The sequence below is a fragment of the Nostoc sp. genome, from assembly GCF_036918015.1.
In the GTDB taxonomy this organism is placed as follows: domain Bacteria; phylum Cyanobacteriota; class Cyanobacteriia; order Cyanobacteriales; family Nostocaceae; genus Nostoc.
In genome coordinates, this window is the sequence record NZ_JBALEO010000073.1 from 115,343 (window position 1) to 173,013 (window position 57,671).

The window sequence follows — 57,671 nt, forward strand, 5'->3', positions numbered from 1 at the left end:
CCCAAAATCTCAGGGAATTTCAACTGGTACAAATTTGGGAAGACATTCTAGACATTCATCCTCTCAGCATACAAGATAACTTCTTTGAACTTGGGGGTCATTCCCTTCTAGCTGTCCGTCTCATGTCCCAGATTCAAAAACATTTCCAGATAAATTTACCTTTAGGTATTTTGTTCCAATATCCCACCATCGAACAACTAGCATATTTTCTGGATTCTTCAACAGATTCTTTACCTTGGTCTGCCCTAGTTCCTATCAAAAAGAATGGCGATCAACCACCTCTCTTCTGTGTTCACCCTGGAGGAGGAAATGTTCTTTGCTATCACCATCTTGCTTATTATCTGAGTTCAGAACGACCATTCTATGGACTAGAATGTGTTGGTTTAAATCCCAAAAATCAACCTCATACTAGCATTGAACAAATGGCAACTCACTATATCCAAGAGTTGCAAACTGTTCAACCTCATGGCCCTTATTTCCTCTCTGGCTGGTCTTTTGGTGGCTTGGTAGCTTTTGAGATGGCTCAACAACTTTCTCATCAAGGTGAACAGATAACTCTGTTAGCTCTCATAGATACTACTCCTCCTTATCTAAGTTATAAAGAACCAGTAGACTATGCTTTTCTATTAGTAGAGTTATTCAAAGATCGTTTAGACCTTTGTTTAGAGGAACTGCGACAATTAGAACCACAGGAGCAGATAATTTATGTCGAGCAACAAGCTAAACAGAAAAATGTAGTTATAGAAGGTTTTGACTTCGAGCAAGCTCCCCATCTTCTGAAAATTTTCCAGATCAACGCTGAAGCCTTACAAAATTACAAAGGTGAATATTACTCAGGCTCAATTGTTCTATTTAAAGCCAGTGAGACTGATGCCGATCTTGAATATCACTGGAATGAACTAGTGGAACATATAGAAACTGTTGTAGTTCCCGGTAATCATCTAAACATGGTGTTACCACCTCATGTCCAAACCCTAGTTCAAGAACTAGAAAAGTTTATTGAACAAGCAAGAGATCAATCAATAGACATCTAATAAAAACTAAGTAAAGACGCTAATTTTGCGTCTTTGCTTTGTCAGTAAACACCCAGAATTGGGAGTAACACTCCTATCAATAGGTACGATATTGAAATGTAAGGAACTGTATTATGACTACTACTTCTAAGCAGATTAAATCCAAGGTTTGGGACAACAAGCAAGAATATTCCTTAACTAAAGACTCTTTAAGAATGCTCTTGGAAAACCGAATTCCTTTAATTCGACTAAAAGAATTTGCTACACCCCAAGAGTGTGAAACGTTAGTCGATCAAGCTGAATTGTTCAACTTTGACTGCTATCAAGATGTGAATCCCAAGATTGAGCGAATTGGGATCACAGTATTTGAATATAATCGCATTAGTAAAGCAGCTTATTTTCAAGCAGTAGAACGCACAACTAAATTAAGAGACTGCATTATGACAGCCTCTTTTAATCCATTAGAACGCTTAATGGTGAAAATCCGAGAGTGTACAGGCGCGACTGTGCGAATTGCTTCTGAACCATTCTATGGTAGTTACTATACAGGACTGATTAGAAAAATAGAACAGGGTACTCAACTTCATATTGATTATGCTCCGTTAGAACAATCTGAATGGGAAGTTGGTACAGTTATTTTTCAGCTTTCCTGGAATTTGTACTTAAAGTTTTCTGCTAATAATTATGGCAAAACACGTATTTACGATCGCCAGTGGCAACCAGGAGATGACCAATATAAACTCGATTCCTACGGCTATGGTGATACAGTAATTGCAAATGCAGATACGATCGCCTTCCAACCTTATGTCGGAGATGTGTTCATTTTCAATACACGCAATTTTCATATCGTTGAACCGATGGATGGACAACGTGTGACTTTCACTTCTGCGATCGGATTACTTCCTAACGGTGAAATTATTTTGTGGTCTTGAAGCTGATAAGTAGGAAGCCGGAAGCAATTTGGTAAATATAGTGAGGAAGTAATTCATGCCTTTAGCAGCTGTGATGACTGCACCTAATCAACCAGTTGTAGTGCAACAATTACCAGACCCGATTCTGGAAAAGGGTGGAATCATTCTTGAAACCTTATATTCTGAGGTTTGTGGAACTGATGTACATTTACTGCATGGACGTTTAGAGGGAGTACCGTATCCAATTATTCCCGGCCACTTCTCAGTTGGTCGTGTGCTGGAAACAGGTGGACTCTTTTGTGATGTCAATGGTAAATTAATTGAGCCTGGAGCGATCGCTACCTTTCTCGATGTCCACGAAACCTGTTACAACTGCTGGTATTGTCTAGTAGCCAAAGCATCCACTCGCTGTCCCCAACGCAAAGTTTATGGTGTCACCTACTCAGCCAAAGATGGGTTACTCGGTGGTTGGTCTCAACTAATTTACCTCAAACCAGGGGTGAAAGTTCTCACTTTACCTGAAGAAGTCTCACCAAAGCAATTCATTGCTGGGGGATGTGCTTTACCAACTGCACTACACGCTATCGATCGAGCGCAGATTCAAATTGGCGATGTTGTCGTGGTACAGGGTTCTGGGCCTGTAGGTTTGAGTGTGGCAATTCTAGCTTTACTCTCAGGTGCGGGTAAAGTAATTGTCATCGATAAATTTGAGAGTCGATTATTAGTTGCCAAATCTTTCGGTGTAGATGAAACCCTGATAATTCAGGCTGACAATCCACAACAACATATTGAGCGGGTTTTGGAATTGACAAATGGACACGGTGCTGATGTCACTATTGAAGCTACAGGCATTCCCATTGCTGTCAAAGAGGGCTTGAATATGACGAGAAATGGAGGTCGCTATGTTATTGTCGGACATTACACAAACACGGGTGAAATTCTCATCAATCCCCACTTAGAAATTAATCTAAAACATATTGATATTCGCGGAACTTGGGGAATTGATTTCAGCCATTTTTATAGAATGATTGAATTACTAAAACGTCATAGTGATTCCACTAAAAATATTGCTTGGGAAAATCTAATTAGTCGTTCATACACACTACAAGAAATTAATCAAGCCCTAGCAGATGTAGAGCAAGGCTCTGTATTAAAAGCTGTGATTCAACCTAATTTATCTTGATGCCAACCACATATCAAATGACTTGGATAATAGGGAGAAAATATGCTCACAGATTTAAAAATTGCCTTGATCGGCGGTGGCACAATGGGCGAAATGATAATTAGTCGATTGTTATCGACGAAAATTGTTGAAAAACCTGAGCTAATTATTGTCAGCAATCGGGTTTCTGCGCGATGCCTTTATTTAGAAAAAGAATATGGAGTACGTACTACAACCTGCAATATAGAAGCGGTACAAGGCGCATCCATTGTGATATTGGCAGTGAAACCGCAGGTTTTGGTAGAGGTGATGGCTATACTAAAGGATAAAATTTTACCTGATGCTTTAGTAATTAGTATTGTGAGTGGAGCAAGTGTTTCATCTCTGTGCCAAGGGTTGAATCATGCTGCTGTTGTTCGTACAATGCCGAATATTGCAGTACAAGTTGGTCATGGGACTACGGTGTGGAGCGCATCATCAAGTGTGACAGAAATACAGCGATCGCATACTCAAGTCATTTTACAAGCATTAGGCAAGGAATTTGCTACCCAAAATGAACATTACCTTGATATGGCAACGGCATTGAGTAGCGCGGGGACTGGATTTGTGTTTCTGTACATTGAAGCGATGATTGATGCTGGGGTTCAGATGGGTTTAACTCGGACACAAGCCCAAGAACTAACATTGCATACGATTGCTGGTAGTGTAGAACTTATGTTTCAGACTGACGAACATCCAGCAGTCTTACGAAACAAGGTGACAAGTCCTGGAGGAGTGACTGCTGCTGGTCTTTACGAGTTAGAAAAAGGTGGTATGCGAACTGTCATCTCTAATGCAGTGCTTGCTGCTTTGAGCCGCACTCAAGAATTAGGTAATATGAGTTGAAAAATTCGTGCTGATTATTTAACACCAAAAAGTATTAAATCTAATTATAAAATATTTCAGTTTATCTCTAAAATATGCCAACCCAAGCTGTTCAAGTTCAACCCTCAACAAATGTATTTTCAGATTTTATTCAATTCTGGAAAGATATAAGAGCGATCGCCGGCCCTTACTGGTATCCAACAAAACCAGGCGATAGAGCTTTTTCAGAGGTTCTTCGCGCCTGGGGAATGCTTATTCTCCTAATATTGTTAATATTCGCCCTTGTCGCTGCAACTACTTACAACAGTTTCATTCATCGCTATTTAATCGATGTCATCATTCAACAAAAAGATTATTCTAAATTTACCTATACTTTATCACTTTATGCTGTTGGACTGGTCTTGATAACGCTTTTAATAGGATTTACTAAATTTATTAGAAAACAAATTTCTCTTGATTGGTATCAATGGCTCGATAATCATATTTTAAATAAATATTTGAACAATCGTGCTTATTATAAAATCAATTTTCAAGCTGATATTGATAACCCAGATCAACGTTTAGCTCAAGAAATTGAACCGATAACCAGTAGTGCGCTCAGTTTTTCAGCTACTTTACTAGAAAAAGTACTGGAAATGATAACTTTTTTAATAGTTGTCTGGTCAATTTCCCAACAGATAGCTGTTGCTCTGCTTCTCTATACAATTATAGGCAACTTTATTGCTGTTTACTTAAATAAAGAATTAATTAAGATTAATCAAGCAGAACTTGAATCTAAAGCTGATTATAGTTATTGTCTAACTCATGTCCGCAATCATGCTGAGTCAATAGCTTTTTTTCAAGGAGAAAAACAAGAACTGAATATAATTCAACGCAGATTTAGTATCCTCATAAAAAATATTAAAGAAAAGATTAATTGGGAAAGAAATCAGGCAATTTTTAACAGAGGATATCGGGCTACTATCGAATTTCTCACACTCTTAGTACTTGCACCTTTATTTATTAGAGGTGATATTGATTTCGGAGAAATTGGACAAGCTACTACAGCCTGCTATTTCTTTGCTGGTGCTTTGGAAGAATTAATAGCTGAATTTGGCACTTCTGGGCGATTTTCTAGTTATGTTGAGCGGTTATCTGAGTTTTCGGATGCTTTAGAAGCAGTGGCAAAAGAACCTGAAAACGTCGGTACTATTAAAACAATAGAAGAGAATTATTTTGCTTTTGAGAATGTCACTTTACAAACGCCAAACTATGAACAGGTAATTGTCGAAAACTTGTCACTAGCTGTTCAAGCAGGAGAAGGTTTATTGATTGTCGGCCCAAGTGGTCGAGGTAAAAGTTCGATGTTGAGAGCGATCGCTGGTTTGTGGAATGCAGGAACAGGTCGTTTGGTGCGTCCTCCCCTAAAAGATGTCTTATTTTTACCCCAACGTCCTTATATAATTCTAGGAACTTTGCGCGAACAGTTGCTTTATCCTAAAACTAATCGTCAATTGACCGACGCAGAACTCAAAGAAGTTTTGCAACAAGTTAACCTGCAAAACTTGCTAAGTCGAGTTGAAGGTTTTGATACTGAAGTTCCTTGGGAGAATATATTGTCCTTGGGAGAACAACAACGCCTGGCTTTCGCACGCCTGTTGGTGACTAATCCCAGGTTCACTATATTAGATGAAGCAACAAGTGCCTTAGATTTGAAGAATGAAGGAAATTTATATCAACAGTTACAAGAGACGAAAACGACGTTTATTAGTGTTGGACATAGAGAAAGTTTATTTAATTATCATCAATGGGTTCTGGAACTTTCACAAGATTCTAGTTGGCAACTTTTAACTGTGCAGGATTATCGAAATCAAAAAACCATAAATATTCAAAGCACACCTAAGAATGAATCGCAAAGTCAATCACAAATATTGACGGAAACAATCAGAAGTGAAGGGCTTTCTCATAAGGAAATAAGTGAATTGACTAACTATTCCATTAGCACTATCAGAAGTAAGGCAAGCAGAGGAGATTCTATCATTGCTAGAGACGGCTTGACGTACCGCTATGATAAAGACGCCAAAATGTTGAAATGGGTTAAAGTCTAGCAGATACTTATACTTTTTATAGGAATCCGGTTTGATTTCTGAAAAAAATTAAGTATTTGTAGGGTGCGTTATGACTTTAGTCTAACGCACCAAACCCTTGAAAATGGTGCGTTACGCTTCGCGATAACACACCCTACGTGTTGTTCAAAAATCAAATAGTAATCCTATAGAACTGTAAGTTACTTTAATAAGGTTTGAAAAGATTATGCCCAATAGCATTGCCAAAACAATTTACCCACTCTCTTATGGTCAAGAAGCGATTTGGTTTATCTACCAAATCGATCCAGATAGCATTGCTTATAATATATTTATTACTGTAAAAATTAATTCTTATTTAAATATTGCTATCGTCAATCGTGTATGGAATAAAATTATTGAACATCATCCTATTCTGAGAACCACATATACTAGTCATGAAGGCAAACCAGTTCAGCAAATTAATCAAAAACAAAAATTTAATCTTGAGATAACAGATGCCAGTAATTGGAATCAAGACCATTTAAAAGAGAAAATATTTGCGATAACTGACCGCCCTTTTAACTTAGAAAAAGATTCAGTTTTAAGAGTTAATTTATTTACTATTTCAGCAAAAGAACACATTCTCTTGCTAACAATGCACCATATTGCAGGTGATATGTGGTCTTTTGATTTACTGCTGAGTGAATTTCAAGCTTTGTATGCTAATGAAATTGAGCAAGATAGTCAAGAGCAGACAGAAGCAGCAGCAGATTATTTAACCCTGAATAAATCTTATCTAGAGTTTGTTCGCTGGCAGTCAGAAATGCTATCGGGTTCCAGAGGAGAAAAACTTTGGCAATACTGGCAACAAAAATTAGCAGGCGAATTGCCAATTTTGAATTTGCTCGCAGACAAACCCCGCCCAATTGTACAGACTTATCAAGGAAAATCATACATTTCACCGCTAGATGAACAGTTAATTCAAAAACTTAAACATCTAGCTCTAGCTTCTGGAACAAGCCTTTATCAGATTCTGCTAGCAGCATTTTACGTCCAACTTTACCGCTACACAAATCAAACAGATATCCTTATAGGAAGCCCGATGAGAGGTCGGTGGGGTGGAGATTTTCAAGATATTGTTGGTTACTTTGTTAATTTAATCGTTTTACGAACTGCTATACAGGAAAATGCCACGTTCAAAGAATTTCTCACTCAAGTCAGCAACACAGTTAAAGATGCCCAAAAGCATCAAGATTATCCTTTTTCTCAGTTAGCAGAACAACTCCAGCCACAACGAGATCCCAGTCGTTCTCCTTTGTGTCAAGTTAGTTTTACTTGGCAACGACAACGTTGGTGCGAATCAACAGAGAATTTATTGCACAGTCGAGAACAAGTGCTTGAGATGGAGCCATACTTACTCGGCCATCAGCGCGGTGCAGACTCAGATATGAATTTAATGGTGATGGAAGCTCAGGGAGTTTTGCAACTTTGCTGGCAATACAATACTGACTTGTTTGAGGCTTGTACAATCACGCGTATGGCAGGGCATTTTGTGACCTTGCTGGAAGGTATTGTTGCTAACCCAGAAGAGCGGATTTGGCAATTACCTCTACTGACAGCTGTTGAGCAACAGCAGTTATTAGTTGAGTGGAACAACACTCAGACGGATTATCTTCAAGATAAATGTATTCATCAGTTATTTGAAGAGCAGGTAGAGCGTACTCCAGATTCAGTAGCAGTGGTGTTTGAAAACCAACAACTCACTTACCATCAATTGAATTGTCGAGCTAACCAGTTAGCATATTACTTGCGCTCGTTGGGTGTGGGAGCAGATGTGCTGGTAGGCATTTGTGTCGAACGCTCACTAGAAATGGTGGTAGGACTACTTGGTATTCTCAAAGCAGGCGGGGCTTATGTGCCACTTGACCCAGACTATCCTCAAGACCGTTTGACCTTCATGCTTGAAGATGCTCAAGCTCCAGTGCTGCTGACACAACAACAACTCCTAAAAAAGTTGCCTCAGCATCAAGCGCAAGTTGTATGTTTAGATACTGACTGGCAATCTGTTTCTCAGTTGAGTCAAGAAAATCCAATTACTGGTGTGCAAGATAGTAACTTGGCTTATGTAATTTACACTTCTGGTTCTACTGGAAAACCCAAAGGAGCAATGAACACCCACTTGGGGATTTACAATCGCCTGCTGTGGATGCAACAAGCTTATCAATTAACAGCAGCAGATTGCATTTTACAGAAAACTCCTTTTAGTTTCGACGTATCAGTTTGGGAGTTCTTCTGGCCATTATTGAATGGAGCGCGTTTAGTTTTGGCTAAACCAGGTGGGCATAAGGATAGTGCTTACTTGGTCAACCTGATTTTAGAACAGCAGGTTACTACACTGCATTTTGTTCCTTCTATGCTCCAGGTTTTCTTAGAAGAACAAAGTTTAAAAAATCGCAGTAGCTTAAAACGAGTTATCTGTAGTGGCGAAACTCTGCCTTTAGAACTCCAAGAACGCTTTTTCGCTCGTCTAGAGTGTGAATTGCACAATCTTTACGGCCCAACAGAAGCCGCTATTGATGTCACCTACTGGCAATGCAAACCCGATACCAATCTGAGGACAGTACCCATTGGGCGACCTATAGCAAACACACAAATTTACATTTTAGATTCTCACTTACAATCGGTTGCTGTAGGTGTAGCCGGAGAATTGCATATTGGTGGTTTGGGGTTGGCACGAGGCTACCTCAAACGCCCAGAGTTAACAAAAGAAAAATTCATTCACAACCCGTTCGAGAAGGCAGGAGAGGGTAAATTATACAAAACTGGGGACTTAGCGCGTTATCTGCCGGATGGCAACATTGAATATCTGGGACGCATCGACAATCAGGTAAAAATTCGAGGCTTCCGCATTGAGTTGGGAGAAATTGAAGCAGTATTAAACCAACACAGCGACGTGCAAGTATCTTGTGTCATTCCCCGCGAAGACAATCCAGGTGATAAACGCCTAGTTGTTTACGTAGTGCCACATGAACACTGTACACCTATAATCAGTGAACTACGACAATACCTGAAAGCAAAAGTCCCAGACTACATGGTGCCAAATGCCTTTGTCATCTTAAAGTATTTGCCCCTAACTCCCAACGGCAAAATAGACCCCCGTGCTTTACCTGCACCTTCCCAAAGCAGGGACTTAGAAAGATTTGTTGCGCCTCGTAATCAATTAGAACTGCAACTAGTGCAAATTTGGTCACAGATTTTAAAAGTTGACGAGGTGGGAGTAAAAGATAACTTTTTTGACATTGGTGGGCATTCTCTTTTAGTTCCGTACTTACTAGCTCAAATTCAGCAGCAGTTTGGTAAAAGTCTCCCCTTAGTTACTCTCTTCCAACATCCAACAATTGAAGAATTGGCAGAACTGGTGCAAAAAGAAGTTCATGTCTCTATCTGGTCTCCTTTAGTAGCACTTCAGCCAAACGGCTCAAACCCACCTTTGTTTTGTATTCCGGGTGCTGGTGGCAATCCATTTTACCTACATAACTTAGCCCGTTGCCTGGGTTCAGACCAACCGTTCTACAGTTTCCAAACAAATCATCAAAATAGAGAATTAGTACCTATTACGGAAGTGGAGGATATAGCTGGTCAATACATCCAAGCGTTGCAGGCTGTGCAGCCGCAAGGCCCGTACTTTTTGGCGGGCCATTCTTTTGGCGGGAAAGTCGTGTATGAAATGGCACAGCAATTGCTGCGTCAGGGACAGGTTATTGCTCTAGTTGCCATTCTAGATACTACAGCACCGAATACTCAACAACAGCAAAATGAATGGGACGATGAATGGGACGACAATGCTATGTGGCTGATTGGTATTGCCAAAACCATGCAAATTGTATACGCAAAGGACTTGGATATGGATACTGATATACTTCCATCATTAGACCTAGAAGCGCAATTTAAACACGTTCTGGAGTACTTAAAAAGGCTTGACATTCTGCCTCTCGATGCTGATACCACGTACTTGAAGCAGTTTTTGCAAGCTTTAAAAGCTGATAACAAGGCTAAGTATGTACCACAACAAGTCGATCCGGTTTCAATTACTCTCTTGCGAACCAGCCAGACTAATCTAGAAGAGCCTATTAATCAGCCTGAGATTTTACAGGATTTGGACTTGGGCTGGAACAAGTTTTCTGCTGAACCAGTTAATGTCTATTTTGTCCCAGGCAACCATGTGACAATAATAACTCAACCCTATGTTCAGGTTTTAGCCGAACGCTTGAAAGCTTGCATTGAGCAGGCAAAAGCCAACATATAAATGCAAAGATAATTCGGAGTACTGGGTAAAAAATTCCACTCAGTTAGTGCCGAAACCCTCTTATCGGGAAAGGCAGAAGGCATCATAATTATCAGTGAGAGCGATTTTTTCGAGGGAGATGGGTAACAATTAACCAGGGGCTTTAAACATCAATCATCCCAAAGACCTTGAAACTTGGTAGATGCAAATTTGGTGTAACGAACAGTATGCTGAATATTTTATGTCCGAAGTAATTCTGAATTGTTCGGGTATTACTCGATGGACATTGGGCGATCTTGATAACTATTAAATAAATTTTTCTTAAGTTTCTTAAGTTTCTTAAGTTTCTTAAAATAATTACTTCTTAACTGTCTTAACTGACCTTGAAAATATATTTAATTAGTGATATATCTGTAGTTGCAAAAACAATTTCCTTTAAAGAAAACTCTATGCCTACAAACACAGTCAAAACAGTGGATGCCGTAGCGGTGCCATTCTTTGCGCGTTTCTTGGAAGAGCAAGCTACTGAAGGAACAGAGGTTCCTTGGACTTACAAGTTTCCTTCAGATTTGGAAGACAAATAATTTAGTCTTCCAATTCTTAAAGTACCTTTTTGATTGGGCAGATACCTTGTAATTGGCTTCATCATAATTTCAGGGAGTAGTAATTATCAAATAGCTAAAAACTACTCTTAACAACGCGATCGCTTTCATATTACCTTATCCATAACATGGAGGTGATTGCTTTTTCTAGATATCTAAATTCTTTAAAGATTTTGGGTTGTAAAAAGCAATTTTTTTGCTATTCCTTAATAGCTACCTCCTAAAATTATCAAAGAAAATATATTTTATGCACCTGTCTCGCGATGTTGTTTTATTAATCACCCACAGTGGTGATTTCTTCACAATAGATAGAGTGGCAGAATCCCTATCAAAAAAAGGCGTGCAACCATTTCGTCTAGATACTGATAAATTTCCTCTAGAAGTGCAATTAACAGCACATTTTGATAAGTCTAAAAGCTACCACACTATAGAATGTAACAACCACTCTATCAGCACAGAGCAGGTGCAAGCTGTATGGATGCGCCGTATTTGGGAACCAAAACTGAGTCAAGAATTAGCACCAAAGTTTCGAGAAGCTTGCATTAGAGAATCACTTGCAACTTTAGATGGTTTTTGGGACAGTCTCAAGGGAGCTACGTGGGTAGATAATTTAGAGCGGATAGATTATGCAAGTAACAAGCTGCGTCAACTGCGGATTGCGTCTGAAGTAGGTTTTGTTATTCCCCAGACTCTTGTTACCAACAAAGCCCAAGCAGCACGAGAGTTTTTCGGGCAAGTCAAGGGCAAAATGGTGAGCAAGCTTTTAACTGCTCTTTCCCGCAGTATGGAGGCTAACTCCTCGTTTTTTCTGTACACCAGCACCGTCAAGGAAGAAGACTTAGAAGATGCCGAGTCACTGCGCTATTGCCCAATGGTTTTTCAAGAGCAAATTCCAAAGCAACAGGAATTACGGGTGGTGTATGTGAATGGTAATGTATTTGTGGGGGCGCTAAATGCAGATGTGTATGCAGCAGCCAAAGTTGATTGGCGTAAACCTGGTGTTGAGGTTGGCGCATGGCAACATCACCAGCTTCCTGATGAAGTAGTTAGCCGTCTCAAAGCCTTTATGGGGAAATTTGGGCTGTTGTTTGGAGCGTTAGATTTCATCGTCACACCATCAGGCGAATACGTCTTTTTGGAAATCAACCCTGTGGGGGAGTGGGGAATGCTGGAAAAGGATCTAGACTTACCCATTGCAAGTGCGATCGCAGATGCTCTTGTACCAATTCGTAATACTTCGGCTACGCTCAATACAAGTTCGTAATTAAGAAAGTCAATTACTGTAGGGTGTCTTAAGCGCAACTCAATTATGACTGTATTAATAGTCACGTTTAGCAAAGACAACGAAAGCATTCCTCTAGTCATCAACGAAATTGAGGCTAGAGGAGAAAAAGCATTTCGGTTTGATACAGACAGATATCCCACTGAAGTTAAGCTAGATATTTACTCTGGCGATACTGAACGGGTAATTATTACTGATAGCGAACAGAAGCTCGATTTGAGCGAGGTATCCTCAGTTTGGTATCGGCGGATGCGGTACGGACAAAAAATCCCCGACTCAATGGACAAGCAATACAGAGATGCGTCAATTAACGAATGTCGCGCCACAGTCAGGGGAATGATTGCCAGCCTTCAGGGATTCCACTTTGATAAAATGTCCAATGTGGATCGGGCTAATAATAAGCAACTGCAATTACAAGTTGCACGAGAAGTTGGTCTTATAACTCCACGCACTCTGACTTCAAACAATCCAGAAGCAGTCAAACAATTTGCTCAAGATTGTCAGCAAGGTATAGTTACCAAGATGCTTTCTTCCTTTGCTATTTATGACGATCGGGGGCGAGAAAACGTTGTGTTTACCACTCCAGTTACAAATGATGATTTGGAGAATATGGAAGGACTGCGTTTTTGTCCGATGACGTTTCAAGAAAACGTACCGAAGGCGCTAGAGTTGCGGATAACTATTGTCGGACACCGCGTATTTACTGCCGCAGTAGATTCCCAAAGCTTGTCAGGATCTACTTACGACTGGCGCAAAGAGGGGAGAGCCTTAGTTAAAAATTGGCAACCCTACGACTTGCCAGAAGATATTGAGAAAAAACTGCTCAAACTGATGGCTTATTTTGGCTTAAACTATGGAGCAATTGATATTATTGTCACCCCCGATGGTCGCCATGTATTCCTCGAAGTTAACCCAGTCGGGGAATTTTTTTGGATGGAGATATATCCACCACACTACCCCATTTCGCAGGCGATCGCAGAAGTATTACTGACTAATAAAAGTTAGGAAATTGAGCCTTGTCTATCTTTAGAGTCTTCTATTTTGAAAGGTTTTAGTAAGATTTCACTATTAAGTTTATTAATATTAAATTCTTTATTTAAAAGTACAAATTATTGATATTTGGAGATTAAATCCTTGTGATAAATCTAGTAAATACACAAACAGTTTTAACATTTGATGGGGTAAATGATTATATAGATTTTGGCAGAAACGATATTGGCGGCGTTTTCGCTCAAGGGAGTTCAGCTTTTACGGTTTCAGGATGGATAAATCCATATCAACTAACAAATAAAGCCACTAGTTACGGGACGCGCAATGTATTTTTTGCCCGTTCTTCAGAGAGATTCAGCGATAATTTTGAATTCGGCATCAGTGAAGCAGGAAGCCTAGATGTCTACATTGATGAAACTGTTAGCAAGGGTATCAAAACCTTCGGGCAAGGAGAATTAACTATAGAACAATGGCACTTTTTTGCTATTGTTTTTAATAGTGGTCAAATAGCCGTATACCTTGACGATGGTGAATACAACGATTCTCTTAGAGGTTCATCTTTAAACAAAGCCACAAGTTCTATAACTCTGGGAGCAACGTTACACAAACAGGTCTATTTCAAAGGGCAATTAGCAAACATTAGCGTTTGGAATTATCCCTGTACTCAAGCACAAATCCAGACTCATCGTTGTGGGCTAATAGTTGGAGATGAAGAAGGATTAGTGGCTTACTGGAAACTAGACGAAGGGCAAGGTACAACTGTCAAAAACCAAAAGGGAAAGTCTTATCAAGGAAATTTTCGTGGTAATCCTATTTGGACTTTAGCAGAAATTCCATTCGCAACACAATCATCAAATCCAGTTCCATTTGCAGCAGAATCATCCAATCAAGAAGATATTCAAGAAGAGATCCAAACTGAGACAGCAGTTATTCCTGAAGAAAATATCTCACCACTAACCACAAATTTATTAGCAGCAACGGTATCGTTAGTAAGCGACGACGAAAACCAACTAAAGGAAATTCAACAGGCAGAAACAAACAGCGAAGAATCCGAAGTAAGCGACAACAAAAACCAACCAAAGGAAATTCAACAGACAGAAATAAACAGCGAAGAATCCGAGATTATTCCAACTGCGATCGCTCTCGAACCACATGACGAAGAAACCAAAACAGACCAAATTGAAAATCCCGTCAATATCCAACAAGCACAAGTATTAACTCAGGAGGAATCGCCAGAAACCATGAATACAAAAGCCCGTCCCAAATATAAAATACTTTCCATTGATGGAGGCGGTATTCGGGGCATTATTCCGGCATTACTCCTATCAGAAATTGAAAGGCGGACACAAAAGCCTATATTCAGTTTGTTTGATTTAATTACTGGTACTTCCAGCGGCGGAATTTTAGCACTTGGACTAACTAAACCCCGATTAAGTTCTGATGTATCTGATAACTTGCCAGTAGCTGAATATACTGCTGAGGATCTCCTACAGCTATTTCTGGAGTATGGGGTAGAAATATTTTATGAGCCGTTGTTTGAAAGACTACTTGGCCCGTTAGAGGATATATTTCTCCAGCCAAAATATCCTTCCGAAAGTAAAGAAGAAATTTTCAGGCAATATTTTGGTAACGCGCTTCTAGAAAATAATCTCAAAGAAGTTTTTGTAACGAGTTACGATATCGAGCAGCGAATTCCGATATTTTTTACAAACAAACTAGAAAAACAGCAAACAGAATCTAAGAATTTTCAGAAGTTATGTGGCGGTTTTTCGCTCCTAGATGCAGCATTGGCAACTAGTGCCACTCCGACTTATTTTGCTCCTCATCGGATTGTAAACCCCCACAATAGCGGCATCGCCTATACTTTAATCGATGGTGGAGTATTTGCTAATAATCCAGCCCATTTAGCTATTTTAGAAGCACAAATTAGTAGTAAACGAAAAGCCCAAAAAGTCCTGAATACAGAAGATATTTTAGTAGTTTCTTTAGGTACAGGTTCGCTGACGAGTGTCTACCCTTATAAAGAAGTCAAAAATTGGGGACTCTTGCAATGGGGAAGACCGCTTTTAAATATTATGTTTGACGGTAGTAGTGAAGTGGTAGCTGGAGAGTTAGAACAGTTGTTTGAACCTAGCGATCGAGAAGCTCAAAATTTTTATTATCGCTTTCAAACATTATTAGATAGTGAACTAGAAGAAATAGATAATACCAAACTCCAAAATACTCGTCAGTTACAAGCTATAGCCCATCGATTAATATCTAACAAAAGTCAACAAATCGATGAACTGTGTAGTCTTTTGTTGGGCTAAAATCAGATTTCTTATATCTTGCACCAGTTAGTTGCTGCAAGATATAAGATTTTTAATTTCTTCACAAAAGAAATTAGTAATGACTCTCTTAGTCATGTTTTCACTTTATAAGGATTGTAGGTAAGTACAATGGATGAACTCGTCAAAAAAATTTCTGGTTTAGGCCTTCCTGGCATACTTTTCGTAATAGCAACGGGTGCAGCAGGGGGTAATGTCGCTGCCGTTGTTGCTATGCTTTCAACGCTGGGCGGGCCTTTCGGCCTCTTAGGAGGTTTAGGCTTGCTTGGGCTGGTAGCCGTTCTAGGGGAATATATAGCGGGATTTGGAATTGAAAACATTCTTAAGCTCGTCTATACAGAACGTAGCAAAACTGAATCTGTCAGATTTCTTCTCAAAGAAATTCAAGAATTGCCCATTTCAGATGAGTTAAAACTCAAACTGAAACATCATATTAGCCCAGTAGTCGTTACTGAGCCTGACCAAGGCCCTTTTCCGAGAACAGTCGAAATTGTCGATGAGGAACCATTGATCTAGAACCGCAAGGCGGAAGTCAAAAGTCAAAAGTCAAAAAGCTTAGAAGACAGGCTTTTGAACAATTTGAAATAGTTGCTTTATTTACGCCGTGCTGTACTAGTGCATTCGATTTGATCCCCCCTAGCCCACGCCAGTCGCTAGCCTGCCAGCCACGCTGTAAGCGTGGCTGGCTCCCTTTAAAAAGCTACGGTGTACACACAAGTTATCGAATCACTACCAGTCCTCGAATTACCCCACCCTAACCCTCCCCTTATAAAGGGGAGGGAACAAGATTTTCCAGTTTCCCCCCTTTATAAGGGGGGATTAAGGGGGGTAAAATGCGGGTTGAACAAGCCACTCCGACTTGTGTGTACACGGTAGCCTTAAAAAGAGAGGAAATTTAATTAAAGTCCTCCTTAAAAAGAAGAATTTAGGGGGATCTACAAATCTCGAATACAACACCATAAAAGTTTTCAGACATTCTCTAAAAGGAAAAATGGTCTTTGAGTTTAACTTAATTCTCAAAGGTCATTTCAAAATTCCTTGTGTAATTAGTAACAGCTACATTTTTAGAATATGCAAACTCCATCTGTGCGTGAGCAAAATACAATAAATCCTTTTTCAACCTTGATTCAATTTTGGCAGGATGTGAAAGTAGTTGCCGGGCCTTATTGGTATCCAACAAAAGCAGAAGGAAGAGCATTTTCAGATGTGATTCGCTCATGGGTAATGCTCATTTCTTTAGTATTATTAATAGTCGTAATTGTCGGTGCAAATGCTGCAAATAGTTACTGGAATCGCTATGTAATTGATATCGTTATTGAACAGAAAGACCTTGATAAATACAATGGTACTTTATGGCTGTCCAGTCTCATTATTGTCGGAATGATCTTGTTAGTAACTCTTTTGAGATATGTCAGAAAAAAAATAATTCTTGACTGGTACAAATGGCTAAATATTCATGTTTTAGAAAAATATTTAAGCAATCAAGCTTATTATAAAATAAATTTTAAATCTGATATAGATAATCCAGATCAACGCTTATCCCAGGAAATAGAACCCATTACTAGTATTGGCTTGAGATTCTCATCTTCTTTGCTAGAAAAATCTTTAGAAATGGGAAGTTCTTTGATAATTCTCTGGATAGTTTCTTCACAAATTGCAATATATTTAGTTATTTATACAATTATAGGCAATTTAATAGCTGTTTACTTGAATCAAGGAATAAATAAAGTTAGCCAAGAAGAACTTGCATTTAAAGCAGATTTTGCATATTGCTTAACTCATGTTCGTAATCACGCCGAATCAATCGCTTTTTTTCAGGGAGAAGATGAAGAATTTAATATAATTCAGCGCCGATTTAATAATGTTTTAAAAACTGCTGAAAAGAGGCTGAATTTAGAGAGGGGACAAGACGCTTTTGGCAGAGCATATCAGTCTGCCATTAGCGTATTTTCGATGTTTATTCTTACACCTTTATTTCTTCAAGATCAAATTGATTATGGACAAATAAACCAAGCTAGTTTTGCTTGCTTTATGTTTTCTAATGCTTTAGGAGAACTAATATCTGAGTTTGGAATTTCAGGGCGATTTTCTGGCTATGTAAAGCGTTTAGCAGAGTTTTCAGATGCGCTACAGGCTGCTAGTAAACAACCAGAGAACGCCAATACTATTCAAATTCTAGAAGAAGAACGTTTAGCTTTTGAGAATGTCACTTTACAAACGCCAAATTATGAACAGGTAATTGTTGAAAATTTGTCATTTGCTGTTGCCCCAGGTGAAGGGTTATTGATTGTTGGCCCTAGTGGTAGGGGTAAAAGTTCTTTGTTGAGAGCGATCGCTGGTTTATGGAATGCGGGAACTGGCCGTCTAGTGCGTCCTCCCTTAAAAGAAGTATTATTCTTACCCCAACGACCTTATATCATTTTAGGGACTTTGCGCGAACAGTTGCTCTATCCTCACACAGATAGGAAAATGAGCGATCGCGAACTTGAACAGATTTTGCAACAAGTTAACCTGCAACACTTACTTACCCGCGTCGATGGTTTTGATACAGAAGTTCCTTGGGAAAATATATTGTCTTTAGGAGAACAACAACGCCTCGCTTTTGCACGGCTATTAATTACACATCCTAGTTTCACGATCTTAGATGAAGCAACGAGTGCTTTAGATTTAAATAACGAAGGTAATTTATATCAACAGTTACAATCAACGAAAACAACTTTTATCAGCGTTGGACATAGAGAAAGCTTATTTAATTATCATCAATGGGTGTTAGAACTTTCACAAGAATCTAATTGGGAACTTGTTTCTATGCCAGATTATCAATTGCAAAAAGGGATTGTTATTAAACCAGTTGAAAAGGAGCAAATTACGATAGATATTTACCCGAAAAATGAACTCAAAATAAAACCAGAATCAGCAGCGAGCGTCACAATTATAGGACTTTCTCATAAAGAGCTTCAGACATTAACAGACTATTCTATTACTACGATCAGAAGCAAAGCTAGTCAAGAAAAGTCTGTGACTACTAAGGATGGTGTAACCTACCGCTATAATAGAAACCCGGAGGTATTGAAATGGGTAAGAGTTTAGTAACTATTTGTATATTTCAAAACAAGTGATGCTAACTAGAAAGCAAAAACAATTAGTTACTTATAAATCTATTACGATTTATGAAAAACCTTACAAATTTCCTACCTTAAAAAATCCCAAAATAAAAAAAGTTCAAAGAAAAATTAGAAAATGCCAAAGCTTAATTAAAGAAGGTACTAAATATCATTCTTATTTTTGGGGAATAATCAAATGTAAAAAAGAAGTTAGTCAAGGAGAAACCTTAGCAAATGTTAAATTATTAATCACAGATTATATTCAACTTCTGGATTTTTTAGAAAATTATAAAAATAGTTATCAAAATTTTTTATTAAAATTTATAGATGACTGGAAAAATCTATTTAACCAAAAATATTATGAAATTAGAAAAGTCAATGAAGAAAGAAGTAAGTTAGAGATAAAGAATAATAAAGATTCTCAAATAATTGACAAGTTAAAATGGGAAGAAGAAGAAAACTTAAAATCTATTTTGTTGTTAAGTAATACTAATTTTTTAATTTTAGAAAAAGTAAAACTACTCAGCGAAGGAATTAAAAATTTAGCGGAAGATACCAAAAATCAAAAGCAAGCTATTCAGAAAATACTTAAAGATATAGAGGTGTATCAAGAAATTTATGAATATCAAGTCAAAGCTACAAAAATTCGTCAAGAAATCGCAAAAATAGCTGAAACAGCAATTAATCTAGAAAACTCTCTACAAGATTACTTTAGTCCGTTTCAATCTTTAATAGATGATGTCGTAAAAGTAGATGCAGATTTTTACGCAATTGTAGGAGAAATTCAAAATTTAGCAAGTAGTACTCTAAATTCTCAAGTTAATTTATTAACGATACAAGATACTAGTACTATGTCTCATGACATCCTCAATTTATTAGTGGCAAGTTATGATAAAAAAGATAGACTGCAAGATGCTTTTTTTCAGTCAAGATTATTAGATTTACAGGTTCATGACTTTGATTTTAGTAAAGATGAGATAACTTTAAATCAAGCGATTTACTTAATATCTAATTATATGTCTACTCAACTGGTTGCTCAAAAGAAAGTGCTAGGGATAGAAGAAGCAGATGTTGTTTCTTCTTATTCTCAACTTTCTATCGAAAAAACAGAATTGGCGGAACAACCTAATAATAATACTGATATTGAGCTTTCCACAGAATTTAAAAGTAATTGGAATATTGATTACAGTAAATTGCAAAACCTTCTTACGCAGTATAAGTGGCAAGAAGCTGATATTGAAACAGCTAAATTAATGCTACAAATCATGGGTAAGAATGATTGGAATGAAGTTTATAAACAAGATATTCTTAACTTTTCATGCCAAGCTTTTCATAAAATTGATCGACTTTGGCAACAATACAGTCATGGTTACTTTGGTTTTAGTGTTCAGCAAAGTATTTGGAACGAAATAGGCGGTCAAATAGATTATGAAACAGAAAAAAGACTTGGCGATCGCCTGGGTTGGCGAATAGAGGGAAACTGGTTAAATTACGACCAACTAACTTTTAAATTATCCCCGACGACACCGATGGGACATCTACCAGTTAAATGGTTACATTATGACCAAAATATATTAGACATACCTTCATATTCATCTACAACCCCCCTGTCAATGGCAGCTTGGCGAGTTGGATCTTGGCTAGTATGGCAGATGCATTTATTTTTTACTCGTGTCAAAACTTGTCATGAAACTTTACCATGAGTGAATCGCACATTATTTAATAATCGGGGAGAAAGCTAATGAATAATATGAATCTGTCTGATACAGAAATAGAAATTTTACTTTTTGGAAAATGGCGTTTTAATACAGATTGGGAAAAAATTTCTATTGAATTTAAAGATAATATGACTTATGAGCAAACTAGAATTCAAACGTTTCTTTTATCTAAACCCAGCGAGTTTATCACGGGTAATAAATTTACTGGTGTATGGCACGTAAATGATAGAAGATTATGTTTAATTGTTAAAACTGTTCCTAAATCATTTTTCAATTTGCGATTACTGATATTATCTAGAGTAGATTTGGCAGATATGATAGCTAGCATCTACTCTATATTTATAACAGAGAATTATGAAATTATTGAAATTGATAAATTAAAATTCTTAATAAGCGACAAAAATCAGAGAATTGCTGGTATAAAAATTAATTAATACTTTTTTTATGCTTGTAATTAAAAAATATAGGTAAAATATTAAGTCTGTATAAGTTATTACGATTCTGTATTTTGGTAGTAGACTTATTGAAATTAATTTACAATATTCATCTTATGCATAGAGAGCTTAAAAAAGCTTAGAGCTTGCAAAGTTTATTGTGCTAACCTAGTTTAGTACCACTAAGACTAACTCTAACTTGAATTTAACTCGTTTTTAGCTTACTTATGTATTCCTTCTGGACAGTTGGGCTTTCTGATAATGTGCATACCTAAAATTTTTAAAGTACTATTATTATGCTGGATAGTAAGTGATGTTAACTCTTGACCCAACAGATAAAAGCTACCCATAATACTAACCCAATTGTGCAGTCCGTTTTTTGCTCTGTTAAGTGTTATTGTCGCATTCCTTCGATTATTTGCTCCTTTAAGTATTAAAATACCACCAAAATTAAAACTACCGGATGCAATTAATTTGCTGCTATTAACGCTAGCCGTGATATTGGCAAAGGTGTAGCCTAAAAACTTAAGGCTTCCTGCAATACTGGCAGAGTTATTGATATTACCATTAGTTCCTTTACCCAGAGTGACTGTAGCGCCGTTGAAAGCTAAAATCCCAAAATCGAAATTACTTGTAGCTTGAAATCCGCTCTTGTTCAAGCTGATACCTAACGCCGTGAATTTTTTGCCTAAGAAAGTAACATCGCCTAAACCAAAGACCTTTTTATTAGTTAAATCAAGTTTAAAACTAGGAACATTGAGCTTTAGAATATTACCTAAATTAAAAGCTACATTATTAATTGAAATGTTCTGAGTGTTAAATGATAAAGTGCCGCTACCCAAAGATTGATTAAAAGCAATAATATTTGCTGTTCCTGTTGCGCTTTGATTCTTCAAATTAACTGTGAGGTTGGGAATAGTGAAAGTCAAGAAACCTGCTAAACTCAGCCGAACATCCCTCAGATTGACACTATTTTGAGTAACATCAAACATAATGCCTGCTAGGGTATTCCCAAAAACTGAAATTGTTCCTAAACCACTACCGCTACCAGATTTTATATCGATACTCAGGGCATCAACATCAATACTCAATAGATTGCCTAAACTCAGGTCAAAGTTTTTAAATGTAGTATTGGTAGGGGTAATTTTAAATTCAACATTCGCAATTTCGTTATTAAGAATTTCTAGATAACCATCTCCCTGAAGATACTGCTCACTAGGCGTTACCTTTAAAGATAAATCTAAACTATCGTCATCCGTGCCCTTAATTTTCAGAAATCCTAAATCAATTTCCAGAACTTTTAATGAACCATAGATATTATTAAAAGTTTTATCTCCTTGAAGAATTAAGATTGCCTCATGCCCCCAAGCATTAAGTTTGCCATTAATTTCTAAACCTTCTGATATCGCTTGAGCCGCAATTATTGTCGGAAAAGGAACATACTTAATTAAAGGATTGATTTTTCCGTCTCCATCCCCATCAATTGATTCGATGTTTAAGTTTACTAAGCTTTCTAAAAGCCCTAGTGCTTTGTTAACTAAATCGGTTGAATAACCTACTTGTTTGGTAAGAAAGGAAGCGACTGGCCCCCGCCACAAATCTATTAAGCTAACCGCTTGCTTGGGATTTAAAATTAAAGCTAATCTTTCAGGATCATTAGTGTCCATGAGAAAAGCTACCTCAAGGTCTGTTTTTTCCCATTTCAAATCACCAATGAAGCCAAAGTTATCGAAGTAAGGAGGTAAATACGTTCCGCCTCCTTGAAACCTGATATTGCGAAGTTCAGTTCCTAGCAATCCATAGGGATTACACCAAGATTTTTCACCTTGTTGACAAAAGTATGCTGTTAAAGATTCGGGTTCGAGGGAGAGACTACCAGAGAGAAATAGTTTAGGTTCTTTTTCTTGGGTGGGATCGTAGCCTTGCAGAATCAAATTTCCAGTTAATCCAAAGTTTGGCTCTAAATCAGCCCCAATATTTAACCCTATGAGCAAGTTATTAAAAGTAGCCTTAAATTGTTGCTGGGAAAATAGCTGAATATCGCCTACAATATTACCTGTTAAGCTAACCTGTCCTGCCGGATTAAAGTTAATTATGGCTCCTAAACATCCAATTCCTAAGCTTTGATGAATAAAACTGCTGAAATTTGTCTGGAGATTATGGAAATCAATATTTCCAATAAAGTTGAATCCTCTGCTTAAGTTAATACAACCTAATTTTGAATGTATAAAAGAATGTTCAGTATCAGTGATAATTAGCTCTGGGTTGCTTAATTTTAAATCGTTGATAATAGAAAGTTGACTCGCTATGTTACTAAAAATAAAATCTTCGTTTAATTTATATTTTAATGTGGTTTGCTTGCCAAAAAATAATTCAATATCTTGGTTCTTTAGTAATCCTTTAAAGCCGATTTCAACTTCTTGATGAATTTTATAAAGTTTATATTTTGGTGCAGATATTCTAATTTCAGGTTTGCAAAATATTTCAACAATGATTCTGTCAAGCGCCACATTAATGTATGGTACTGTACTATGAATGCTAAAAAGTTTGTCTAAATTTAACTGCAAATCATGGTCAAAATCTAAATAAGTTCCTGAACTTGAGGAGAATAAATTTACATCATCTGAAAGTCCAAGTTTTAATTTGATAGCATTAGGTAAGGGAATTATTGTGAAATCAATGCTATTAGTCATAAGTGAATTGACGTAAATGTTTTTAACAGATTGGTTTAGAGGTTATTTCTAGCAAAGCATTTAGTATCTCAACTCAAGTCTTTGCTGGCAGATAGATCGTATTCTCAAAAAAACTTTGAATATCAATTAGTCAGAACTAGATGTGAAAGTTTCCTTGAATTTAGTAGAGCTAAGTTTTCTTGCCGATGTATCATGTCTACCAAGTCGTAGAATGGACGGCTTCTTTCAACTTGAAATCGTTAGTATAGTTCTGGATTCCATTTATCTGGCATATTTTTATAATTCGTAATTCGTAATTCGTAATTCGTAATTTACAAAGCCGTATTTTCTGATGTAAACGACAAAAAACGATATCGTCAGAAATTGCGGGTTGAAATTTGCTTAAGATATGCGATGAGGTGTCGCAGCTACGCCCGTCGTAGACATTCCACCCAATTTACCATGCCCTATGACCAACTACTTTCGCTCTAATGTTGATGCAATGGCTAGCTACATTCCCGGCGAGCAGCCTCAACGCGGTACACAAATTATTAAACTTAATAGCAATGAAAACCCCTATCCTCCTTCTCCTGCGGCATTAGCTGTGCTACGAAATATTGATGGTGAGTGGTTGCGGCGGTATCCAGAACCTTTCGGGGGGGAGTTTCGGGAAGCTGCAAGTAAAGTTTTAGGAGTTCCTAGTGATTGGATAATTGTCGGAAATGGCAGTGATGAATTGTTAAGTGTGGTGATTCGAGCCTGTGCTGAACCTGGGAAAAAGGTAGTTTATCCGATGCCTACTTACGTGCTATATCGCACATTAACAGAAATGCAAGCGGCGGAAATTATTGAGATTCCTTACAACAAAGACTACAGTTTACCAAAGGACGAATTAGTTGCTGCCAATGGGGCGGTAACATTTATTGCGTCGCCCAATAGTCCATCGGGGCATCTGGTGGCAACAAATGATTTGCGAAAATTAGCCAGCCAGTTATCTGGAGTTTTAGTGATTGATGAAGCATACATAGATTTTACCGAAGAGAATGCATTGGCTTTGGTTAAGGAATACGAAAACGTCATTGTGCTTCGGACACTATCTAAGGGGTACTCGTTGGCAGGATTACGATTGGGCTTTGGGGTGGCGAATCCTAAACTTTTGCAGGGATTGTTTAAGGTTAAAGATAGCTATAACATTGATGCGATCGCTTGTGCAATTGGTACAGCTGCTATCACTGACCAAGCTTATAAAAATGCTTGTGTAGCCAAGATTAAGGCATCACGGGCTAAGTTAGCAACAGACTTGAAACAATTAGGTTTTCATATCTGGGATTCCGAAGCTAACTTTTTGCTGGCACAGCCAAGAGAAGGAAACGCAGAATACCTCTATCAAAAACTCAAGGAACGGGGAATTTTAATCCGCTACTTCAAGCAGCCTGGACTAGATGATAAATTACGCATCACTGTTGGGACAGATGAGCAAAATCAGGCTTTAGTAGAGGCACTAACTACAAATCTTTAATTATCAGACCTCTTTTGCAAAAGTCCCTAACAGCCCACCCCCAACCCCTCCCCGCTTGCGGGGAGGGGAGACAAAGCGTAGCTTTGGCGGGGTGGGGTTCTTTCTTATTTTTGATTTATGCAAGAGGTCTATCGAACAGGAGTCAGAAGTCAGAATTCTGACCGAGAAAGCAGATAGCGCAGTGTCTCGTAGAGAGCGTCTTGATTCTGAATTCTGAATTCTGCATTCTTCTTCAATCACTTACAACACTTGAAAACTAAAGCTAAGACTTGCCCAATTATTCACATCCAAGCTATGTGAATCGGCTGTTGTGACGTTCATCTCCGTTTTGAGGGCACTAGCGTTATGTAAGTCTTGTAGCAAGGCTTGTACAACGTCTAAGGAATTCAACAATGGGCCAATTCGCCCTTGTTCGGCTGTGGAATACTTGGCAGCGTTCAAGGCGGCGAGAGTTCCCTTAAAGGGGGCAGTACTAAAAATCAGTTGGTGTTCGCAAAAGCAAGCTGGCCCTGAAATCACCCATTCGGAAGCAGTATTCGCTTGGGGTAGGGTGAGGGTTTCACCTGGAGCGATGACGACTTCTTTAAGCAGAGGTTTGGTGTCCGCGGTGTTTGCTTCTTGGGGAGTTTCCCAAGAATAGAAGGCGATCGCTGTATGATTATTGTTTAATCCCAGCAAGATTAAATATACTGGGCGATCGCTCTGGTTTTCTACCCGATATTGCATTCGACTACCAATAGGGACAATCGGTGTGGGGAATGATTTTTGAATCGAAGTTTCTGTTTTGAAAGTTCGTACTGTTTCGCGCTGCATGATAACGCGAGGGGATATGTTGTTAATTATTTCTAAGGTTGCCTTGAGAGCCAAGCGGGAAGAACCTTGATTTTCTGTAAGTCGCCATAATTTGGCTGCTAACAAGGTTGATAATTTTGGCGCTAACTTTTGCACCGTTAATTTTACAGCTTCTCCTGCTTCCCCAGTGGCATTGGAAATTAGTTCGCCACCAAGAGAAAATAAACCATAGCGACTAGGTGTTTGCTGTAGTTTTGCAAATAAATAATCAGCCGGTTTTTCCCCTGCGACTATGGTGGAGACATGAGGAAATGCAGCAAAGGCACTTGTAGCATCTACCCGCTCAATTCTTTCTAAGCCAGTATCCAGAGCAATTATTAAATTAATATTTCGGGGTAAAACCCGGACTGCTTCTTGGACAAGTTGCCCGACTTGTAGGGGATTCGCACCTTCTATTTGGGTAATTTGCGCTTTTGCTGTTAACCCAGTCCGCGATCGCAATACTAATTCTTCTGTTGTTGTTGCTAAGGTAAATCGAGAATTCACTCCGTAGTATAGCAGCACTTGTGGCGGTAATCCTGCTAACCACAGCTGGACTGTTTTGCCGTCTTCTTCAATGGCTGTCACCGCGCCTTCTGCACCAATGATACTCTCTGGCAAACCTAACCCCCCAGCCCCCTTCCCTACAAGGTAAGGGGGAGAATTCAAAGCCTCTCTCCTCTTAGGAGAGAGGTTTTCCAGATTCCCTGGTTGTTGTCTGCTACCCAATTTCGATAGAGAATTTTCTACATGGGAAAGGGAGACTTGAATTCTGGTAGTTGGGGTAAATTCCCACAAATACTGCGTCAAGGCGTAAGTAAATAACCCGGCACTAAAACCAGAAAAGAGTTCTTCCCTCGCCGACTGCTTGGGATTTGAGGTAGCTGCTAAGACAATCGGCGTGCTGGGTAACTTTTGAGTTTTAAGTTGTTGGAGAAAGTCGAACTCTTCTGCTGCTAGCTTTGCCTCTAATGATTCTGGAAGGGCACGAGCTTTTAATCCTAATACTGGGGTTGGCGCATAATAGCTAGTATCTAATACTGCTGTGACTCGATTTGTAGGGAGCGATCGCAATAATAGCAGTAGAGTTTCTTCTAATATATAGTTGACTATTTTTTCATCTTGTGAGGCAGAACTGGGATTAGCTGGCACCAGAGCGTTTTGCATTGTCTCTGGCGATGTCTCCAATTTGACACGACTGCCATAACCGCTAAAGTGAAAGACAACCACATCATCGGGTTTAGCTTGCTTGCCCAGATGATCCAAAAAAGCCGCCTCAATGAATTCTCTACTAGCTTGTTCCTCAGTTAAGGTTAAAATATCTGATCCTTGGAAACCAAAGCGGTTAATCAAAAGTTCTCTTTGTAATTCGACATCCGTCAGACAACCACTGAGGGCTGGAATTTTTGGGTATTGGTTAATACCTATTAGTAACGCCAATTTGCGCGGACTGGGTTGTGCCAAAGCCTGATAATAGCGATTTCCCAAAGACAACCACTCAGCTTCAGTTACCCCCAATACAGCAAGTATTGAGCCAATTCTGTGTAAAAACGTGCGCCGTTCCATAGTTAGCTATCAGCCCTCAGCTATCAGTTAGCAGCTTACAGGGCTGAACTCTGTATTGTAAAGTTACAGTTTATGCTGCTTGCTTCTTGACCAAATAATTGTTAATTCATAATTCATAATTTCTGGTAACAGAGTCACTAACTTGAGTTAGTAAAAAGATAAAAACACATTCCTGACTCAAGAAAAGCGGATTCATCAGTGGAGTCTTAATTACGAATTACGAATTACGAATTACGAATTATGCCGACACTTCTATCCGCATTGCCCGCGCCAACTCTGCCGCCACTTCTGGACGGGAAAATTCTGGTGGAGGTAATTCCCCGCGCCGCAGCATTTCCCTGACTTTTGTCCCCGATAGGTGAATGCGTTCTTCTGGCCGGCTGGGACTAGTTTTAGATGTTGCCATTTGCTTAGTGCGCATGCAGTAAAAAGCGTGTTCAAATTTCATCGGCACAATGCCTAATTCACTTGGTTCAAATTCATCAAAGATGTATTGAGCGTCGTAAGTGCCGTAATAGTCACCGACACCAGCATGATCCCGTCCGACGATAAAGTGAGTACAGCCGTAGTTTTTGCGGACTAAAGCATGGAATATAGCCTCACGAGGCCCAGCATAACGCATTGCGGCGGGATTAATTGCCAAACTTACTCTGTCTAATGGGTAATAATGTTCCAGCAAAATTTCATAGCAGCGCATCCGCACGTCAGCGGCAATATCATCTTCTTTTGTCGCCCCGACTAATGGGTGCAAAAATAAACCATCAACAATTTCTAAAGCGCACTTTTGAATATATTCATGGGCGCGGTGGATGGGGTTGCGAGTTTGAAAGCCGACAATGGTTTTCCAACCCTTGTCTTGAAATAGTTGCCGTGAGGCAGCTGGATCGATTTGGTAAGTGGGAAACTGGGGATGAGGTTCGCGTTGCAACAACCAAATATCACCCGCCAGATGTACAGTACCTTGGTTATAGAGTACCTGCACGCCGGGATGATTGACATCATCAGTGCGGTAGACTTTGATTGCTTCGCGGGTTTTGTCGTAGTTATACTTTTGGGTGAGTTGCAAAACTCCGATAAATTCGCCTCTGGAGTTATCCAGACGGATTAAGCCGCCTTCTTGTAACGGGGAAGCTACTTCTTCGCTTACCGATAGTGTAATCGGGATTGACCACACAAGACCGTTAGCTAATCGCATTTCTGTCACGGTGCGATCGTAGTCTTCTTGGTTCATAAAACCCGTCAGCGGACTAAAAGCACCGATCGCAATCATTTCTACATCCGAAACGGCGCGATCGTCAAGTTGCACTCGCGGCAAAAAGTCAGCTTTTGAGAGAAACTCTGCTCTTTGTTCTGGTGTGGCGATACGGTTAACCAACTGTCCACCGTGCGGGGCTATGGCATCTAGATTGTGACTCAACGTAATCCCCTCTTTGTATTAACTGTTATTGTTTCAGATTATGTACTAACTTATCAAATGCTGGTACGTAGAGAAAAAGAGTTTAGGGATATGGGGGACTGGGAACTGGGTTCTGGGTTCTGAAATTGGTATCAGCGCTCCGAGAGATTGGGGGTATACCCTAAGAAATAATTAATCACCAGCAAATATACATGAACCTATCCCACTATTCTAAAAATCCCTACTTTTCGTCGTAAAATGTGCTTAAAAAGCTTAATTTTCCGTTTTTCAATAAGCTTCAGTTTTGAGCACAAATATTATTAGTGGGATGAGTTCATGGTTCTAGATTGCCACAGTTGTGCTACCATACTACTCGTGTATATACTTCATTCAAACAAAAATACCAATATGTCTCGCCTAGCTACTATGTAAGTAAGTAAAAAGTAAGTAAAAATCATTTGTGATTACGCTATTAAAAAATAAATTATTATCAAACAGAATCCATTCGTCAAGAGTCAGAATTGATTCTGGATATCTTCTTTCAACAAATTTCATTGAAATTTTAACATTGTAATCCAAGCCTATAGTGATTAGTCAGGAGTTTAGTTTAATGAATCCTAAAGTCTCTGTAATTATCCCTGCCTACAATACTGAAGTTTATATTAAGAATGCAATAGAGTCAGTCTTAAATCAAACACTCACTGAGCTTGAAGTTATCGTTGTCGATGATGGTTCAACTGATAAAACTGTAGAATTTGCAAAGAGTTTTACCGATCAACGTCTCAAAGTGATAGTTAATCCACAAAACCTTGGGGTTTCTGCTGCACGTAATCTTGCTATCAGAGCAGCCCAAGGAGAATGGATTGCTGTTCTTGATTCAGATGACTGGTATGCTCATGAAAGATTAGAAAAGCTTGTGTTGCTGGCAGAACAAGCAAATGCAGATATGATTGCAGATGATGTTTATTTTATCAAAGATGGTGCAACATCTCCTTGGAGTACATTGATTCAAGAAAGTGGAGAACATATAGATAAAATTCTCCAAATTGATATCGTTTATTTTGTAGAGACTGATGTCTATGGAAAAGCAGGGCTACATCTTGGTTTAAGTAAGCCTATGTTCAAACGAGAATTTTTGGTTAAACACAGCATTGAGTACGATGAAACCCTAAGTATAGCTGAGGACTTTTGGCTTGACATGAAATGCTTAATTAATGGCGCTCGCTTTTTTCTAGTGCCAGAAGCCTATTATTTCTACCGTTCACGCTCTTTTTCTCTTGTGCGTGCAAGCCCATTTAAACGTCTAAATCAATATTGCATAGCTACTGATTCTTTCATGCAGCAAAAAGTTGTGAAAAAAAATCCAGCTTTAATGCGTGCTCTGTCTTATAATCTTACAGTTTACAACAGAACTTTAGCTTACTATCAAGTTTCATTCTCTATCAAAGAAGGAAAATGGTTATTAGCATTGAGAGAACTCACGAAAAATCCGAGCTTTTTTTATGATTTTATTTCTAAATTTAACGATATTATCAAACGTCGATTCCAATACTATGTGATGGGTAATGAATTAGTTTTTGAAATGCTTTATAATATCCAGATAAAACGAAGAAAACCAATTATTAGGATCGCAGCCTTATCAAAAAATAATATATAGCGATCGCTTTTAGGATAAGCGATCGCAGTTCCAGAACTATGGATTTACGATAGTAAAAGCTGAGGATTTATTTACTCAGGGATGGACATTATATCGAATCTGATAACAGTCCTAACTTTCCAAATATCCCTCTAACTCAAATCGTTGCCGCTACGGTTGAACGAGCTTGGCAAGTAGGAACTGTACAAGCTTTGGAGGAGTTTGAAGAGGCAATTAACAAAAGTATTTCTTGATTAATTTCTAATATTGCATCAAGTATGTTTGACCCGATAGAGTACGCTGATGAACGAATGGACTCAAAACAGGAAAATGAGTTACTGAAGTGGCTTCGTCAACTTGATGACGAGCAGAAATTTACCTTTGTTTGGCGCGTGCTAAGTGCAAATGCTTGGAAAGGATGCGAATTAGCCAAGCGATCGCAACTCAAGCCCATTTTTTTAGAAGTGATTCTCGAAAAAGGACTTGTTTACGGTGATGCAAGTTCAGTGGAATGGTGGATTAAAGCAGTTTTACCCGGTTTAGGTCAGAGACGAGTACTTGAGATTATCAAAGCTCATATAGACATTGCTCCATTGTCTGTATATAAAACGCTGTATTGGCTACCTTGGCTATACCATAACCAATCGAAACAAATTAAAAATAAGATACTGGTGCTTCAAATAGAATTCAGTAAAAAATATCCAAACTATCGACCCCTTAGAAGTGTAGGTACTCATGCTTAACAGTTGATTGTACAATTGCTAGCTGCGTGCGATCGCTTGTTAAAATTCGTTGCTGCAATTTGATACTGACATGTCAATAAATGGCAATTTTTGCCATGATATGGTCTAGTAAAAATTAGAAAAGTAATACTAGATAATATCTTTATCTGACGCTATGTGAGCTTATGTAAAGAAAAAGGTTTGCAAATGCAGAAGTTCGCGGATTACAAACAGAAAATCATCGCATTTTGGATATGTTGTAAAATCCCAATACCGAAGATGATTCTTCGACATAATTAAAGAGACATTGCATTGCAACGTCTCTACATCAGCGATTAATTGTTAACTAAATTGTTCAATAATTCCGCCACCTAACACTTTTTCCCCGTCGTACCAGACCGCCGCTTGTCCGGGAGTGATGCTGATTTGGGGTTCATCAAACACCAAACGCACACGGGAGTTTTCCAACGGAATCACCATCGCTGGTGTAGCCGTTGAACGATAGCGAATTTGCACTTCGGCATGAATTGGGGTAGATGGTTCGGCAATAGAAACCCAATTTACCCGATTTACAGTGCATTCTGGCTGAGTTACCTTAGTGCGATCGCCTACTACTACTTTATTATTTTCCGCATCTAATTCAATCACATACAACGGTTCGGCAGCAGCAATCCCCAAGCCTTTGCGCTGACCAATGGTGTAGTGATGGACACCATCATGCTGTCCCAAAATTTTGCCTGTCATATCGACAATATCGCCTGTTTTGGGAGCTAAATATTTATCCAAAAATGCCCGCATGGAACCGTTACTTTCCACTAAGCATAAGTCTTGACTTTCTGGCTTATCAGCAGTTTTCAGTCCGTATTCAGTTGCAATGCGGCGCGTCTCAGTTTTTTCTAGTTCGCCCAAAGGAAATATAGTTGCTGCAAGTAAATCTTGAGACAAATCATAGAGAAAATATGACTGGTCTTTGTTGCGGTCAACAGCCCTTAATAACTGGTAACGTCCAGTTGCTTCGTCATAGCTAATGCGGGCATAATGACCAGTGGCAATGCGATCGCATCCCAATTCTTCACGAGCATACTGCACCATTGGCCCAAACTTCACCGTTTTATTGCACTGAGAGCAAGGCAAAGGCGTAATCCCAGCACTGTAACCAGTTACTAGGTAATCGACAATATGCGTCTGAAAGAGATCCCGAATATCTACAACCTGATGGGGAACGCCCAGCTGTTCGCAGAGTTCAGCCGCGTCGATCATACCTTCAGAGCAACATTGACCTTTGCCTTTCATTAGCCAAAGAGTCAAACCAATCACTTCATAGCCCTGATGGTGCAGGATAGCTGCGGCGGTGGAACTGTCAACGCCACCAGAAAGACCAACGACGACTTTTTTCATACAAAGCACGACACGATAGCTGCGTGGTTGTCCAATTGTAGCATACACTCTTCAAAGCCTTGCTACTAAAGCGCTTCAGTTTTAAAGGCAGGAAGCAGGAGGGAAGAGAGTTTGATTTGTTTCTTCCATCCATAACGGAAGCGATCGCGTCCGTAAACAGCTTTCATCTAAGATTAATTACAGACGTATTTTTTGCCACGTAGATGAGCTAACTTTACGTTAACGCTATATAGTTGCTACAACGGTGAACTAATAAGTTCCTGATGGAAATTACCTAAAAATACTGTGACTACTTTCTAACTATTATGTCGAGAGGAATATCAAGTCAATTTATCCCATTTCAGAGGCTGCGCCGAAGTTCTAAGGGTTGGAAGCCTACTATGAGACTTCTCTTTTTGTTAGTGGGAGGATGGTTAGTACTGATTCCCGGCTCTACCCCAGCAAAAGCACAAATTTCCAACAGCAACGTATTACTAGCTCAAGAAACTGGTGAGATTTTACCGCCAACGCCAATTCCCTTTGGTCAACAGCCATCACCGCAGTTACAACCGGCTCAAGCAGAGGATTACAATCAACCGGAAGTGAACTTTCAGCCCTCCCAACCAGTACAAGACACTCAATTGGAGCAGAATTTTCAGCCTTCCCAACCATTACCGAACAATCAATTTGAGCAGAACTTTCAGCCCTCTCAACCATTACCGAACAATCAATTTGAGCAAAATTTTCAGCCCTCTCAACGTTCACAGTTTAGTCAATATAACCAGAACTTTGAGCGCTATTTAGTTTACGTTGATGGCAGTGATTTCCAGACACTACAAGCCATACGTCAGATTGAACCCAGTGCTTACATTCGCCAGTTCCAAGGCCGGACTGTAATTCAGTCAGGAGTTTTTAACAGAGTCGCCAACGCCCAACAACGGGTGAATGAGCTACAGTCACGAGGCATATATAACGCCCGAATTATCAGCTTTGGTAACGGACAGGAAATAAATGCAGACAATGGCAACTATAACTATAGAGACGATCGCAATAATATAAATGCTAATAGGCAAGCCTCTAGATATTATGTCGCCATTCCCACCACTTCTGAACAGTTACCTGCGATCGCAGCACAAGTAAGGCAGAATCTAGGCGGATTGACACAAGATTTAGCACGATCTGGCGGAGTCCTCGAAAGGACGCAACCACGGGGCCCACACGTAGCAGTCGGGCCTTTCCCCAATCGATTCCAAGCTGAGGAATGGAACAGGTATATGCGAAAGCTCGGATACAGTAATGCCAGAGTTTACTACGGAAAGTGAATAAGTGGGGAGTTAAAAGTTAGATAGGAAGTACATCAACGGCAAGCGCTCCAATGTAAGTATCATAGAATTTTAGGCAAATCAGTTGTAAATCATGCTACAGCTATAGGATTACTATTTGATTTTTGAACAACACGTAGGGTGTGTTATCGCGAAGCGTAACGCACCATTTTCAAGGGTTTGGTGCGTTAGACTAAATTCATAACGCACCCTACAAATACTTAATTTTTTTCAGAAATCAAACCGGATTCCTATATAAGCCAAAATTTTTATAGAGACTCACACAAGTACAGTCAAAATGGATATAAAGAATGGCTTCGTTGGCGCTGTTGGCAATACCCCTTTAATTCGCTTAAACAGTTTTAGCGAAGAAACAGGGTGTGAAATCCTTGCGAAAGCAGAATTTCTCAATCCTGGGGGTTCTGTCAAAGACCGCGCCGCACTTTACATTATCGAAGATGCGGAAAAGAAAGGTTTACTTAAACCTGGTGGCACAGTTGTAGAAGGAACCGCTGGTAATACTGGCATTGGACTAGCACATATTTGCAACGCCAAAGGCTACAAATGTCTAATTATTATTCCCGATACCCAGTCACAAGAAAAGATAGATGCACTGACAGCACTAGGAGCAGAAGTTCGTCGCGTCCCCGCCGTACCCTACAAAGACCCGAACAACTATGTCAAGCTATCTGGTAGAGTAGCTGCTGAGTTGGAAAATGCCATTTGGGCAAATCAGTTTGATAATTTAGCCAACCGCCTCGCCCACTACGAAACCACAGGGCCGGAAATTTGGACGCAGACAGATGGTAAAATAGATGGATGGACAGCTGCAACTGGTACTGGTGGTACTTATGCTGGTGTAACGTTGTACTTAAAAGAACAAAATCCAGCAATTAAATGTGTTGTAGCCGATCCGCTGGGTAGTGGACTTTATAGTTATGTCAAAACTGGCGAAATCAAGATAGAAGGAAATTCCATCACTGAAGGCATTGGTAACGGTCGTGTCACAGCCAATATGGAAGGCGCACCGGCTGATGATGCCATCCAAATCGATGACCAAGAAGCTTTGCGAGTAGTTTACCAACTGCTGAGGAAAGATGGGTTGTTAATGGGCGGCTCAACAGGTATTAATGTTGGGGCAGCTGTTGCCTTAGCGAAGCAATTGGGGCCAGGACATACTATTGTCACCATCTTGTGTGATAGTGGTTCCCGGTATCAGTCGCGGATATTCAACCCGGAATGGCTAGCCTCAAAAGGACTTTCAATAGATTAGTTATTAGTCATTGGTCATTAGTCACTTGTACTGAGTTTCGACTGCGCGGTAATCGAGCGAAGTCGAGATTCAACTACCGCTTGTCGTTGGTGTGGTAACAGAGCGTAGTCGTACCCCTCCGGGGAAGCAAGCTACGCGCAGCGTCTCCAAGAGTTGTATTGGTCATTAGCTTCCGACTTTTGACAAATGACAAATGACAAATGACAAAGGACAAATGACCAACACCACTCAACCATCAGACTTCCCAAAAATAGATCGAGATTCTGCTCCTAAATGTGTGCGAGTTTGTCAAAACCGTACTTGTAAAAAGCAAGGTGCAGTCAAGGTTTTAGCAGCTTTTACAGCTTTGCCAATCCCTGGTGTAACTGTAACGGCTAGCAGCTGTTTAGGACAATGTGGCAATGGGCCGATGGTGCTGATATTACCGGATATGGTCTGGTATAGCGGCGTTCAACCGGATGAAGTATCTCTACTGATAGAAAATCATTTGCTAGGTGGTCAAAGAGTCAAGCAGATGCTCTATTATCGGTTTCATCCCCAGAAATCAAGCTAATTAAAAATATCCAGGTCTGCAATCTTGTTGACTGAAGTGAGGCATCCAATGAATATCCAGCAGCTGCGTCAATCCTTAAAACAAAAGTGGCTTATTTACTACAAGCAAAATACTTCCTGGCTGGTCAAAATGCGAATTTGGGCCACTTACGATGGTCTGCGCCGTCCTTTGTCCGGTTTTATTTTGGCAACACTGTCTGTTTTAGAACCTCAGTTTGATGAAATACTTGCTTTTATGATGGATCTGAATAACGATCCAGATAAAATAGTCGCCGCTTTAGGTCTTAACTTCAATCCTGATGAAGAGTTACGTTTAATCAAATCAGAGCATTCTATGGCTATAAGCCAAGTTGAAAGCGAGTCGCCAGATGAGAAGCATTTTGAGGATAAACATTTATCATCGGCTGTAACTGCTAGCAAGATTGCCTCTCATTCTCTTGCCAATACTCTAGATTCCAACTTGCCACGCGCCGACGAGCGAGTTGTCCGATCGTTTACAGCTACTACTGAGGTAAGTCGCACACGCGAACCTGAGTTGGTAGTAGCAAATGCAACTAAAATTGCTCCAGATACTCCGGTAAAAACGCCATCCTCCGGTTCGCTAAGGGAATATCAATTAGTACGCTGGCATTCTGGTCAGTTACCTTCAGGAGCATCGGCGACAATGACCAGTGAGGTCAACAGCAAAGCCAAAACTATGCCATCTTTGGCGTTAGCTACCGAAGTTAAGAGCAACGCACCATCTAGCCAAATCCCTGTGGATGCATCGTTGACAATTACCACTGAGATTTCTAGTAATGGCAAACCAGTGCGATCGCCCCTTGGGCGGCTCCCTTCAGGAGCATCGCTACCAATTACTACTGAGGTTAAAAGTAACGGCAAAGATCCGAATATTCAACCACAAGAGGTTAAGAGCAAAGTGAATTTACCAACTACAAATGCCCGTAGTATAGCTTCTTGGGTAGATGAATTTTGTTACGGCGCTAGGGAGAAAGAGAAAGATATTTTGACTTGAATTACTTATGGGTAATCATGAGAAACAAACGGGATTTCTATGACTTCACCTTCAGTTTCTCCCACTTTGACTTTCAACCCCACGCCACCAGCTTTGGTGCGGATATAACCTAGTCCAAAGTAACCATCAGCGGTTTGGGTGTAACTAGTCAGTTTACCGACCTTTTCATCTCCAACTGCGATCGCACTTCCAACTTCCACAGGGGCACTGAGGCGAATACCCAACAGGTGTTGTTTTACACCTTTATATGTATTTAACCGAGCAATAGTTTCTTGCCCAATATAGCAACCTTTAGTAAAAGAAATTGTTTGCCACAAGCCAACTTCCAGAGGATTGTAATCATCTGTGAGTTCCGCATCTGGGGCGGGGCGGCCTTGTAAGATTCGCAAAGCATCCCAAGCGCGATCGCTCATCTCTACTGCCCCAGCTTCTAACAATTTATTCCACACGGTTTCTTTGTCTGTATAAGGGAAAGTTAAGGTGTATCCGGGCGCAGCTAACCCACTACCCACAGCAATTCGCACGCCCTCAGCCGGAGCGATCGTGTATACTTGGTGACTACCGTAAGGTTGTCCGATGAGTTCGCTAATACCCAACTTTTCTAAAACAGCGTCGCTTCCTGGGCCAATCAGGCTGAAGGTGTTGGTGTATTGGGTAATATCAGATAATTCCACTTTATCTGCATAGAAAATATATTTATCCAGCCATTCCATGAGATATTGGCGGCGGTTGGGTGAAACCAGCAAGATTACCGCATCTTCTCTAACGTAGGCGGTTACTAAATCAATTGTTCTGGCTGTGGAAGTGACAAAAACCGTATCACAACCTTGTCCTGGCTTGAGTATTTGGAAATTGTTAGTACTTTGGTTGTGTAAGAAATTGAGGCGATCGTCGCCAGCTACTTTGATCCGTCCCCAAGCGGTGCGATCGCAGATTGCAACCCCAACTCTGGCGGCTTCGATAGCTGCTGCGTCTTTATCGTCAAGTGTAGATGTTGGCATGGTGATGAGAAGTTGCCCTGTTTCAATGTTGTCGCACTGGAAATCTTAGCAAATAAGCGTTTGCGGCTTCAATGCATCTCCGGTTTTCTTCTGGCGTATAATCAAATCAAAAGACAGTGCCGAACAATAAAAACTTATGAAACGAACTTTTACTGCAAGTGTATGGCAGGAAAGTAATTGGTTTGTAGCACAGTGCTTGGAGATTGATATTGCTAGCCAAGGAGAGACTGAAACCGAGGCATTGGCTAATCTTGAGGAAGCTTTGTCACTACATTTTGAACCACCAATAGCTACTATTATTCCTCAAATTAAGACACTTCAGGTAGAAATAGGTGCCGCTTAAACCATTACCTTATCGTGAGGTTAAGCGTAGATTAGAGGCAGCAGGCTTTGAGGAAGTTAGCCAAAAGGGTAGTCACGTAAAATTTGTCAAATCTACCGAAGAAGGAACCCGTACTGCGATTGTGCCTCATTATCGAGAAATTACTATTGGTACGCTGGGCAGTATTTTACGACAAGCAGGGATAAGTTTGGAAGAGTTTGAGGGTTTGTAAGGGCGACATCGCAGTGAAAGCAATACGGTTCGGTTAAGCCAAAAACCAGATAGACTAAGGGTTATACTCAAGTTTACTGGGATTGAATGCAACTTAAAAAATTCTCACTGATATCGCCTGTAGTTAAATCAGGTAGGGTACTCAAAGTCTTAAAAACAGCTATCCCAACAGAGGCAATTGAACAAGCGTTAGCACAGACACATAGTAATGAAGAACGAAAGGGGGCTTGAGCGATCGCATATGCTGGTCTGTATAATCAATTCCGATATATTTAATTAGAACGGACGTACCAATCAGCTTTGTAGATTCCTTCTGTATCGCCTCGGAGGTTTACTACTTTCACCTCAGATTGTTTAATTGGAATTTCAATCACAAACTCAGCCCCCTCACCAGGTTGGGATAGACACTGTAATTTGCCTCCGTGCTTTTCTACAATTTGGTAACTAATTGAGAGTCCCAAACCTGTACCTTTACCCACAGGCTTTGTTGTGAAAAATGGATCGAATAGTCTAGCCTGTACCTCTTTTGTGATGCCGACTCCATTATCCTTAATGGAGATTTGCACCCAATCATTTGCTATAAGCTGTGTTTTCATAGTGATCAGAGGATGATGTTTATTTGCACCTGATTTCGCAGACTGAGCGCATAAATCCTCCAGCGCATCGATTGCATTTGCTAACAGGTTCATAAACACTTGATTAAGTTGTCCAGCAAAACACTCTACAAGGGGTAAGTCGCCGTACTCTTTGACAATCTCAATGCCTGAATGCAATGAATTACCCTTAAAACGATGCTGCAATATTAATAGAGTGCTATCGAGTCCCTCATGAATATCAACAGGTTTTACCTCGGCTTGGTCGAGACGAGAAAAATTTCGCAAGGAAAGAACAATTTCACTAATTCGTTCAGCACCTAATGTCAGCGAAGAAAACAGTTTAGGCAAATCTTCAGCGATGAATTCTAAATCTGCTAATTTTGCTTGTCGTTGAATTTCCAGATTAGGTTCAGGATATACCTGTTGATAGATATTAAGCATCTCAATCAAGTTTTGCGTATATTCATGAAGATGAATGAGATTGCCGGAGATAAACGTGACTGGATTATTAATTTCATGGGCAACCCCTGCTACTAGTAATCCCAGACTCGACATCTTTTCAGTCTGAAGTAGATGAGCTTGAGTTTGCTGCAAATGTTCAAGTGCTTCGGAGAGTTGGCTAGCTTGCTGCTGTGTGTGGTTGAGCAGTACCGCGTGTTGTAAAGCAACTCCTAATTGAGAGGCAATTTGGCTGACAAATTCAATTTCAGACTCTTGCCACTCACGGGCTTTTTGGCATTGATGAATACACAGTAAACCCCATAGCTGCCCTTGCTTGATCATGGGAATTACTAAGTTTGCCCTGACTTGGAAGCGAGACAGCATCGAAATATAACAATCGTCTAACTCGCTGTTATAAATATCAGTAACTGCATGAATGTAACCTTCGCAGAGTTTCTTACTATACTTCTCATCTAAGCAGCGATCGTACACCTTTGCCGTTAAGGTCGATGGGAAACGCGATGCAACATCTTCTGCAACGACTTCGCCGCCGTTATGGTTAGATTCAGAATAGAAGCGAAAGACCACAACACGATCGGCATTGAGTACTCGGCGGAGTTCTTGGGTTGTGGTTTCAAAAATCGCGTTCAAGTCCAGTGATTCCCGAACTTTGGTAATTACACTGGCTAAAGTTTGCTGTTGCTCTGCCACAAGCGCCAATTGTCTGGTTTGCGATCGCACTTGTTCTAAATACTCAGCTTGTTGCAACGCCACTCCCAGCTGAGTTGCTATTTGGGTGAAAAACTCAACTTCTAAAGCTTCCCAATGCCGAGTGCTTGAATGTTGATAGGCTCCCAATAAACCCCATAGTTCTTGCCCCACAAAAATTGGCGCAATCATGAAGGCTTTAACATGAAATTGTTCAAGTATCTCAAGGTGGCACTGGGTAAATCCGATGCTATAGATATCATCAACTACAGAAGTTTCATTATTCCGGTAGTGTCCGCCTTGGGTTTCCTGTAAGTATGTGTCGTCCCACACCACACCTACTCCCAGCTTACCATTTCTCTGCCATTGGGGATTTGCAGATTCATAATCACTGACAAATTCACCTCCCCAGTTGGCATTAAAACGATAGACACTTAAGCGATCGCTCTTCAGTAATTGGCAAACTTCCTCAGTCGTGGTTCGGAAAATAGTAGTAACGTCCAGCGACTGTCGCATCTTAGCAATGATCCGAGCCAGAGCTTGCTGCCGTTCCATCGAGCGCTGTAGCTCAATAGTCGAGCATTGCAAATCGGTATTAGTCTGTTGCAATTCGGCGGTGCGATCGCGCACTTGTTGCTCTAGGTTTGTATTCAGGGCTTGCACTTGTTCGTAAAGTCGATACTGCTTTACTGCCGTTGCAAAGCGTTCGCCTAATGCTTGCGCCAACTTAACTTCCGATTCTGCCCAGTGCTGGGCTTGCCCGGTTTTCAGTTCGCGCCATGCTGCAAATGACTGACGCGGCATCAGTTGGCGAGAATCGGTATCAACACACCCTGCCCAAATAGTTTCAATATCCACCTGATTTCGGAAGATGGTTAAACAGCCAACGAGGGTGGCACCATGCTGTAAAGGTATAATCAACAAAGCCCGAATTTGCGTTGCTTGGAAACTGGGGGCGAGCGATCGCAATAAGGGTTCTTTATAAAGATCGCCGATCGCCCACAAATTTGAGTCACAACTGAGTTCGTTAGGTGGAGGAGCCAAAGCGTAAACTGCTCTCATCCAATTCACCGACCATGTTTTGTTCCTTTGCTTTTCTGGATTATCGGGGGATGAGACAGTGGCGGAATAGAGATATTTTTGCCACAATCGATGCTCTTCAATCGGTCTATCTTGTCCGATATCGAGTTGACTAGGCTGTATCCCACAAGTGTAGATTTTTGTTGTTTGTTCGCCGTCTGGCAGCAAGTAGACTCGTCCTCCAGAGCCTTGAAAAGCAGCTACTGTTTCTTCAAGGGCAGCTTGCAGTTCAACAGTAGGCGTTGTATGCAGTTGCTCGGTAACTTGATTAATAATTGCTTCTTGACGGGCTTGCTCTCGCATTTGGCTGAGTAAAATCGATTGCGATATGGCGATCGCCAGCTGATCGACCACCGACTGAATTAATAACAATTCCTGTTCTGTCACCACTCGCGCTTCTGAATGGTGAGATACCAATAGTCCCCATAATTGAGATGATTGCTCCAGAGAAGGTAATAAATCTTTCCCTGTTTCCTTGCTTTTTAAAACAATCGGTACTACTACTGAAGACTTTACGCCCATTGCTGTTAAATATTCTACATGGCAGGGATCGACGGGACGATAGCGAATATCTTGCTGGTCTAATAGTTTGCCTGTTTCTGAGCAATAGAGAGGACTGATCCCAATTTCGTGTGTTGTCAAATCAACGATACTTCGCTGGCGTGCCCGGACAAACAGTTCACGGGCATAGGGTGGGATGTCATCTGTGGGGAAATTTAACCCCAGAAGAGGCGGCAACCGACCTGACTGAATCGATTCAGCAATGACTAATCCATGACCATCGGGTTGAAACTGATAAATTTTAACGCGATCAGTGTCTAGAAACGAGCGTACTTCTGCAACTGTCGCCGACAAAATTTCTTGCAGTTCTAAAGATTGCCGGATACGACTCGCAATGCGATGTAATAAAATTTCTTGAGTTTGACTTACTTGCTCTTGCTTTGTTAGCGATCCCATCTATTTCAGTATTTTTATGATTTGTATACTTTCTATTCTGGTAATTAATTACTGTATATAGTAGTAGTAAAAATACGGGGATATACCCTAGCCAAAAACAAAGCCCCTCTGCATATTCTTTTCTTACTTTTATGAATGCATTTATTCTCTAATTTATCAATGCGTAAGTTATGAACCTAGAAAGCATCGAAAAAACCGGGCGATGCCTACGCCGGGCTACCCTACGCAAATTTTAGCAAGTTAGCCGAATCCGATTTGGTTAAGGTGCATAGTCTAGGCTGTTGACTTTGATGGAATGTCTCCATTTTTGGTTCATGCAACTTTTGTGTCCCTGTGAGCGCAAAGTCTATGTTAAATAAGCTTTTGCCCAAATAGACACCACATATTTTGCATGAATTTTGACCCCCTAAAAATGTTAATTACCTCTTCGTAAATTTTTTCAAAATTATTGCAAGCTTCGGTGTAGTTTGTTTGATTAGACATTTTTTGTTCCTTAATTTATCTGTTACTCTTTGCGGTGAGTTGACTAAAGAGTTGCTTCAGCTTGAATTTCTTGAATAATGGTTAAAATTTCCTCTTTCGATTCGATGTGCCTTGCTAGAACTTCAGCAGTTGATTCAAGTACCCGTTCAGAAAATAATTTAGCTAAATCTTGCCGCAAACTCTGCCCAATGTAAAACTTGATTAATGCATCAAGTGTCATATCTCGATTAGCTGCAACTTTTTTGAGCGATTCCAATGTATCTATTGGTATCTTTATTGATAGTGTTTCTGTAGGACGGGGTTTTAAGTTTAGTTCGAGTTCTTCATCATGCTTGTTCATATAATTTTCTTTCTGTGCGAGTAGTGGAATGAATAGTTGATTAGGATGGGGTGCGATCGCTTTTAGTGTGGCGGTGTAATCACTGATGGAATCTTTTCATTAGTAATTTATGCTGTACGTGCTTTAGCTTATCTTTCTCTCATATAATTATGTCCTCTGAACAGTTCCAAGCAGCACACGACAGTATATACAACACTGGCACACGTCTGTTACAGTACCTTCAGGAAATTCGCCAAGGTCGCCTCAGTGAAGGAGATGATACCAAAGGTTTGCAGAGTGTCGAGGATGAGATCAACAAAGCCCTACACGCATTGAAAGAGCAGAAGTATCAGGTAGCTGTAATTGCAGCGATGAAAGCTGGGAAAAGTACCTTTTTGAATGCCGTGATTGGCGCTGATGTTCTGGCAAGTGAATCAGAAGCTTGTACAGTCTGTCGTACCGATATCCGACCAATTGATGCTAGGGCTACACCAAGACTGTTGGAGTATCGACAGGGGCAAAAAAAACCTGTTGTTATTGCTGAAGGTGACTCTAGTGTGATTCGGCAAAAATTTCTAGATCACACTCACAAGCTTCGAGCTACAGCTAATCATGACAATACCACACGCTTTGAACTAGAGCATCCCATAGAAGCGATCAGCAAACTGTCATCACTAACTGGTTTTACCTTGGTTGACACTCCAGGCCCCAACGAGTGGGAATCCGCAGGCTTTAGCACAGTTGCACTCAAGCAAACAGCTTTGGAAGCGCTGCGAACATGTGATGCTATTTTGTTTGTTTTAGATTACTCATCCTTCAAAGACAATACCAATTCAGAGTTGCTTCAAGACTTGATAGCGCAGCGTGGAGAATTTCTTGCAAATAACACAGGGAAAATCTACTTCATTCTCAACAAAGTTGATCGAAAAGCAGAAGGAGATCGAGCCATTAATGATGTAATAACAGATTTGAAGCAGGCTTTGATAGGATTTGGCATTCCAGATCCCATAATATATCCTACAAGTGCATGGCAAGGACTTTTAGCTAAATTAATCCAACAAGGTACAGCCAGCGATAGCCATTTAAAGAATTTCAAAAGATTCTTTAGTGCTAAATATGCGATAGAAAATGAGGAAGGCGACTCTGTAACCCCTGCTCCAAAGAAAATTGCACCACAGGCTTTAAAAGATAGTTTTATTCCGACTATTGAAGAATCAGTAATTCAAACTGTAGTCCAAAATTCTGGGTGGAATCTTCTAAGTGATGTTTTGGCAAGTCTTATTAAGGCAGGTAAGTCCATTGAAGATACTCTGAACACACGGTTCATCGGCTGGGAGATGGAGATTGAAACCCTTAAACAAAAAGTAGAAGAGTACAGAAAACGTGCTATTTCGGCTAAAAGAAAGGTTGAAGATGTCAAGAACTCTGTAGAGCAACAAAAACAGAAGTTAATGAAGGGCTTTAGCAAAGGAATTAATATGTTTGCTGAGGGTGCTAAAACTAACATACAAGATGAAATCGATCAGATTGCTCACTCTAGGTCTGCTAAATCTCAAACAACAAAAATTCCAAATAACCCTCAAAAGATGGAAATACAAGAATTTAATACAGATAATTTGGGAGAAATTATAGAGGATTTTACTGAAGGTATCCTTGAATTTTTTCCTGGTTTAAGAGGTTTAAGTAAAATATTTAAAGTAGGTGTTAAAGTTGGAGAATCTTTATTAAATTCTCTTACGAAATCTTTTCCCGAATATTTGAATAGCCAAGATTCTTATGTGGAGATAGAGCAAACTAAAATTGCTGATCCATATAAAATAAGAGTTAAGTCTAAAAAAGATGCTGAAACGATTAAACTCACAATTAATCAATTTTGCGCTCCGCATATTCAGAATTTATGGTTAGAAACCCAAGATAGGTTGGTGAGAGACGGAACCAAATTCCGAGAAGAATTAGTCCAAATAATCCAAAATGATATTCAAATAATATCAAATGAGTTATCTGATTATCTTGGACAAACTTTAGAAGTTGAATTTAATATTAATAAAATTCAATTTCCAAAATTTAAGTTTAAAGGTATTGACGCAGTAATTCAACGTCAACAAGATGTCATTATTGGAAACAAATCGCAAAAGATAAGTGGGACTTGCTGCCAACCAGATTATTATGTTGATATTCCAATTCAAGGAAATGTTTACGACATTGACTTAAAAGAAACAGCAAGGTTAATTCAGCAAAAGATAGATGAGCAAGTTTCGAGAAACCAACGCGTATTAGAGGGAGTTATTAATAAACAGGTATCGAAAGACTTCAGAGATGCAGAACAGCAAATTAATGACTACATGAACAAGTTTCAAGAGCAGTTTGATAGCGTGTTAAGAGAACGCGAAACTAGAGAGGCCGAAAAGGAGCAAATTCTTGCAACTGTTGAAACTCAGAAAGTAAAACTTAACCAATATTTGAGCGAATTGGCTCCTATTCAAGCATCTTTAAATAATTGGAAGCCAGTATAAACTATTAGGTAGGCGACTAAGACAGGCTTAAAAAGCTCATTAACCCACGCACGCAACTGGGTTTCGTTTGTATAGCCCCAGAATTCTATTCTGAGGGCATTTTATTTGTTACCCTTCTGGCAATTTAGCAAACGCCTCCTCAACCAACTCTTTTGCTTTAGCATCCAAACGCAGCCAATCCACTTCACCCACTTCATCGATTAAACTAGTATCAATATCAGCAACTTCCTTCTGTGGTGTGTATTCAAAAAAACACACTTCATAACACAGTTCCCACAAATCGATACTCGCTTCCTGCTGTTGACGCTGCAAACGTAGATGATATCCTGGATGGGGCATCGGCAGACGAGCGAGAGTTCCTCTGATTTCATCTGCTTCTTGGGGTGTTGCAGTTTCCATTGCTTCCAACAGTTCAGTCACCAATGCTTTGATTTCATCAGTGGTGCTAGGCGGCCAAATCAGGACATCGTGGTAAGTTCCTGTCCAGGAAGATTCATCAAGCTGCTTGCGGATATTATCGATAACGCGAATGAAAGCAGGTTGCATGAGGATTTCAGCCTGCTGCCATGCAACTGGATTTGTTATTTTAGGTGGCATTGGTAATAAACAGGGGCACTAAAAGAAAAATAAACAGTCTGCGTTTATTAAAAAGCTGCGTTTTTAATCTAAATCTTTTCTCAAGATAGCGGATTTCATTGAAGAAAATTTGGAGATATTTATTACCAGCTGGAAAATTAGGTAATAACTCTGGGGAGGGAATATGATAGGCAAGCTACTAGACCATCGTTACAAAGTCATTCGAGTCCTCGCGATGGGAGGATTTGGTCAAACCTACATTGCCCAAGATACTAGGCGGCCTGGTAATCCCATTTGCGTTGTCAAGCACCTCAAACCCGGAACTGACTCCAGAGTTTTTGATACTGCTAAACGCCTGTTCAGCAGCGAAGCCGAAACTTTAGAAAAATTGGGCAACCATGACCAAATACCGAGGCTGCTAGCGTATTTTGACGAAAACCAAGAATTTTATTTAGTACAAGAATATATTGAAGGACATACCCTAGCTGAAGAACTTATACCTGGTAAGCGCTGGAGTGAAAGCCAAGTAGTTCAACTGTTGCAGGAAGTTCTGGAGATTCTGGAATTTGTCCATCGCCAAGGCGTGATTCACCGCGATATCAAACCGGATAATATCATCCGTCGCGCCTCAGATAATAAGTTAGTTTTAGTTGATTTTGGGGCAGTGAAACAACTGCGTACACAACTGGTAACAGTGGGCGGACAAGCCTCTCCCACAGTGGTTATCGGCACTCCTGGCTATATGCCCACAGAACAAGGGCAAGGTAAACCTCGTCCCAACAGCGATATCTATTCCCTTGGCATTATTGCCATTCAAGCACTAACAGGATTACAGCCAACAGAATTGCAAGAAGACCCGGAGACGGGGGAAATTATCTGGCGGCATTCAGTAACCGTGAACCATCGACTGGCAGCAGTGTTGTCCAAGATGGTGCGTTATCACTTCAAAGACCGCTACCAAAACGCCACGGAAGCACTGCAAGCATCTAAAGAGGCGATTAATCCAGTACCTGCACTTTCCGCACCTCAAGAAGTCGCCAACAATTCCAGTTACCAAGCAGCCAAATCCCAGCCTCAAGTATCTCGGCTGAAAACTATTGCATTTGCACCAGCAAATCCTATCCCTGCCAAACCTGCGCGTAAAGACTCTAGTAAATCCGACCCCTGGCCGATATTAATTGGCATATTACTGGCGGGTGGTGCGGCTGCTTTGGTAGCAAATGTATATCCAAATGTGAAAAATTTAGCTTTAAATCTTACAGGTAAGGATATCGCCTTAGCAAACAAATGCTCCGCTATTGTTGTCGGAAATTCTAATATCCGTTCTGAACCTAGTTCGATAAATTCTAATAATATTGTGCAAACTGTTGGTAATAACACCAATTTCGAGGTGACTGGCAAGCGAACAAAAGCAGGTTGGGTAGAGATTAAACTTAAATTTGGTCGTTTGGCTTGGGCACACTCGGATGTGATAACTAATAATCAGGAATGGGGTTCTTGCCTACGTGAAAATGGCATTGCAACTAGGATTGTAGATGATAGTAGCTTGATTGCGACTCGAACAATTCCTCAACCAAAACCAAAATCTAAGGATGTAGTAACTCCATTACCAGAAAAGCCGAAGGGGTCAACTGACGACGCTGAGAAATCAGAACGATCGCAACCTAGTGATAACAGTGCCAATATTGTAGAACAAGCGAAAAAGAAGTATGATTCAGGGGATATAATTGGAGCGATCGCACTTTTAAGATCGGTTCCGGCAAATGCTGCTTCTGGTATCCAAGAGACGGGCAAAATGATTGCCCAGTGGCAAGAAGATTGGGCGAAGGCAGAAGCATTATCTAATGAGATCAACAAAGCAATAGATGATGGGAAATGGGATAAAGTTTTAGATTATAGAAACCATCCAGAAAAGTTGCCTAATACTCAATATTGGCGAAATAGAATAGAACCATTATTTAAAAAAGCAGCCGAAAATCTGGCAAAACAGGCACTAACTGAGCTAGAAAATCAAGGTAAGCAGAAAAATACCCAACAGAAACTTCCCGATCCTAACCAACCTGAAACCACGCAGAGTCCCAATACCACAGAAACTCCTAAAAGCAGCTTTTAACAGTTATCAGTAAACACAGTTATTCCTTGTTTCCAGCTTCTTCTGACTGGGAATGACTAAAGGAGGGCTGTCGCCTCCCGGATTCGCAACATTAGCTCAATAAATCTCGTTTCCAAGTTATACCTGGAAACGAGATTTTAAATAGGTCTTTATCTGTGGTTTTATTTTCCCTATCCGTGCATTTCGTCGTATTCTTGGGCTTCAACTCGTCTTGCTTCCATCCGCGAAGCAGGCAGAAATTCAGCACGACGGACTGGAACCAAGGGCGGCGTATTTCCTTGGTAAGGGTGAATAACTTGTACAGTACGGGCTGGACGCTGCCGTGGTGAGAACAAAGCTAATACTCCAGCGACAACAACACCACCACCAATAGTGAGAGTTGCGCCTCCCACAGCCCAAAGCACGGGTGAAGACCACCAAGCATTTTGCGGCTGGAATGTTGCTGCTGTTTTTGGTTGGTTATTCTGCTGGGCTAATTGCCACTGCTGCTGAGTATTGAAATTTTGGACTTGACCCTGGAGTTGTTGATTTTGCAACTTTAGCTGTTCATTGTCGTTTTTTAAACGCTCCAGCTGCATCTGCGTGTTCAACTTCTCCATCTCTAGGCGCTGGTCAGTATTGGGAGCAGTCGGCGGCTGAACCTGACCAGGATACATTGGTTGCCCATAAGGCCCGTAAGGATACATTTGTGGCTGCATTCCTGGGGGCGCTACTACACCTGGCATTTGTGGAGCAACAGCGAAGTTAGATTGTAGAGGGGTATTGGTTCCTTTGAGCAATACGAGAGCCGCCAGCCCAGCTACGGCAACCCCGCCGATAAACGCCATACTCTCACTCATCGCCTTTGCTCCTCGATTGCGACGTAACTATAATCATTTGTGACTGACTCACTCTCACACTCATAAATTATGCCTACTTAATTTCACATAATACTCAAACTATAAGCGACTCTATCAGCTAGTTTTTTTACACGATCATATCTGATGTTAATATTCAAGACCATAATGGTCAAATTGTCTACCAAGGAAGGATAGAAAAACTACACTGTTATACTTTTTTAATCTACTTTCTCCGTCTAATCAAGAGAAGTATTTGTGCTGGTGTTGGTCGTCTTGATGGCTGCCTTGAGACTTTGGCAAAATTGGGCGATCGCATTTAGTCCCTGCTCTGGTGTCCCTTCTGCTAACCGTTTGACAACAGCGCTACCCACGATCGCACCATCTGCGCCCCATTCCATTACCTGACGGGCTTGTTCAGCTTCAGATATTCCAAAGCCGACTGCAATGGGTTTATCAGTAACACTACGAATTTGTTTGAGTAAATCGGACACGCGGTTTTCCAGTTGCGATCGCACCCCTGTAACCCCAGTCACGCTGACTAAATAAATAAATCCTTGGGAAGAACGAGCGATCGCTTCGATCCGTTCAGCAGAACTGGTGGGAGCAACCAATAAGATTACGTCAATTCCCATCTCACTAGATGCTTGGAGCAATCCTGCTGCTTCCTCTAAGGGCAAATCAGGTATTACCAATCCTGCAACCCCAGCCGCAGCAATTTGCTGAAGAAATTTTTCAATTCCCCGGTGCAAAATTGAGTTGTAATAGATTAACAGAACAATGGGCGATCGCAATTTGGGAGTAATCCCTTGGAGCATTTCTAGCACCTGCTCCAATTTTGTCCCCCTTTGCAAGGCGCGGGTAGCAGCAGCTTGAATAACTGGCCCATCAGCTAGAGGATCGGAATAGGGTATACCCAGTTCTATAATGTCGGCTCCATTACGATCTAGAACCTGCAAAGCTTTTGCTGTGGTTTCTAAATCGGGATCGCCAGCGGTAATAAATGGAATTAGGGCGCACTCACGATTGCGCCCAAGGGTTTTAAAGCAATCAGAAATCGCAGTCATTTAGTAAAGTGTCAATAGTCAGTGGTCATTGGTCAGTAGTCAGTGGTCATTGGTCATTAGTAAAGGACAAATGACTAATGACTAATGACAAATAACAACTGACCAATGATAACTTTACACCTGAGATTGCTCTTCTTGTTCTATTTCGGCTTGAATTCGTGCGAGTTCTTCGGGAGTAAGCTCGTCTAGCCGCTTTTGCAGAAAGTCTTGCTCATACTGTTCCCGCTGTTGGTGGTAGGTCATTTTTTGTCCCACCGCACGGAAAAAATAGGTGGCTAACCAGCCAACTAAGGCACTGACGAGCAAGACTTGGCTCCATATACCAGCTTTTTGATTATCCAAACCGACTAGCTGCAATCCTAAGTATGCCAAGCCGCCGGCAATAAAAACACCCAAGCCAATTCCAATCGCGTCAATCCGTCGCATGAGAGTTATGACCTACCAATCTGGTTAAACTTGAATTTGTCGCCGTTGGGGTCGGAAATTTACAAACGGCGATAGAACCAACAGACCCGGAAAGAAGAAAAACACCAAAAAGTACATAAAGACACGCTCAATGGAGCTAGCTACATACCAACGCTGCTTCAGGTACAGCAAAACAGCAATGGGGATTACCAGAAGGTAAGCTCCAGCCAAAATCAGATATAGCAGGGCGACAATCATAACTTTCAAGTCTTAAGCATCTGTTTTCCATCATAGGCTGAAGAGACAGACAAGAGAGAAGTATAGTCATAATGCTTTCAACATAACTGCGCCAGAATTCCTCGAAATCCCTAACAAGGAGGCGAAAGCGCAGCTTTGGCTGGCTGGAGTACTTTTACAATGGGCGATTCAACGGATTTTATGACAAAAGCTAATATCATGCTATTATGTGAATCCACTAGCAAAATGCTCTGGTCAGACAGATCGAAAACTCATCCAGATTATTACGAGAAAATCAAGAAGACTTCTAAATCTCTGAAGCGATCGCACAATCTGGAAAAAATATTTTCAATCTAGTTGGACAAAAGACACAATTGATGGTGGAATAGATAAGGAGGTATTTGCTACCTCTAAAAAATAACTAGTTATACTAGTTGCTAAACACCTGCGGGGGTGTGGCGGAATGGTAGACGCTACGGACTTAAATAATTGAGCCTTGAAGGAGAAATCCCTCAAGTGTAAGCTCTCAAACTCAGGGAAACCTAAATCTGGTGACAGACATGGCAATCCTGAGCCAAGCCGAAGAAAGTCCTGAGTCATGAGTAATGAGTGCTGAGTAAATTTAAAACTCTTAACTCCTAACTCCTAACTCATAACTGTTCGGAAGGTGCAGAGACCCGACGGGAGCTACCCTAACGTTAAGTCGAGGGTAAAGGGAGAGTCCAATTCTCAAAATCTGAGTTGGCTATTGTCATCAGGTAGCAGTGAAAACTGCGGGAGAATGAAAATCCGTTGACCGTAATAGGTCGTGTGGGTTCAAGTCCCTCCACCCCCACTAAAAATTTAATACCGAAAGGCTTCGATAGAAGTTATGGGCGGGTTAAATCTAAATCATAGATTAACTCGCCCATATAGTTATTTATGTATGGTCTTTTATGGTTATAAGTAAGTAATTTCACTGGATTATTTGATGAAGCATTAAACAATTTATCTTTAATACTTTATTTATAGTCTTAGTTCATCAAATTTGTGTAAAAAGATTACTGAATCTCTGACGAATAGATTGATGCTACTGTTCACCAAGGTTAAGCTGGTAATAATATGAACAGGAAGCTTTTTTGTCCTGATAACTGAAATGACCGCTAATCGTTTATCAATTACTCAGGAAAATCCCCATTGTGCTACGTCTAACTCTAGTCAACTAGATGTGCAAACTGCCCAAGAGGAAGTTTATAGCTTCTTTGTGGAAATTGTCAAGAAATTGCCACCAGAGGATGTTTTACGTGAATTTAAAGGTTTATTTATAGACGGTCTTGATTCCGAATATTCTGATTATATACCTGGAATATATAGTGTTTTTCTAGATGAGCATGAACAGGAATTATATAATACACTGAAGCGGTGCTGCTACATCATTGTTAATAATTGGAAAAGTAATCGAAAAGACAAATATATCCAAGATTTAGTTAATTTATTTGTTAATGAAAATCTGAAAATTAAGGACGATAATCCTCCAGTAGTAAAAACTTGTAAAATCTGGTTAGAGAATTTTGCCAATAGCAAAGATTACAAGGAACTGAAATTATTTGCTACTAAATATGAAGAATCATCTAAAGGTCATTGGGCTAATCGCTACACTTCCTATTTATTGATCGATCAATCTGTTGATAATAAAAACCCTAAAGAACAACAAGAGGCTGCTAGGAGGCTTTCTAAACAGATAAAAGAGAAATTTAAGTTTGAACTCGCAATGTATATTGCTCGTTCTCAATCTGCCGTTTCAAGCACAACACGCTATAAAAATCCTAGTATTTTGGGAGACCAAGCTCTGCGATTAATAAAAGCAATTGTCTTAAAAAGAGGCGTATTTAGTCATGATAATATTGCCCATATATTTATTAAGCAAACTGAAAATCAAACTCTGAAAGAATTTAAAATGAACCTAGAAAAATATCTATTTTTTTCTGTAGAAAACCAAACATCAGTCGAGACTTGGCGGCAGAAATTTGCACATAGTTTATCCTTATGGAAGACGGATTATAATCAAGAAATTATCACTAAAGAATTTTTCTTGAGAACTTGTAATCGAGTGATTGATTACTTTACAATAGAAAATGCTAAAGAGCCTTCGGACTTATTTCTATTATTAGTTAACCAAGGTCATGCTTTAACCTTGGTAATTATGTTATTAAAGATTATTTTGATTTCTAGAAATTCCCGGAGACATTTAGAAACTCGGATTGCTCATTTAATTCGTTTTTACGAAAACCATTCCGAAGAGGAATGCAAAGGGGTAATAAATTTTATCGAGATTTTTAATATCACCTTCGCTATTTATGCAGAAAATGTAGAATATAACTTGATTAAGATGGAAGAAAAAGAACAAAGCAGTAATCAACAATTAAATCTGGATGGTTATCGTGTATTTTCACAGATGAAAGTAGATAGACAAAAATGAGTTTTATCTGATTCATGATTTCGCAAGACGTTCGTCTAAGCAAGCCAGAGCAGCACCCGCAGTTTCAGCTAGAATACTAATGAGGCGATATAGAGCGATCGCACTAAATACTAAGGCAGCTGGAAAGTGGTGTCGTAAAAGTTCATACGCAGTCGCTTCAAACACACCTAACCCACCAGGCGCACCCGGTATCACAAACCCCAATAACCAAGCGCAACTAAAAGCCCCTAGCAACAAAGGAATTTGATTCGCATTCAACGAACCCAAGGCGAACATAGTTAATATAAAGCCAGTGGCGCGTAGTCCCATAAAGCCCACTTCTCCTAACAAAGGGCGTAAAGGGTAGCTTTTAAGACTGAAGGGAACAGTTGGTTGGGTGGTAGCAGCAGACTTTTTTGCTTTTAATTTGTATAAAAAGCGAATAACCGGGTTCAAAAACCAGGGATGAATCGCACCAAGGACTACAGCCAAACTCAGGAATTGTAGTACTTGTATAACAAGGGTAGTATTAGCTGCCGCAAACTGGCTACTGCATAGGACAATGATGATTAAAGCAGCCGCTAGCATAAGTAGCGGTTCTAGCAAAACGCTTAAGGTAGCTGCACCAGTAGGAATATTGGCATTTTTGGCGGCGACAATTCGCCCGTAGTGATGCCAGATATTACCTGGTAAATACTTCGCGATGTTCGTTTTTAGGTAAACTTGGATGAATTGGGGAGATGATACAGGTTGATTTAACTCTTGGAGAATCCAAGTCCAGATCCAGCCTGCCCAAGTATGTGCTAGTAAAGTTACCCCTGTAGCGATCGCCATAATTGCCCATCCTACCCCATCAATGCGGATAGCTGTCACCCCAATCCAATTATCCTTCAGAGCTTTGACTAAAAAAAATAGCGTTCCCCCCAAAATTATCCAGCGTAAAAATTGCTTCATGAATTTAGTCATTTAATGGTAGAGCAACAAAGGCTAAATACTCAAATATTATGGGACATCAGCTATATATCCAAAGCTTTTGAAGTATCAAACAGGTTGATGTAGCTCTTTTGACAACAATCATATTATTTTAGTTTATATCTCTCTAGAGTTAGATAAAATTATTCCTTTTGTGCTAATTAAAATGTGACTTGCGCTAGAGGTAAAACTTATTTAATTATTAATATCATTAGATAAAGTTATTATTCTTTCTAAAGGCTTGGGATACAAAAGTAATTCCAAATGCTATCTTAGTTGAAGTTTAACTAGTCACAAAAATGCAAGGAGTGAAAACTATGAAAAAAGCAATGACTTGGCTGAGAAATATTCGTCCTTTGAAAGTTTTAACTGTTTTTTTAGCAGGGATATTCCTATTTTTGACTCAGGCTTGTGGTGCTCCAGGAGTAGCAGCACAGCCACCACAGCCTGGTTATCAAGCACCTAATGTCGAGCGAGCTGATTCCACTAAAGATTATCCTCTGAATTCTCCTGCCGGTGGGATAAATAACTTTAGTGATGTAGATCCCAGAGCGATAGATGAAAAGGCAGCTAATGACAGAGCTAAGGCGTTAGTGAAAAATGCTCAAAAGAATATTGATCAGAAGGGAGTTGACAGTCGCGAGCAATATGGCCGGAATTTTCAGGAAGGGACACCCCTTGGTGAAAGAGTAAAAAACCTGGGTGAAGATATCGGCAGTTCCGCTGATGAATTGCGCGAAGGTCTTGTAAAGGGGACTCAGCGAGGAATTGAAAATATCAAGGGTAATACCCAGAATGCTACCGAAGACGTGACAAAAAATGTGAAGCGTGGGGCTGACGATGCTGCTAAAAATGTTAAGCGCACAGCTGAAGATGCAGGCGATGCAGTGAAGGGAGCAGTCAGAAACGTTGATTGAAATTAGTTTTTCAATCTGTTGCAAAAATATCAAAGCGCCCACAGACTTATAGTCTGGTGCTACCAAGCAAAGCCTGTCTACGCAGGCTTTGTTTTGGTTTGAGATGGGGTTTAATTCAATTAAGGCTAAAAACTAAAACTGGCGTAGGTTGGGTTGAGGAACGAAACCCAACATTATCAAGGAATTAAGGAGCAATTGCTCATTAGAGCTTGTTTTACTTCACAATTCTGACTCGGAGAATTCACCAATTATCCTCTAATCCTCTACTAACCTTGATTTTGCGCTAACCAAGCTTCTAAATCGCTTAAACCCGAAAAATCAAGTAAAGCCTCAGCCAAATTATCCAACTGTGTTGAGTCTAAAGCTTGAATTTTCAATAGCTGTGCAGGTGGAACAGTTCCGACTTTACGGCGAAGTAGCCGTAAAACAATCGATAAAGCTTTTTCCTGCTGGATATCCTGATAAATTACAGACTCGCGCATAGCATCACTCCGTAATAAATTTTTAATCAGTTCCTTGTTTAATACTAGCCCAGCCAATATTGCCGTTGAAGCAGCAATATTACTTTGTGTTTGAGTATCGTTTATTTGCTCGATAGCTTCTGCAACCTGTTGTAATGTTCGCGTTTTATCCTCAGTTTGACTGAGGGTTGCGAACGGTAACAAACCAGGAGTATTTAAAAATATCTCGCTGGGTTGCTCCCAAAGACGAATAACTCCAAATTCATGACGGGTATTTTCTAAAACAAAAGCTGTTTGCTGGACTAATACGGATGTAGTGGGTTGCAGGTAAATGACAACTTGATGCATCCGCTTTCGGGGAAATCTGCGATACACCCTTAAGCGATAATCAGTCATCCGAAAGGGAATTTCGGCTTTTGCTTCGGTTTGGAATTCGATATGGAGGACAATTTCATCTGACTGTAACAGAATTAACGCATCTGCTCGAATCGGTTCGAGAGATAATTCTGATGGACTGAGTTGGGTGAGTGCAATAGATTCGCCAAGTAACCAGGTGGCGAAATCGGTTGAATATGACTCTGCTAAAAAGCGACAGACGTTATCAAACATAGACAGGTATTATATCAGCGAGGTCTTGTCTGTCACAAAGAGATTTTAGTAATGAGCGATGTCTACGATGGTCACTGAGCTTGCCGAAGTGCGGGCTACGCCTACGCACTATCATTTGCTAGACACAAGGAATAAGCAAAGCTTTATAACAAAAATCATGAGTTTGTTAATGAAAATCATGAGTTTGTTAATGAAAATCATGATTTTGTCAATGAAAATCACGATTTTGTCAATGAAAATCACGATTTTGTCAATGAAAATCACGATTTTAGTGACGACAGCTTATATATTTACGTGCGTAGGCGTAGCCCGCAATTCGGCAAGCTCAGTGACCATCGTAGACATCGCTCTTGCTGTAATCTGAGAAAGTGCGTTACCGAACAGCCCGTCATAAACATCGCTCATTCATCAGCAACACTACAAATACTTCTGCAACAATAACCCTAATTTTTCTTTCGTCACTGCGGGTGCTTTATCCAACTGAGTCAAAATCGCATACTGCAACGCCGAATGCGCCTCACTGGTTGGCGGATTTTCACTCAAGCGGCGCACAGTTTCTTGAATCACCTTTTGAGCATTCACAGCATTCCGCAGCAAATTGCCAATCACCAATTCCACTGTCACACTGTCATGGTCTGGATGCCAACAATCATAATCTGTCACCAGCGCTAAAGTTGCATAAGCAATTTCCGCTTCCCTTGCCAACTTTGCTTCAGGTAAATTCGTCATGCCAATAATTGTTGCACCCCAACTGCGGTAAAGATTCGATTCAGCCTTAGTGGAAAAAGCTGGCCCTTCCATGCACACATAAGTACCGCTGCGATGGAGAGTAACTTCTGGTAAATTGAGAGATGCGATCGCATCTGCCAATACAGCAGCTAAGTTCTTACAAATCGGATCGCCAAAGGCAATGTGAGCTACAATTCCCTCACCAAAAAATGTTGAAATCCGATTTTTCGTTCTATCAATAAACTGATCTGGCACTACCATATCCAGTGGTTTCGCCTCTTCCTTCAAGGAACCCACAGCACTAGCTGAAATTAAATACTTCACACCCAAATGCTTCATCGCATAGATATTAGCGCGAAACGGTAACTCAGAGGGTAAAAGCGTGTGATTGCGGCCATGACGCGCCAAAAAAGCTACTCGTGTACCATCCAAAGTCCCCAGAATCAAAGCATCAGATGGTGAACCAAAAGGAGTCTCAATTCGCACCTCTTCCACATCTTTGAGGGCATCCATTTTGTAAAGACCGCTACCACCTATAATCCCAATACTAGCTTGAGCCATGATTCTGAACCTGTTCCTTGCCGATCTACTCAGTTATTTTATCGAAAAGGGGAGTAGCAGAAAACAAAGCGATGTCTACGATGAGCTAGGCGTAGGCGTAGCCCGTCGTAGACATCGCATTTCGTGCCGCGAACACTATTGAATTATTACCCATTTATTGTTTATTCAGGTACAGATAGCAGCGATCGCCCACTTATTCGAGCATTGCATTAATTAATAATTTTTAGCAATCAAATTTCCGATAATTTTTAGAGATTAAATGCTTATGATTAACCCTTAAGTCAATTGTCACCATAGTGTATAATCAATGCTCAATGTATACAAATGTTAAGTAGACGCACTCCTACGCAGCGAAACAAAGCAAGCGTTATACTTTTGGGAAAAGGCTTATTTTAACCCCTGCTTTTAACATTTTCATAAATCAATGACTCTCAATTTTCGCTTTGCGGTAGTCAGCGACTTACACCTGGCACTGCCTCACA

General features: G+C 40.2%; 44 protein-coding genes (2 of these 44 running past the window's edge). 29 read left to right on the top strand and 15 right to left on the bottom strand.

The genetic code is table 11. The features are described 5' to 3' along the window. From V7K61_RS19550 to V7K61_RS19615, 14 genes are all read left to right on the top strand, one after another. Nucleotides 1–1,034: the 3' end of an amino acid adenylation domain-containing protein gene (locus V7K61_RS19550; protein WP_335055736.1), read on the top strand. 9,421 nt of this gene lie to the left of the window's left edge; the window shows 1,034 of its 10,455 coding nt (coding positions 9,422–10,455); its start codon lies off the left edge, out of view; the stop codon is at nt 1,032–1,034. A 113-nt stretch (nt 1,035–1,147) separates the two neighbouring features. Then, nucleotides 1,148–1,945, top strand: a complete 798-nt coding sequence (locus tag V7K61_RS19555) for a 2OG-Fe(II)-dependent halogenase WelO5 family protein (RefSeq protein ID WP_335055738.1) — start codon at nt 1,148–1,150, stop codon at nt 1,943–1,945. Nucleotides 1,946–2,000: 55 nt separating this feature from the next. Continuing rightward, entirely contained in the window at nt 2,001–3,107 is a 1,107-nt protein-coding gene (locus tag V7K61_RS19560; RefSeq protein ID WP_335055740.1) for a zinc-binding dehydrogenase, read from the top strand. A gap of 42 nt (nt 3,108–3,149) precedes the next feature. Further along, complete coding sequence (gene proC / locus V7K61_RS19565) at nt 3,150–3,971, top strand: pyrroline-5-carboxylate reductase (protein WP_335055742.1); 822 nt, start codon at nt 3,150–3,152, stop codon at nt 3,969–3,971. A 74-nt stretch (nt 3,972–4,045) separates the two neighbouring features. After that, nucleotides 4,046–6,037: an ABC transporter ATP-binding protein/permease gene (locus V7K61_RS19570; protein ID WP_335055744.1), complete on the top strand. Its 1,992-nt coding sequence runs from the start codon at nt 4,046–4,048 to the stop codon at nt 6,035–6,037. 205 nt (nt 6,038–6,242) lie between these two features. Then, nucleotides 6,243–10,301 carry a non-ribosomal peptide synthetase gene (locus V7K61_RS19575; RefSeq protein ID WP_335055746.1) on the top strand — a complete coding sequence of 1,353 codons (4,059 nt, stop codon included), beginning with the start codon at nt 6,243–6,245 and terminating at the stop codon, nt 10,299–10,301. 428 nt (nt 10,302–10,729) lie between these two features. After that, nucleotides 10,730–10,864, top strand: coding sequence for a microviridin/marinostatin family tricyclic proteinase inhibitor (locus V7K61_RS19580; RefSeq protein ID WP_335055749.1), 135 nt, complete (start codon nt 10,730–10,732; stop codon nt 10,862–10,864). Between the two features lie 265 nt (nt 10,865–11,129). Then, on the top strand, nt 11,130–12,146 hold the full coding sequence (locus V7K61_RS19585) for an MvdC family ATP-grasp ribosomal peptide maturase (RefSeq protein WP_335055752.1): 1,017 nt from the start codon (nt 11,130–11,132) through the stop codon (nt 12,144–12,146). A gap of 45 nt (nt 12,147–12,191) precedes the next feature. Continuing rightward, a complete protein-coding gene (locus V7K61_RS19590; RefSeq protein ID WP_335055754.1) occupies nt 12,192–13,169 on the top strand; it encodes an MvdD family ATP-grasp ribosomal peptide maturase in 978 nt (325 codons plus the stop codon). Nucleotides 13,170–13,300: 131 nt separating this feature from the next. After that, nucleotides 13,301–15,463: a patatin-like phospholipase family protein gene (locus tag V7K61_RS19595; RefSeq protein ID WP_335055756.1), complete on the top strand. Its 2,163-nt coding sequence runs from the start codon at nt 13,301–13,303 to the stop codon at nt 15,461–15,463. 129 nt (nt 15,464–15,592) lie between these two features. Beyond that, nucleotides 15,593–15,997, top strand: a complete 405-nt coding sequence (locus V7K61_RS19600) for a hypothetical protein (RefSeq protein ID WP_335055758.1) — start codon at nt 15,593–15,595, stop codon at nt 15,995–15,997. A gap of 555 nt (nt 15,998–16,552) precedes the next feature. Next, nucleotides 16,553–18,571 (top strand): ABC transporter ATP-binding protein/permease, encoded by a 2,019-nt coding sequence (locus tag V7K61_RS19605; protein ID WP_335055759.1) that lies wholly within the window; start codon nt 16,553–16,555, stop codon nt 18,569–18,571. Nucleotides 18,572–18,599: 28 nt separating this feature from the next. After that, nucleotides 18,600–20,288 carry a GUN4 domain-containing protein gene (locus V7K61_RS19610; protein WP_335055761.1) on the top strand — a complete coding sequence of 563 codons (1,689 nt, stop codon included), beginning with the start codon at nt 18,600–18,602 and terminating at the stop codon, nt 20,286–20,288. 38 nt (nt 20,289–20,326) lie between these two features. Then, a complete protein-coding gene (locus V7K61_RS19615) occupies nt 20,327–20,737 on the top strand; it encodes a hypothetical protein (RefSeq protein WP_335055763.1) in 411 nt (136 codons plus the stop codon). A 221-nt stretch (nt 20,738–20,958) separates the two neighbouring features. On the opposite strand, the gene V7K61_RS19620 is transcribed toward V7K61_RS19615, so the two are convergent. Beyond that, nucleotides 20,959–23,430: a hypothetical protein gene (locus V7K61_RS19620; protein WP_335055765.1), complete on the bottom strand. Its 2,472-nt coding sequence runs from the start codon at nt 23,428–23,430 to the stop codon at nt 20,959–20,961. 448 nt (nt 23,431–23,878) lie between these two features. On the opposite strand from V7K61_RS19620, the gene hisC reads away from it, so the two are divergent. Continuing rightward, nucleotides 23,879–24,928 (top strand): histidinol-phosphate transaminase, encoded by a 1,050-nt coding sequence (gene hisC / locus V7K61_RS19625; protein ID WP_335055767.1) that lies wholly within the window; start codon nt 23,879–23,881, stop codon nt 24,926–24,928. 240 nt (nt 24,929–25,168) lie between these two features. On the opposite strand, the gene V7K61_RS19630 is transcribed toward hisC, so the two are convergent. Continuing rightward, nucleotides 25,169–27,325: a caspase family protein gene (locus V7K61_RS19630; protein ID WP_335055769.1), complete on the bottom strand. Its 2,157-nt coding sequence runs from the start codon at nt 27,323–27,325 to the stop codon at nt 25,169–25,171. A 238-nt stretch (nt 27,326–27,563) separates the two neighbouring features. Then, nucleotides 27,564–28,742: a sulfate adenylyltransferase gene (gene sat, locus V7K61_RS19635; RefSeq protein ID WP_335055771.1), complete on the bottom strand. Its 1,179-nt coding sequence runs from the start codon at nt 28,740–28,742 to the stop codon at nt 27,564–27,566. A 589-nt stretch (nt 28,743–29,331) separates the two neighbouring features. Here sat and V7K61_RS19640 point away from each other — a divergent pair. Both V7K61_RS19640 and V7K61_RS19645 read left to right on the top strand, forming a co-directional pair. Beyond that, nucleotides 29,332–30,378 carry a glycosyltransferase family 2 protein gene (locus V7K61_RS19640; protein WP_335055773.1) on the top strand — a complete coding sequence of 349 codons (1,047 nt, stop codon included), beginning with the start codon at nt 29,332–29,334 and terminating at the stop codon, nt 30,376–30,378. A gap of 257 nt (nt 30,379–30,635) precedes the next feature. Further along, complete coding sequence (locus V7K61_RS19645; RefSeq protein ID WP_335055775.1) at nt 30,636–31,100, top strand: hypothetical protein; 465 nt, start codon at nt 30,636–30,638, stop codon at nt 31,098–31,100. 321 nt (nt 31,101–31,421) lie between these two features. Here V7K61_RS19645 and mnmA read toward each other — a convergent pair whose 3' ends face one another. Beyond that, the gene (gene mnmA / locus V7K61_RS19650; RefSeq protein WP_335055929.1) at nt 31,422–32,477 is read right to left on the bottom strand and encodes a tRNA 2-thiouridine(34) synthase MnmA; all 1,056 of its coding nucleotides are present in this window, start codon (nt 32,475–32,477) and stop codon (nt 31,422–31,424) included. Between the two features lie 380 nt (nt 32,478–32,857). Between mnmA and V7K61_RS19655 the strand changes: the two genes are divergently transcribed. From V7K61_RS19655 to V7K61_RS19670, 4 genes are all read left to right on the top strand, one after another. Then, nucleotides 32,858–33,778: a hypothetical protein gene (locus tag V7K61_RS19655; RefSeq protein ID WP_335055777.1), complete on the top strand. Its 921-nt coding sequence runs from the start codon at nt 32,858–32,860 to the stop codon at nt 33,776–33,778. Between the two features lie 298 nt (nt 33,779–34,076). Beyond that, complete coding sequence (locus tag V7K61_RS19660) at nt 34,077–35,051, top strand: cysteine synthase A (protein ID WP_335055779.1); 975 nt, start codon at nt 34,077–34,079, stop codon at nt 35,049–35,051. Between the two features lie 214 nt (nt 35,052–35,265). Then, the gene (locus V7K61_RS19665) at nt 35,266–35,604 is read left to right on the top strand and encodes a (2Fe-2S) ferredoxin domain-containing protein (RefSeq protein WP_094347894.1); all 339 of its coding nucleotides are present in this window, start codon (nt 35,266–35,268) and stop codon (nt 35,602–35,604) included. A 48-nt stretch (nt 35,605–35,652) separates the two neighbouring features. Then, a complete protein-coding gene (locus tag V7K61_RS19670) occupies nt 35,653–36,618 on the top strand; it encodes a DUF5331 domain-containing protein (protein WP_335055781.1) in 966 nt (321 codons plus the stop codon). Between the two features lie 5 nt (nt 36,619–36,623). On the opposite strand, the gene ygfZ is transcribed toward V7K61_RS19670, so the two are convergent. After that, nucleotides 36,624–37,619, bottom strand: a complete 996-nt coding sequence (gene ygfZ / locus V7K61_RS19675; RefSeq protein ID WP_335055783.1) for a CAF17-like 4Fe-4S cluster assembly/insertion protein YgfZ — start codon at nt 37,617–37,619, stop codon at nt 36,624–36,626. 136 nt (nt 37,620–37,755) lie between these two features. On the opposite strand from ygfZ, the gene V7K61_RS19680 reads away from it, so the two are divergent. Both V7K61_RS19680 and V7K61_RS19685 read left to right on the top strand, forming a co-directional pair. Further along, nucleotides 37,756–37,962 (top strand): type II toxin-antitoxin system HicB family antitoxin, encoded by a 207-nt coding sequence (locus V7K61_RS19680; protein ID WP_335055785.1) that lies wholly within the window; start codon nt 37,756–37,758, stop codon nt 37,960–37,962. Then, nucleotides 37,952–38,173: a type II toxin-antitoxin system HicA family toxin gene (locus V7K61_RS19685; protein ID WP_335055787.1), complete on the top strand. Its 222-nt coding sequence runs from the start codon at nt 37,952–37,954 to the stop codon at nt 38,171–38,173. Before V7K61_RS19680 ends, V7K61_RS19685 begins: the two co-directional genes overlap by 11 nt. Before the next feature lie 271 nt (nt 38,174–38,444). Here the strand turns inward: V7K61_RS19685 and V7K61_RS19690 are convergent, their stop codons facing one another. Further along, complete coding sequence (locus V7K61_RS19690) at nt 38,445–41,954, bottom strand: GAF domain-containing protein (protein WP_335055789.1); 3,510 nt, start codon at nt 41,952–41,954, stop codon at nt 38,445–38,447. Between the two features lie 526 nt (nt 41,955–42,480). Next, on the bottom strand, nt 42,481–42,777 hold the full coding sequence (locus V7K61_RS19695; RefSeq protein WP_335055791.1) for a hypothetical protein: 297 nt from the start codon (nt 42,775–42,777) through the stop codon (nt 42,481–42,483). Nucleotides 42,778–43,046: 269 nt separating this feature from the next. Here V7K61_RS19695 and V7K61_RS19700 point away from each other — a divergent pair, with 269 nt between their 5' ends. Next, nucleotides 43,047–45,269 (top strand): dynamin family protein, encoded by a 2,223-nt coding sequence (locus tag V7K61_RS19700; protein ID WP_335055793.1) that lies wholly within the window; start codon nt 43,047–43,049, stop codon nt 45,267–45,269. Between the two features lie 108 nt (nt 45,270–45,377). Here the strand turns inward: V7K61_RS19700 and V7K61_RS19705 are convergent, their stop codons facing one another. Further along, nucleotides 45,378–45,866: a hypothetical protein gene (locus tag V7K61_RS19705; protein ID WP_335055795.1), complete on the bottom strand. Its 489-nt coding sequence runs from the start codon at nt 45,864–45,866 to the stop codon at nt 45,378–45,380. Nucleotides 45,867–46,029: 163 nt separating this feature from the next. Here V7K61_RS19705 and V7K61_RS19710 point away from each other — a divergent pair, with 163 nt between their 5' ends. Next, nucleotides 46,030–47,958 (top strand): serine/threonine protein kinase, encoded by a 1,929-nt coding sequence (locus tag V7K61_RS19710; RefSeq protein ID WP_335055797.1) that lies wholly within the window; start codon nt 46,030–46,032, stop codon nt 47,956–47,958. A 170-nt stretch (nt 47,959–48,128) separates the two neighbouring features. Here the strand turns inward: V7K61_RS19710 and V7K61_RS19715 are convergent, their stop codons facing one another. The 4 genes from V7K61_RS19715 to ndhL all read right to left on the bottom strand — a co-directional run bounded on the left by V7K61_RS19715 (nt 48,129) and on the right by ndhL (nt 50,524). Further along, complete coding sequence (locus V7K61_RS19715; protein ID WP_335055799.1) at nt 48,129–48,797, bottom strand: heterocyst differentiation related protein; 669 nt, start codon at nt 48,795–48,797, stop codon at nt 48,129–48,131. Between the two features lie 236 nt (nt 48,798–49,033). Further along, nucleotides 49,034–49,861, bottom strand: a complete 828-nt coding sequence (gene trpA, locus V7K61_RS19720) for a tryptophan synthase subunit alpha (RefSeq protein WP_335055801.1) — start codon at nt 49,859–49,861, stop codon at nt 49,034–49,036. 114 nt (nt 49,862–49,975) lie between these two features. Then, nucleotides 49,976–50,287, bottom strand: coding sequence for a DUF3007 family protein (locus V7K61_RS19725; RefSeq protein WP_094347180.1), 312 nt, complete (start codon nt 50,285–50,287; stop codon nt 49,976–49,978). 24 nt (nt 50,288–50,311) lie between these two features. Further along, nucleotides 50,312–50,524 (bottom strand): NAD(P)H-quinone oxidoreductase subunit L, encoded by a 213-nt coding sequence (gene ndhL, locus V7K61_RS19730; RefSeq protein ID WP_292760199.1) that lies wholly within the window; start codon nt 50,522–50,524, stop codon nt 50,312–50,314. A gap of 159 nt (nt 50,525–50,683) precedes the next feature. Between ndhL and V7K61_RS19735 the strand changes: the two genes are divergently transcribed. Together V7K61_RS19735 and V7K61_RS19740 are read left to right on the top strand one after the other, a co-directional pair. Beyond that, complete coding sequence (locus V7K61_RS19735) at nt 50,684–50,860, top strand: hypothetical protein (protein WP_335055803.1); 177 nt, start codon at nt 50,684–50,686, stop codon at nt 50,858–50,860. 778 nt (nt 50,861–51,638) lie between these two features. Beyond that, nucleotides 51,639–52,961 carry a hypothetical protein gene (locus V7K61_RS19740; RefSeq protein ID WP_335055805.1) on the top strand — a complete coding sequence of 441 codons (1,323 nt, stop codon included), beginning with the start codon at nt 51,639–51,641 and terminating at the stop codon, nt 52,959–52,961. A 12-nt stretch (nt 52,962–52,973) separates the two neighbouring features. Here the strand turns inward: V7K61_RS19740 and V7K61_RS19745 are convergent, their stop codons facing one another. Further along, on the bottom strand, nt 52,974–53,894 hold the full coding sequence (locus tag V7K61_RS19745; protein ID WP_335055807.1) for a lysylphosphatidylglycerol synthase domain-containing protein: 921 nt from the start codon (nt 53,892–53,894) through the stop codon (nt 52,974–52,976). A 335-nt stretch (nt 53,895–54,229) separates the two neighbouring features. Between V7K61_RS19745 and V7K61_RS19750 the strand changes: the two genes are divergently transcribed. Beyond that, nucleotides 54,230–54,829 carry a hypothetical protein gene (locus V7K61_RS19750; RefSeq protein WP_335055809.1) on the top strand — a complete coding sequence of 200 codons (600 nt, stop codon included), beginning with the start codon at nt 54,230–54,232 and terminating at the stop codon, nt 54,827–54,829. 266 nt (nt 54,830–55,095) lie between these two features. On the opposite strand, the gene V7K61_RS19755 is transcribed toward V7K61_RS19750, so the two are convergent. Together V7K61_RS19755 and V7K61_RS19760 are read right to left on the bottom strand one after the other, a co-directional pair. After that, nucleotides 55,096–55,899 (bottom strand): Rpn family recombination-promoting nuclease/putative transposase, encoded by an 804-nt coding sequence (locus V7K61_RS19755; protein ID WP_335055811.1) that lies wholly within the window; start codon nt 55,897–55,899, stop codon nt 55,096–55,098. A gap of 417 nt (nt 55,900–56,316) precedes the next feature. Continuing rightward, entirely contained in the window at nt 56,317–57,189 is an 873-nt protein-coding gene (locus tag V7K61_RS19760; RefSeq protein WP_335055813.1) for an S-methyl-5'-thioadenosine phosphorylase, read from the bottom strand. Nucleotides 57,190–57,613: 424 nt separating this feature from the next. Between V7K61_RS19760 and V7K61_RS19765 the strand changes: the two genes are divergently transcribed. Beyond that, nucleotides 57,614–57,671, top strand: partial view of a metallophosphoesterase family protein gene (locus tag V7K61_RS19765; RefSeq protein WP_335055815.1) — the 5' portion only. The gene runs 1,073 nt beyond the window's last position; 58 of the gene's 1,131 nt are visible here — the first part of the coding sequence; the start codon lies at nt 57,614–57,616; its stop codon lies off the right edge, out of view.

Excerpts from the sequence above, each read along its gene's own strand:
- V7K61_RS19575 (WP_335055746.1), top strand. The coding sequence starts at position 6,243 with ATGCCCAATAGCATTGCCAAAACAATTTACCCACTCTCTTATGGTCAA.
- V7K61_RS19755 (WP_335055811.1), bottom strand. The coding sequence starts at position 55,899 with ATGTTTGATAACGTCTGTCGCTTTTTAGCAGAGTCATATTCAACCGAT.
- V7K61_RS19610 (WP_335055761.1), top strand. The coding sequence starts at position 18,600 with ATGCTAACTAGAAAGCAAAAACAATTAGTTACTTATAAATCTATTACG.
- V7K61_RS19665 (WP_094347894.1), top strand. The coding sequence starts at position 35,266 with ATGACCAACACCACTCAACCATCAGACTTCCCAAAAATAGATCGAGAT.
- V7K61_RS19640 (WP_335055773.1), top strand. The coding sequence starts at position 29,332 with ATGAATCCTAAAGTCTCTGTAATTATCCCTGCCTACAATACTGAAGTT.
- V7K61_RS19680 (WP_335055785.1), top strand. The coding sequence starts at position 37,756 with ATGAAACGAACTTTTACTGCAAGTGTATGGCAGGAAAGTAATTGGTTT.
- V7K61_RS19590 (WP_335055754.1), top strand. The coding sequence starts at position 12,192 with ATGACTGTATTAATAGTCACGTTTAGCAAAGACAACGAAAGCATTCCT.
- V7K61_RS19695 (WP_335055791.1), bottom strand. The coding sequence starts at position 42,777 with ATGAACAAGCATGATGAAGAACTCGAACTAAACTTAAAACCCCGTCCT.
- V7K61_RS19580 (WP_335055749.1), top strand. The coding sequence starts at position 10,730 with ATGCCTACAAACACAGTCAAAACAGTGGATGCCGTAGCGGTGCCATTC.
- V7K61_RS19585 (WP_335055752.1), top strand. The coding sequence starts at position 11,130 with ATGCACCTGTCTCGCGATGTTGTTTTATTAATCACCCACAGTGGTGAT.
- V7K61_RS19735 (WP_335055803.1), top strand. The coding sequence starts at position 50,684 with ATGGGCGATTCAACGGATTTTATGACAAAAGCTAATATCATGCTATTA.
- V7K61_RS19725 (WP_094347180.1), bottom strand. The coding sequence starts at position 50,287 with ATGCGACGGATTGACGCGATTGGAATTGGCTTGGGTGTTTTTATTGCC.
- V7K61_RS19620 (WP_335055765.1), bottom strand. The coding sequence starts at position 23,430 with ATGACTAATAGCATTGATTTCACAATAATTCCCTTACCTAATGCTATC.
- V7K61_RS19705 (WP_335055795.1), bottom strand. The coding sequence starts at position 45,866 with ATGCCACCTAAAATAACAAATCCAGTTGCATGGCAGCAGGCTGAAATC.
- V7K61_RS19745 (WP_335055807.1), bottom strand. The coding sequence starts at position 53,894 with ATGAAGCAATTTTTACGCTGGATAATTTTGGGGGGAACGCTATTTTTT.
- V7K61_RS19630 (WP_335055769.1), bottom strand. The coding sequence starts at position 27,325 with ATGGAACGGCGCACGTTTTTACACAGAATTGGCTCAATACTTGCTGTA.
- trpA (WP_335055801.1), bottom strand. The coding sequence starts at position 49,861 with ATGACTGCGATTTCTGATTGCTTTAAAACCCTTGGGCGCAATCGTGAG.
- V7K61_RS19555 (WP_335055738.1), top strand. The coding sequence starts at position 1,148 with ATGACTACTACTTCTAAGCAGATTAAATCCAAGGTTTGGGACAACAAG.
- mnmA (WP_335055929.1), bottom strand. The coding sequence starts at position 32,477 with ATGAAAAAAGTCGTCGTTGGTCTTTCTGGTGGCGTTGACAGTTCCACC.
- V7K61_RS19670 (WP_335055781.1), top strand. The coding sequence starts at position 35,653 with ATGAATATCCAGCAGCTGCGTCAATCCTTAAAACAAAAGTGGCTTATT.
- ndhL (WP_292760199.1), bottom strand. The coding sequence starts at position 50,524 with ATGATTGTCGCCCTGCTATATCTGATTTTGGCTGGAGCTTACCTTCTG.
- proC (WP_335055742.1), top strand. The coding sequence starts at position 3,150 with ATGCTCACAGATTTAAAAATTGCCTTGATCGGCGGTGGCACAATGGGC.
- hisC (WP_335055767.1), top strand. The coding sequence starts at position 23,879 with ATGACCAACTACTTTCGCTCTAATGTTGATGCAATGGCTAGCTACATT.
- V7K61_RS19710 (WP_335055797.1), top strand. The coding sequence starts at position 46,030 with ATGATAGGCAAGCTACTAGACCATCGTTACAAAGTCATTCGAGTCCTC.
- V7K61_RS19740 (WP_335055805.1), top strand. The coding sequence starts at position 51,639 with ATGACCGCTAATCGTTTATCAATTACTCAGGAAAATCCCCATTGTGCT.
- V7K61_RS19560 (WP_335055740.1), top strand. The coding sequence starts at position 2,001 with ATGCCTTTAGCAGCTGTGATGACTGCACCTAATCAACCAGTTGTAGTG.
- V7K61_RS19760 (WP_335055813.1), bottom strand. The coding sequence starts at position 57,189 with ATGGCTCAAGCTAGTATTGGGATTATAGGTGGTAGCGGTCTTTACAAA.
- V7K61_RS19645 (WP_335055775.1), top strand. The coding sequence starts at position 30,636 with ATGTTTGACCCGATAGAGTACGCTGATGAACGAATGGACTCAAAACAG.
- V7K61_RS19600 (WP_335055758.1), top strand. The coding sequence starts at position 15,593 with ATGGATGAACTCGTCAAAAAAATTTCTGGTTTAGGCCTTCCTGGCATA.
- V7K61_RS19655 (WP_335055777.1), top strand. The coding sequence starts at position 32,858 with ATGAGACTTCTCTTTTTGTTAGTGGGAGGATGGTTAGTACTGATTCCC.
- V7K61_RS19615 (WP_335055763.1), top strand. The coding sequence starts at position 20,327 with ATGAATAATATGAATCTGTCTGATACAGAAATAGAAATTTTACTTTTT.
- V7K61_RS19605 (WP_335055759.1), top strand. The coding sequence starts at position 16,553 with ATGCAAACTCCATCTGTGCGTGAGCAAAATACAATAAATCCTTTTTCA.
- V7K61_RS19660 (WP_335055779.1), top strand. The coding sequence starts at position 34,077 with ATGGATATAAAGAATGGCTTCGTTGGCGCTGTTGGCAATACCCCTTTA.
- V7K61_RS19750 (WP_335055809.1), top strand. The coding sequence starts at position 54,230 with ATGAAAAAAGCAATGACTTGGCTGAGAAATATTCGTCCTTTGAAAGTT.
- V7K61_RS19690 (WP_335055789.1), bottom strand. The coding sequence starts at position 41,954 with ATGGGATCGCTAACAAAGCAAGAGCAAGTAAGTCAAACTCAAGAAATT.
- V7K61_RS19570 (WP_335055744.1), top strand. The coding sequence starts at position 4,046 with ATGCCAACCCAAGCTGTTCAAGTTCAACCCTCAACAAATGTATTTTCA.
- V7K61_RS19715 (WP_335055799.1), bottom strand. The coding sequence starts at position 48,797 with ATGAGTGAGAGTATGGCGTTTATCGGCGGGGTTGCCGTAGCTGGGCTG.
- ygfZ (WP_335055783.1), bottom strand. The coding sequence starts at position 37,619 with ATGCCAACATCTACACTTGACGATAAAGACGCAGCAGCTATCGAAGCC.